Annotated in this window: 43 protein-coding genes (2 of these 43 cut by a window edge); 26 read left to right on the top strand and 17 right to left on the bottom strand. The window is 47.1% G+C overall.

Annotated features, from left to right (window positions below; all coding sequences use genetic code 11):
• Positions 1-541: the start of a tetratricopeptide repeat protein gene (locus tag IC230_RS07695; RefSeq protein WP_191038388.1), read on the bottom strand. The gene continues 884 nt to the left of window position 1, outside the view; the window shows 541 of its 1,425 coding nt (coding positions 1-541); the start codon lies at positions 539-541; its stop codon lies off the left edge, out of view.
• A 540-nt stretch (positions 542-1,081) separates the two neighbouring features.
• On the opposite strand from IC230_RS07695, the gene IC230_RS07690 reads away from it, so the two are divergent.
• From IC230_RS07690 to IC230_RS07680, 3 genes are all read left to right on the top strand, one after another.
• Positions 1,082-1,264, top strand: a complete 183-nt coding sequence (locus IC230_RS07690; RefSeq protein WP_191038387.1) for a hypothetical protein — start codon at positions 1,082-1,084, stop codon at positions 1,262-1,264.
• 289 nt (positions 1,265-1,553) lie between these two features.
• Positions 1,554-4,508 carry a TonB-dependent receptor gene (locus tag IC230_RS07685; RefSeq protein WP_191038386.1) on the top strand — a complete coding sequence of 985 codons (2,955 nt, stop codon included), beginning with the start codon at positions 1,554-1,556 and terminating at the stop codon, positions 4,506-4,508.
• 11 nt (positions 4,509-4,519) lie between these two features.
• The gene (locus tag IC230_RS07680) at positions 4,520-5,026 is read left to right on the top strand and encodes a hypothetical protein (protein WP_191038385.1); all 507 of its coding nucleotides are present in this window, start codon (positions 4,520-4,522) and stop codon (positions 5,024-5,026) included.
• A 39-nt stretch (positions 5,027-5,065) separates the two neighbouring features.
• Here the strand turns inward: IC230_RS07680 and ribD are convergent, their stop codons facing one another.
• On the bottom strand, positions 5,066-6,169 hold the full coding sequence (gene ribD, locus IC230_RS07675) for a bifunctional diaminohydroxyphosphoribosylaminopyrimidine deaminase/5-amino-6-(5-phosphoribosylamino)uracil reductase RibD (RefSeq protein ID WP_191038384.1): 1,104 nt from the start codon (positions 6,167-6,169) through the stop codon (positions 5,066-5,068).
• Between the two features lie 127 nt (positions 6,170-6,296).
• Here ribD and prmC point away from each other — a divergent pair, with 127 nt between their 5' ends.
• From prmC to msrB, 3 genes are all read left to right on the top strand, one after another.
• On the top strand, positions 6,297-7,145 hold the full coding sequence (gene prmC / locus IC230_RS07670) for a peptide chain release factor N(5)-glutamine methyltransferase (RefSeq protein ID WP_191038383.1): 849 nt from the start codon (positions 6,297-6,299) through the stop codon (positions 7,143-7,145).
• A 62-nt stretch (positions 7,146-7,207) separates the two neighbouring features.
• Positions 7,208-8,185, top strand: coding sequence for an AAA family ATPase (locus IC230_RS07665; RefSeq protein WP_191038382.1), 978 nt, complete (start codon positions 7,208-7,210; stop codon positions 8,183-8,185).
• A 60-nt stretch (positions 8,186-8,245) separates the two neighbouring features.
• On the top strand, positions 8,246-8,755 hold the full coding sequence (gene msrB, locus IC230_RS07660) for a peptide-methionine (R)-S-oxide reductase MsrB (RefSeq protein ID WP_191038381.1): 510 nt from the start codon (positions 8,246-8,248) through the stop codon (positions 8,753-8,755).
• 71 nt (positions 8,756-8,826) lie between these two features.
• Here msrB and IC230_RS07655 read toward each other — a convergent pair whose 3' ends face one another.
• The 7 genes from IC230_RS07655 to IC230_RS07625 form a co-directional block, all read right to left on the bottom strand.
• Positions 8,827-10,362 carry an MBOAT family O-acyltransferase gene (locus IC230_RS07655; RefSeq protein ID WP_191038380.1) on the bottom strand — a complete coding sequence of 512 codons (1,536 nt, stop codon included), beginning with the start codon at positions 10,360-10,362 and terminating at the stop codon, positions 8,827-8,829.
• Positions 10,363-10,492: 130 nt separating this feature from the next.
• The gene (locus IC230_RS07650; RefSeq protein WP_191038379.1) at positions 10,493-11,476 is read right to left on the bottom strand and encodes a glycosyltransferase family 2 protein; all 984 of its coding nucleotides are present in this window, start codon (positions 11,474-11,476) and stop codon (positions 10,493-10,495) included.
• 72 nt (positions 11,477-11,548) lie between these two features.
• A complete protein-coding gene (locus IC230_RS07645; RefSeq protein WP_191038378.1) occupies positions 11,549-13,300 on the bottom strand; it encodes a hypothetical protein in 1,752 nt (583 codons plus the stop codon).
• A gap of 78 nt (positions 13,301-13,378) precedes the next feature.
• Positions 13,379-14,818 (bottom strand): DUF6056 family protein, encoded by a 1,440-nt coding sequence (locus IC230_RS07640; protein ID WP_223860413.1) that lies wholly within the window; start codon positions 14,816-14,818, stop codon positions 13,379-13,381.
• A gap of 13 nt (positions 14,819-14,831) precedes the next feature.
• The gene (locus tag IC230_RS07635; RefSeq protein ID WP_191038377.1) at positions 14,832-15,764 is read right to left on the bottom strand and encodes a DMT family transporter; all 933 of its coding nucleotides are present in this window, start codon (positions 15,762-15,764) and stop codon (positions 14,832-14,834) included.
• 90 nt (positions 15,765-15,854) lie between these two features.
• A complete protein-coding gene (locus tag IC230_RS07630) occupies positions 15,855-16,931 on the bottom strand; it encodes an LptF/LptG family permease (RefSeq protein WP_191038376.1) in 1,077 nt (358 codons plus the stop codon).
• A 73-nt stretch (positions 16,932-17,004) separates the two neighbouring features.
• Positions 17,005-17,658 carry a metal-dependent transcriptional regulator gene (locus tag IC230_RS07625; protein WP_191038375.1) on the bottom strand — a complete coding sequence of 218 codons (654 nt, stop codon included), beginning with the start codon at positions 17,656-17,658 and terminating at the stop codon, positions 17,005-17,007.
• 278 nt (positions 17,659-17,936) lie between these two features.
• Here IC230_RS07625 and IC230_RS07620 point away from each other — a divergent pair, with 278 nt between their 5' ends.
• Positions 17,937-19,271, top strand: coding sequence for an Nramp family divalent metal transporter (locus IC230_RS07620; RefSeq protein ID WP_191038374.1), 1,335 nt, complete (start codon positions 17,937-17,939; stop codon positions 19,269-19,271).
• 409 nt (positions 19,272-19,680) lie between these two features.
• Here IC230_RS07620 and IC230_RS07615 read toward each other — a convergent pair whose 3' ends face one another.
• Positions 19,681-20,712 carry a helix-turn-helix transcriptional regulator gene (locus IC230_RS07615; protein ID WP_191038373.1) on the bottom strand — a complete coding sequence of 344 codons (1,032 nt, stop codon included), beginning with the start codon at positions 20,710-20,712 and terminating at the stop codon, positions 19,681-19,683.
• A 114-nt stretch (positions 20,713-20,826) separates the two neighbouring features.
• On the opposite strand from IC230_RS07615, the gene IC230_RS07610 reads away from it, so the two are divergent.
• Positions 20,827-22,383: a TROVE domain-containing protein gene (locus tag IC230_RS07610; RefSeq protein WP_191038372.1), complete on the top strand. Its 1,557-nt coding sequence runs from the start codon at positions 20,827-20,829 to the stop codon at positions 22,381-22,383.
• A 311-nt stretch (positions 22,384-22,694) separates the two neighbouring features.
• Here the strand turns inward: IC230_RS07610 and IC230_RS07605 are convergent, their stop codons facing one another.
• Entirely contained in the window at positions 22,695-22,853 is a 159-nt protein-coding gene (locus IC230_RS07605) for a hypothetical protein (protein ID WP_191038371.1), read from the bottom strand.
• Between the two features lie 337 nt (positions 22,854-23,190).
• Between IC230_RS07605 and IC230_RS07600 the strand changes: the two genes are divergently transcribed.
• From IC230_RS07600 to IC230_RS07525, 16 genes are all read left to right on the top strand, one after another.
• The gene (locus IC230_RS07600; protein ID WP_191038370.1) at positions 23,191-24,651 is read left to right on the top strand and encodes a M20 family peptidase; all 1,461 of its coding nucleotides are present in this window, start codon (positions 23,191-23,193) and stop codon (positions 24,649-24,651) included.
• Between the two features lie 315 nt (positions 24,652-24,966).
• Complete coding sequence (locus IC230_RS07595) at positions 24,967-26,919, top strand: KUP/HAK/KT family potassium transporter (RefSeq protein ID WP_191038369.1); 1,953 nt, start codon at positions 24,967-24,969, stop codon at positions 26,917-26,919.
• Between the two features lie 89 nt (positions 26,920-27,008).
• The gene (locus tag IC230_RS07590; RefSeq protein ID WP_191038368.1) at positions 27,009-28,070 is read left to right on the top strand and encodes an NAD-dependent epimerase/dehydratase family protein; all 1,062 of its coding nucleotides are present in this window, start codon (positions 27,009-27,011) and stop codon (positions 28,068-28,070) included.
• A 378-nt stretch (positions 28,071-28,448) separates the two neighbouring features.
• Positions 28,449-30,206, top strand: coding sequence for a phospho-sugar mutase (locus tag IC230_RS07585; protein ID WP_191038367.1), 1,758 nt, complete (start codon positions 28,449-28,451; stop codon positions 30,204-30,206).
• A 343-nt stretch (positions 30,207-30,549) separates the two neighbouring features.
• A complete protein-coding gene (locus IC230_RS07580; protein WP_191038624.1) occupies positions 30,550-33,816 on the top strand; it encodes a SusC/RagA family TonB-linked outer membrane protein in 3,267 nt (1,088 codons plus the stop codon).
• Between the two features lie 63 nt (positions 33,817-33,879).
• A complete protein-coding gene (locus IC230_RS07575; RefSeq protein WP_191038366.1) occupies positions 33,880-35,616 on the top strand; it encodes a RagB/SusD family nutrient uptake outer membrane protein in 1,737 nt (578 codons plus the stop codon).
• A 130-nt stretch (positions 35,617-35,746) separates the two neighbouring features.
• Complete coding sequence (locus IC230_RS07570) at positions 35,747-37,051, top strand: Gfo/Idh/MocA family protein (RefSeq protein WP_191038365.1); 1,305 nt, start codon at positions 35,747-35,749, stop codon at positions 37,049-37,051.
• A gap of 38 nt (positions 37,052-37,089) precedes the next feature.
• On the top strand, positions 37,090-37,512 hold the full coding sequence (gene tsaE, locus IC230_RS07565) for a tRNA (adenosine(37)-N6)-threonylcarbamoyltransferase complex ATPase subunit type 1 TsaE (protein WP_191038364.1): 423 nt from the start codon (positions 37,090-37,092) through the stop codon (positions 37,510-37,512).
• A 67-nt stretch (positions 37,513-37,579) separates the two neighbouring features.
• On the top strand, positions 37,580-38,791 hold the full coding sequence (locus IC230_RS07560) for an alanine dehydrogenase (RefSeq protein ID WP_191038363.1): 1,212 nt from the start codon (positions 37,580-37,582) through the stop codon (positions 38,789-38,791).
• 89 nt (positions 38,792-38,880) lie between these two features.
• Positions 38,881-39,285 carry a hypothetical protein gene (locus tag IC230_RS07555; protein ID WP_191038362.1) on the top strand — a complete coding sequence of 135 codons (405 nt, stop codon included), beginning with the start codon at positions 38,881-38,883 and terminating at the stop codon, positions 39,283-39,285.
• A gap of 372 nt (positions 39,286-39,657) precedes the next feature.
• A complete protein-coding gene (gyrB, locus tag IC230_RS07550; RefSeq protein ID WP_191038361.1) occupies positions 39,658-41,658 on the top strand; it encodes a DNA topoisomerase (ATP-hydrolyzing) subunit B in 2,001 nt (666 codons plus the stop codon).
• A 68-nt stretch (positions 41,659-41,726) separates the two neighbouring features.
• The gene (gene ppk1, locus IC230_RS07545) at positions 41,727-44,063 is read left to right on the top strand and encodes a polyphosphate kinase 1 (RefSeq protein WP_191038360.1); all 2,337 of its coding nucleotides are present in this window, start codon (positions 41,727-41,729) and stop codon (positions 44,061-44,063) included.
• Between the two features lie 39 nt (positions 44,064-44,102).
• Positions 44,103-44,681, top strand: a complete 579-nt coding sequence (locus IC230_RS07540) for a Uma2 family endonuclease (RefSeq protein ID WP_191038359.1) — start codon at positions 44,103-44,105, stop codon at positions 44,679-44,681.
• A 118-nt stretch (positions 44,682-44,799) separates the two neighbouring features.
• Complete coding sequence (locus tag IC230_RS07535) at positions 44,800-46,041, top strand: NupC/NupG family nucleoside CNT transporter (protein ID WP_191038358.1); 1,242 nt, start codon at positions 44,800-44,802, stop codon at positions 46,039-46,041.
• Positions 46,042-46,180: 139 nt separating this feature from the next.
• Complete coding sequence (locus IC230_RS07530; protein ID WP_191038357.1) at positions 46,181-47,857, top strand: fatty acid--CoA ligase; 1,677 nt, start codon at positions 46,181-46,183, stop codon at positions 47,855-47,857.
• A gap of 27 nt (positions 47,858-47,884) precedes the next feature.
• Complete coding sequence (locus tag IC230_RS07525) at positions 47,885-48,376, top strand: metallophosphoesterase family protein (protein WP_191038356.1); 492 nt, start codon at positions 47,885-47,887, stop codon at positions 48,374-48,376.
• Between the two features lie 56 nt (positions 48,377-48,432).
• Here the strand turns inward: IC230_RS07525 and ftsH are convergent, their stop codons facing one another.
• Both ftsH and rsfS read right to left on the bottom strand, forming a co-directional pair.
• A complete protein-coding gene (gene ftsH / locus IC230_RS07520; protein WP_191038355.1) occupies positions 48,433-50,463 on the bottom strand; it encodes an ATP-dependent zinc metalloprotease FtsH in 2,031 nt (676 codons plus the stop codon).
• Positions 50,464-50,622: 159 nt separating this feature from the next.
• Positions 50,623-51,018 (bottom strand): ribosome silencing factor, encoded by a 396-nt coding sequence (rsfS, locus tag IC230_RS07515; protein WP_191038354.1) that lies wholly within the window; start codon positions 51,016-51,018, stop codon positions 50,623-50,625.
• A 118-nt stretch (positions 51,019-51,136) separates the two neighbouring features.
• Here rsfS and IC230_RS07510 point away from each other — a divergent pair, with 118 nt between their 5' ends.
• Positions 51,137-51,898 (top strand): biotin--[acetyl-CoA-carboxylase] ligase, encoded by a 762-nt coding sequence (locus IC230_RS07510; RefSeq protein WP_191038353.1) that lies wholly within the window; start codon positions 51,137-51,139, stop codon positions 51,896-51,898.
• 17 nt (positions 51,899-51,915) lie between these two features.
• Here IC230_RS07510 and pafA read toward each other — a convergent pair whose 3' ends face one another.
• Together pafA and IC230_RS07500 are read right to left on the bottom strand one after the other, a co-directional pair.
• Entirely contained in the window at positions 51,916-53,589 is a 1,674-nt protein-coding gene (gene pafA, locus IC230_RS07505) for an alkaline phosphatase PafA (protein ID WP_191038352.1), read from the bottom strand.
• Positions 53,590-53,694: 105 nt separating this feature from the next.
• Positions 53,695-54,669 (bottom strand): polyprenyl synthetase family protein, encoded by a 975-nt coding sequence (locus tag IC230_RS07500; protein WP_191038351.1) that lies wholly within the window; start codon positions 54,667-54,669, stop codon positions 53,695-53,697.
• 282 nt (positions 54,670-54,951) lie between these two features.
• Here IC230_RS07500 and IC230_RS07495 point away from each other — a divergent pair, with 282 nt between their 5' ends.
• The gene (locus tag IC230_RS07495; protein ID WP_191038350.1) at positions 54,952-55,947 is read left to right on the top strand and encodes a patatin-like phospholipase family protein; all 996 of its coding nucleotides are present in this window, start codon (positions 54,952-54,954) and stop codon (positions 55,945-55,947) included.
• A gap of 11 nt (positions 55,948-55,958) precedes the next feature.
• Here the strand turns inward: IC230_RS07495 and IC230_RS07490 are convergent, their stop codons facing one another.
• Both IC230_RS07490 and IC230_RS07485 read right to left on the bottom strand, forming a co-directional pair.
• Complete coding sequence (locus IC230_RS07490) at positions 55,959-57,215, bottom strand: ComEC/Rec2 family competence protein (protein WP_191038349.1); 1,257 nt, start codon at positions 57,213-57,215, stop codon at positions 55,959-55,961.
• A gap of 17 nt (positions 57,216-57,232) precedes the next feature.
• Positions 57,233-57,671: the 3' portion of a glycerophosphodiester phosphodiesterase family protein gene (locus IC230_RS07485; protein WP_191038348.1), read on the bottom strand. Its footprint extends 431 nt past the window's final position; only the last 439 of its 870 coding nucleotides appear in the window; its start codon lies beyond the right edge, outside the window; its stop codon occupies positions 57,233-57,235.

Raw genomic sequence — 57,671 nt, 5'->3', positions numbered from 1 at the left:
AGTCAAGATACGCTTTCAGAACCTCCTGCCCGAGCTGAAATGACTGAGCGGTACCCGATACCAACGTAACGTTAGGGGCAAGGGGTTTCACTTTGATATCTTTATTGAAAAATCCGTTTTCGTAGGTCGTTCGAAAAATAGCTAGCTTAACCCCCGACGCCCCTACATCGATACCAGCATACAGATTTTTACCAGCCGTTTCACCAATCAGCTGGCGCATAGCGGCTTCGCTGGCCCCATAGTTTAATTTTTGGTACAGGAAAAGCGCTTTCTGAAAATAGCTCAACGCTGTCTGGCTGTTATCCAGATCGCTGTAGGCAAAGCCTAAGTTTTCATAGGAAACAGCTTCCAGATAGAAATCCTTTAATTGTATAGCAGGTAAAGCCCGCAACAGCAAATCAACAGCCTCTTGCGGCCTGTCAACCATTCGTAACGTATTGCCTAATTTAATGAAGTGGAGGGCTTCGGTAGCATTACGTGCATTTTGTGCCTGAGACGTAATAGACCAACTGAGCAACAAAGTCAGGAAAAGGTATTTCATAAAGCTATATGTAGGGAGTATTTATTACTAGTCGAACGATAACGAATCGGTCAACAAACGATAACTTATAAATGAGACCTGTGGCCTAAACACCCGACAAATTGTAAGGGAAAGGCCTTTCCTACTAAAAATACTAAGCAATTGTACTTATTAAAGTATACCCAGTAATAGACAAACCAAGTCCTTATATGCTGTCTCAACTAAGTCATATTAGCAGAAAACATTCATTATATAATTTTATCTTGTATTTTTTACATAAAACAATATTAAATTCTATTTAACTATTTTTTTTCATTATTATAATTGGCATATTTGACAAAGTACAACGAAATATCACTCTCAAACCCCGTGCGCACGATTCATTCGAAGGGTTTGGTTTTTCAGGAAGTAGGCAGTCAGTGAAACGTACTAAATAGCGCTGACTCCTGCACGATTTCGGTATTCATTTTGGCAATCCTACCAGGTCGTAAAATCGACTGTCAGTTATTCTATTGGCCAGATTTTCGGGATGAATACCTTAACATTCAACTGACTAACAACATGAAACGTCATCAAACCACAAGCTCATACGCCATGCGCAGGCGCTACTCGCCAGGTATTTTGCTGTACACATCTCCCGCTTTTCCCACATTGAAGACGGCCGACACTCATAAGGCTACCGGGCCACAATCCGCTTATGCCAGGAGCCAACGCCGTACCAATCGGAATCAGGCTGATGATTAATCCATATCAAACTAATTCGCACCCGTTTTTCCTACCATAACGAGTATTAATACTAACCTTTTTGTTCAGCGGATTTGCCACCTACGCACTTTTCTCTTGCCAAAAAAGGACCGCCAGACGTAACGCGAATGCATACGTTACGTGTTTTCCCGTCCACTCCAAAAACGGTTGTCTCATTTGATTTTTCCAGAACGACTCGACAGGCAAAATAGCCTGACACTGCTTCTGTTTAGCTGCCATTATAGCCGTAAACAAGTCTTTCCAACTTACTTAAACATCCCTACTACTTATGAAACAAAGATTACTTAAACATGATGCTATCCCGTTGCTGATCATCGTGTTTGTCATGGTTACGTTATTTCCGCTGGCGGCTTTAGCCCAAACCAGGAGAATTACAGGTAAAGTCACGTCCAGCGTTAACGCAGAAACGCTGCAGGGCGTCAATATTTTAGTAAAAGGGAATACGAGAAAGGGAGCCGTTACAGATAACCAGGGCATGTTTACCCTCGAAGCATCACCAAACGACATTCTGGTCGTCAGCTTCATCGGCTTTAAATCAAAGGAAATAAAAGTTGGTAACGAGAGCACGATCAACGTATCGATCGATGAAGATGCTACGCAACTGACGGAGCTAGTCGTTACCGGAACACGCAATACCGGGCGTACCGTTCTGGAAACGCCGGTTCCGGTAGACGTGATTTCGATTAAGGAAATCATGGGGAACCTTCCCCAGATTGATCTGGCACAAATGCTGGCGTTCGTTGCCCCTAGCTTCAACGCTGTTCGCAACCAGGGCGGTGACCTTGATTCACACGTTGATCCGATTCAGTTGCGCAACATGGCTCCTAATCAGATTCTGGTACTGGTAAATGGCAAACGGCGTCACACGTCTTCCTTATTGATTGGTACAACAGCCGTTGGTAGTCCTTCTACGTCGGTCGATATGATGACGATACCAGCCGCTTCGATTGATCGGGTCGAAATTTTGCGTGATGGTGCTGCCGCTCAGTACGGTTCCGATGCTGTAGCGGGGGTAGTCAACATCATACTGAAAAAGGGGACGAATCAACTAACGGGTAGCCTCACCGGTGGCGGTTATTCCAACTCCGGCGGGCAGGCTGGTGAGCTCACCAAAGCGGGGCAGCCTGATGGCTTCAATTATCAGTTTGATGCCAACTATGGGTTCAAAATTGGCGATAAAGGATTTCTTAATTTAACGGGTCAGATTACCCAGCGTCGCCCGACAGTCCGCCGGTTCGTCAATGACTGGGAAATCTATGACAATACGTATCTAACCAATTTACGTACCGATAAAAATGGCCGTCCCATCATCACGAACCCCGAATTAATCAACGCGCAGGCTACCGGCAATACGGCATTGGCTTCTACGTTAAAAACCGAAGCCGGTCTATTGAGTGCCCGGGGCTACGACCGCTCCGATTTCGCGGTGTTTGCCGGATTACCCGGTATTACCATGGGCTCGGTTTTTTATAATGCGGGCTACGAAATCAATCCGAATACGACCCTCTACAGTTTCGGGGGCATGTCGTACAAATACCTGAAAGGTTTCTCGTGCTACTATCGGCGACCTGCTCAGACCGACCGGTTCAACTACCTGCTGTATCCAAATGGATTCCGTCCGCAATTGATTACAAACACGGCTGATATTTCCAACACAGTCGGTATTCGCAGTAAAATCGGTGAGTTCAGCGTTGATTTCAGCAATACGTTCGGTCAAAACACATCGCTGATCAGCATGACCAACACGTTTAATGCTTCGATTGGCGCGAATTCACCCGTCGATATGAACATCGGCACGAACCAGTTCAGCCAGAATTCGACCAACCTTGATTTCTCGCGCTATTTCAAAGGAATCATGAATGGCCTGAACGTGGCTTTTGGTGCAGAGATGCGGATTGAGAACTATAAAATCATCCCAGGGCAGGAAGAAAGCTATACCTATGGTGATGCCGGGATTCTGACCGCTACGCAGGCAGGGCTGCTGATCGGTCCTAATGGTTTACCCTTGCAGAATGAAGCCAGTCAGCCCATTGTCGGGGCAAACGGCCAGCCCCTTTCCGTATATACAGGCCAGCAGGTAACTGTTAAAAACTTTGCAGCTAACTGCCAGTGTTTCTCTGGATTTGGTCCGAAAGACCAGCGCAATGCGTTCCGGACCACCATGGCCGCTTATCTGGACACGGAGCTTGAACTAACCCGGAAATTTTTAGTGACGGCCGCCGTACGGATTGAAAACTACTCTGATTTTGGCGGGGTAGCGATTGGAAAAGTGGCCGCCCGGTATAACCTGGCTAGCAACCTGACGATCCGGGGTTCAATTGCTTCGGGTTTCCGGGCGCCTTCGTTACAGGAGTTGAATTTCACCCACACGACTACAGCGTTTATCCCCGATGCGAATGGCGTTCCACAACCGCTGGATGTAACGACCTATGCGACCAATAGCACAGCTGCCCGTGTATTGGGAATCAAAGGGCTGAAACAGGAAAACTCCCGGACATATGGTCTGGGTATGACCTACCAACCTGCCCGTGGCTTTGAGGTAAGCGTCGATGCCTATCAAATTGATGTAGACAACCGTATTTTCCAAACGAGCTTCTTCAGCGCTGAAGAAGTAGGTAACCACTACGACGAAGTGATTGGCGGTGGACAGGCTCAGTTTTTTGTCAATGGGGCCAACGTGCGCTCCAAAGGCATCGAACTGGTTGGCAACTACGTTCAGAACCTGGCACGAAACAGAAGCTTCACGTATAGCCTGGCCGCTATTTTCAGTAAGAACAGCATCCTGAGCCGGAATCCGCCCACCCTGAACGTAGCGAACCTGACCACGGATCAGGTTGTCGAAAAATACCTCAGCCGGGACATTATTGGTCAGTTTGAGACCGGAACGCCCCGTACAAAGCTGATTGGCTCGATTAGTTATCGTCAAAACAAGTGGGATGTGATGCTGCGGGGAACGTATTACGGTAAGATTACGGCTCTTTCGGTATCCGCTGACGATAAGGGGAATTATTACGATCAGACCTTCACGCCCCAAGCCATTCTTGACTTAAGCTTAGGCTACACCCTGAATCGCCATCTGAAATTCTCACTCGGTGGCAGCAACATCCTGGACAAATATCCTGAGATTCTTCGTCCTGAAAACCGTGGTTTCTATCTGTATTCCAACTATCAGCAAGGGTCCAGTGGTGCGTATTACTATGGCCGTGTGATGTTCAACTTTTAATTTCTCCAGCAATGAAATCTATCGTTTATACTCTGCGCTCTCTTTCTGTGCTAAGCCTCCTGCTGTCACTGCTCGTTTTGTCGACTTCCTGTGAGCAACAAAATTATGAGCCGAATTATAACGCGGCACCGGGTGGTGGTACTGTATCGACGTACAAAGCGTATACCCTGTCATCGGCAACCGGAACGACCATTTATGGCCGGGTGGTTTTTTACAAATACAGTGCTACGGTTACGCTGGTTGAGATCGGACTTTACAACACAGCCAACAGTGCTACGTATTCGTCTTCGATCTATCAGGGAAAAGCAGCTACTGGATCAGCTACTGCGCTCAAACCGCTTGATACGATCAGTGGCACTACGGGTGAGTTTGCCACCAATAAATACTTCACCATCAGCGATGCAAGTTTTTATGCAAACCTTGACAAATACGACGCCAATGTGAAAGTGATGTCGGGCGCAACCCTGATTGCCAGTGGTAACATCGGCGCGAATGCTACGCCCGTTGCACAACAATAAGTGGTTACGTCGATTACGAAGGCATATAACAGCTCCGGATTAATTTCCGGAGCTGTTTTTATAGATCGTTAACTCATCCTCTCCCACCCTTTCGCGACTTACCAGTTTACCCTGCACAACCGGGGCCTTTGTGCCCTTGTCCAGCATTGTTTGACTACGGAATACCCGCATTTCATCCCAGAGATCTTCAGCCAGAAACGATTGAAACAACGTAGTACCACCTTCAACAAGAGCCGATTGAATGTTGCGTTGATGGAGATCGGTTAATAAGTCCACAAGCGAACGTGCGAACGCGTAAACAAGCGTAGGTGCTGCCTCTTCATTCGCTTCACGTTCGTGTTCTCGTTGATGATATACAATTGTTGGCTGCGTTCTGTCGAAAAGATGCAGATCGGCGGGTAAGGACAGATTTCTATCGATAACAATACGTATCGGATTTTTACCGGGTCCAGCCTGGATAGGTCCGGCCTGGATGGGTCCGGGCCATAGGCGCGTGTTCAGGCGAGGGTTGTCAAGGCGAGCGGTGTTGGTTCCGACCATAATGGCATCTTCTTCACCCCGCCACCGATGAACGAGCCGGTGGGCTAAATCTCCGCTAATTTTGATGGGCTTACCTCCCTCGCCACTGATAAAACCATCGGTTGTTTCTGCCCACTTCAGAATGATATAGGGTCGTTTCCTCTCGAAGAACGTGAAGAATCGTGCATTCAACTCCTGCCCAAGTTCGGCTAAAATCCCTGTTTCGACATCAATGCCAGCCGCCCGAAGTTTGGCAAACCCCTGCCCTCCGACCAATGGATTGGGATCGTCGTTGCAGCAAATAACGCGTCCAATCCGTTTCTCAATCAGCAAATCCGCGCAGGGGGGCTGCTTGCCATAATGTGAACAGGGTTCCAGCGTTACGTAGGCTGTGCTTTCGGGCAATAGAGCCAGGTCTTCGGGAGGAATCGACAGAATAGCGTTCCGTTCAGCGTGAGCTTGCCCATAGCGTTGGTGCCAGCCTTCGCCAATGATTCGCCCATTCTGGATTCCGTCCTGCTTTCCACCATCATGAACGATTACGCATCCCACCATCGGGTTCGGACTTACGTGTCCCCGACCAAGAGTCGCTAATTCGAGCGCGCGAAGCATGAATATATCCATAGTTAGTTACCAGGCTTTTAGGGATCGACGTTTATCGTTTGCGGTTATTATCCATTCGTCGAACATCAAACGAAGGCGATAAACCGTAAACTTCCCTATTTTTGGCAAAATTACTCGACTAAACCACATGGCCACCGCCAAACCCCTCTACGAACGATTAAGCAAGAACATTACAGCCTATCCGTCTGAAGAAGCGCGGGAAATGGCTTTCATGCTGCTTGATCATTATTTCGGCTTACGGAAGACGGACGTACTGACGGATAAACCACTCCCCCCGAATCGTACGGAACCTGACTGGTTTAAAATTCTGGAACGACTGAACCGGCAGGAACCGATTCAGCATGTTATTGGCACAACGATTTTCTGTGGATTGGAATTCGAGGTTTCGCCCGATGTGCTGATTCCGCGACCTGAAACTGAAGATTTAGTGCGGCTGATCATGCATGATTTTTCTGACCGGACCGACGACGTACCGATCGTTGACATTGGTACCGGCAGCGGTTGCATTGCCATTACGCTGGCTCGGTTTCTGCCCCAATCGGTTGTAACGGGCTGGGACGTATCGGACAAAGCCCTCACCCTGGCTCGACACAATGCGCAGAACCTGAATGCCGACGTAACGTTTTCTATTCAGGATATTCTGAACGTACCGCCAGATTTTAGCCGCCGATTCGACTGTGTAGTCAGTAACCCGCCCTACGTAACGCGTTCGGAAGCGGCCGATATGGACCGTAACGTGTTGGACTATGAACCGGGGTTAGCTTTATTTGTCGATGACAACGACCCGCTCGTTTTTTACAAGGCTGTAGCCGACTTCTGCACCCGACATCTGACGAAAGACGGCGCTTGTTACGTTGAGATTAACGAACGCTTTGGCGAAGCCACTCAACAGGTTTTTGCCGAACGGGGTTTTACCAAAATTCAGGTCTACAAAGACATTCACGGCAAGGATCGCAGCATCCGGGCTACGTTTTGATGTATCACGGACTTCAGTCCGTACATTAATTACAGATACGGACTGAAGTCCGTGATACGTTTATGCAATCAGCCACTACATTCGCTTACCACACTAAAATTCGCGAGGTCTTCAACGAGATGAGCCAGGTAGTGGTTGGGCAGGATCGGCTGCTTAACCGATTGCTGATCGGCCTGTTTACGGGCGGCCATATTTTGCTCGAAGGTGTACCCGGATTGGCCAAAACCCTCACGATTAATACGTTGGCCAAAGTGCTGGAGCTTGATTTTCAGCGCATTCAATTTACCCCGGATCTGCTCCCGGCCGACCTGATCGGAACGATGATCTTTAACCAGAAAACCGCCGAGTTCGAGGTGAAGCAGGGGCCGATTTTTGCTAACCTGATTCTGGCCGATGAAGTCAACCGGTCGCCCGCCAAGGTGCAGTCGGCCCTGCTCGAAGCGATGCAGGAAAAGCAGGTAACTATTGGTGAAGAAACGTTTATACTGGATCGACCGTTTTTAGTATTGGCTACACAAAACCCTGTAGAACAGGAAGGTACGTACCCCTTACCCGAAGCACAGGTTGACCGCTTTATGATGAAAGTCTTCGTCGACTACCTTACCAAAGACGACGAACTGGAAGTTATGCGCCGAATGTCGAACATGAATTTCGATTATGAGGTACGTCCTGTTTTGGGGAAAGACGATTTAGTGGCTATTCGGGATGAGATCAACGGAATTACCATTTCGGAAACGCTTGAGCGCTACATCATCGAACTGGTTTTTGCGACCCGTCGCCCAATGGAATATAATCTTCGCGACGAAGCTCGCTATATTCAATTTGGCGTATCGCCAAGAGCTAGTATCAACCTGAATTTAGCCGCCAAAGCCTTCGCCTACTTCGACCGACGCGATTACGTACTGCCCGAAGACATCAAGGAAGTAGCTCCGGACGTCTTCAATCATCGGATCATGCTTAATTACGAAGCCGAAGCCGATGGCGTAACAACCTTGCAGGTCATCGATTCTATTTTACGGAAAGTGGCTATTGGCCGATGATTGTTAGGGAATAGAATTCAGCCCGTTTGTGTTTTACAGAAAAGTCTCCGACAAATACTGATGAAACAAAACTGGCTCTTCCTGGTGATTGCCCTGTTACTGGTTGGTGGTTTATGGGCGTATGGTACATATATAGCCGCTCCTCGTCCTCCGCATCAGCGCCCACCCGGAACTACCTCACCCAATAACCGACGCGTTGAAAGGACGGACGCTGAATGGCGTGACATCCTGACACGGTCACAGTACAACATCACCCGTGAGCGGGGTACCGAGTGGGCGAATAGCAGTGAAGTAACGCATGAACATCGCCGGGGTACGTATGCCTGTGTTTGTTGCCATAATCCGCTTTTTACATCCGGTACCAAGTTTGATTCACACACCGGCTGGCCGAGTTTCTATGCTCCTGTCGTATCGAACGCAATTTATACAGAGCCCGACGGTAACCGCACTGAAGTACGCTGCTCCGTTTGCGACGCGCATTTAGGACACGTATTCAACGATGGGCCCGAGCCAACCGGGTTACGTTACTGTATGAACGGGGTAGCGCTAGTGTTTGCTCAAATCAAGTGATCCTTCTTTTCGCTAATGATTTGCAATTCGCGAATTGCAAATCATTGACGTTTTTATCATTCTATGTTTACTCAGAATTGAAAATAGATGAACTGATTCGATGAGAAGACACCAAATAGATAAGTCGCGAACGTAATGAGCACGAATAGTACAGCAAAGCGAATCGTACTACGTGTTGGAATCGTCAGATAAAAATACTCCTTCGTTAATAGAAAAAGAATCAAAAGAACGCTGAACCCCATTTCCACCGAATTCATTGGGCTGTCGATGTGATTATCGAATGATAAAGTACCAATACGTTTCAGGATCAGGAAAGCATCACTCAGACTTCTAGCCCGGAAGAACACCCACGTCAGCATGATCAGTATGAACGTAATGAGCGTGTTGATCACTGCGCGCACGGGTGACTTACGGCTTTCTTTGTCATTAACGGGCGAGGTCACGGAACTGGGTGGAGTTCTGGAGAAACCTAGCTTAGACAACAGTTTGTCACGCAGAACGGCCAGAACCTGATAGAGTCCGTTCAGTCCTCCCCAGATCACATACGTCCAGTTGGGACCGTGCCAGAGGCCACTAGCCAGAAATACGATCAGCATATTCAGATACTGCCGGACTTCGCCCTTTCGATTACCACCAAGCGGAATGTAGAGATAATCTCGAAACCAGGTTGACAGTGAAATATGCCAGCGTCGCCAGAATTCCGAAACTGACTGAGCAATATAGGGCGTTCGGAAATTTTCCATAAGCGTGAAGCCCATTACGCGAGCGGCTCCGATGGCCACGTCAGAATAACCCGAAAAATCGCAATAAATCTGGAAAGTATAGAAGAACGTAGCCACCAGCAACGTCAGGCCGTTGTGAGCCGAAGGATTGCCGTATGTGTGATCAACAAGCATGGCCAGACGATCGGCAATGACCAGTTTCTTGAAGAGTCCGAACGCCATCTGCATCAGCCCGGCCTTAACGTTCTCTTTGTCGTACTTAAAGTAATCATGAAACTGCCATAGTACGTTCTGAGGCCGCTCAATGGGACCAGCCACTAATTGCGGATAGAACATAACGTAGAGCGAGTATATTCCGAAATGACGTTCGGCCTTCTGATTTCCCCGATACACTTCAATCGTATAACTCATTGCCTGAAACGTATGGAACGACAGACCAACGGGCAAAATACTGATGACGTTTTCTTTAAAAGACTGTATACCTGTCTGACCGAAAAAGCGTAGTACCCTAATAAATAACCGATTACCTTGGTACATAATCTCACTGGCAACGCCAGGCATGTGCAATTTCTCAAACAGCAACGATAGGTTTTCAGTAAAAAACCCGAGGTATTTGAAAAAGGCCAAGATACCTATATTGGAGATTAGAGAGATGATCAACAGCCATTTTCGGGCTGGGCCAGTTGTCTTTTCAATCCAGATACCAGCGATATAGTCGATAACGATGGTCAGCAGTAAAATCAGGAAGTACGCGGGCTTGAAGACCATGTAGAAGTAGCAACTGGCTACCAACAATAAGATCCAGCGTCCCTGCCACTTCAGACTGAAGTAGCTAAGCGTAACGACAATGAAAAATAATAAAAACTGTAGTGAATTAAATAGCATCCGTTTGTCGTAAGTCGATGGTGATCAGCGATTGATGCAAACGAAAAAAATGTGCGCCAGCTACTACTGATTGACAACTCACGATTAAAAGTTTGGTGTGTGAACGAACGACAGACTGGTTAAAAGCTGTCTACAACGATTTTACCTCTTCCACAGGAGTTAACGGTTGCCGCTGCTGTTGCCTGATAATCTCCCGAACAACGTAGAGCGGACGGCCTTTAGCCTGAAAAAAGATCCGCAATACGTATTCGCCAATGAGTCCCAGCGCAATTAATTGAATACCGCTAAACAGGACGATAAAAAACAAGAGCGCTGTAAAGCCCTGCGGTACATCGTGGTAAATAAATCGTTTGATCAGGGTCTGAATTAAATAGAGTAAAGCAGCGCCTATAGTAAAAATTCCAATTCGGGTAATGATTTTGATCGGATATTCACTGAAGTTAAAAATACCGTTGTAGGCCAGACGTTGCAACATACTGAACGAATACTTTGACTCACCGGCCTGACGGGCGTCTCGTTCGTATTCCACACCAATCTGCTTAAAACCAATCCAGCTGCGCATACCCCGAATGAACCGACTTTCTTCAGGCATTTGATTCAGTACGTCGGCTACCCGGCGGCTAATGAGCGAAAAATCACCACTATCCAGGGGCATATCGACGTAAGAGATCGATTTCATGATGCGATAGAACGTAGCATAGGCGGTTCGTTTAAACCAGTTCTCCTTCCGTTTCTTGCGAACAGCATAGACAACGTCGTATCCTTCCTCATATTTCTGATAAAATTCAGTCAGCAGTTCGGGGGGGTCTTGTAAATCACCGTCGATAATAAACAGTGCTTCGGTACCATAAGCCGCTGCAATACCCGCCGACAGCGCAATCTGATGGCCGTAGTTTCGTGATAGAAAAACGCATTGGTATCGGCTGTCTGTTAAGGCCAGTTGCTGCATCAGCATAGCCGTAGTGTCGCGGCTGCCGTCGTCGATCAGAACAACTTCAATGGTAAGGGGCGAGGTTTCCATCACCGCATTCAGACGGGCGATTAAACGCGGAAACGACTCTGTTTCATTATATAAAGGGGCAATTATAGAAATCTGAGGCTTTGACAAGATCATAAAGATTGACCGGTGGCAGAATTGGCAAAAGTAATCTTTTTTGACATCAGGGCCATTTTCAACCCCTATTTGTTAAGGAACGGTAATTGTTTGCTGACTGAAGTGTATATCGTTTTCTCGATTATCAGTCGGTGTCAGAATGCCCACCCGATACTGTCCGGGCGCGATCATCGGAATAATAATTTCGGCCTGGATTGTCTTGACAGGTCGATTTAAATAAAAACTGGCCGTAGAAAAGGGGAGCGACGACGGAAATAAATACGTCCGTTGAGCCGACTGAACCACGACGGCCGATTGATGCATCAGTGGCGGAAGCGCGTTGAAACCCGTTTCAGCCTGATAACTGTAGCCCCCCCCTGAAATACGTAGCGTAAGACTTGAATCGGGCAGTTGCCTGTGTGCTTCTCCATTTAATACCGGTTCGTATGGGGTATAATAGGCCTCGGGATACTGATAAATTCCTCGCCTGACTGATTCGTCCATACTTCGTTTGGCGAGAGCTACGAACGGTGATCCCCAACTGGGGCCTAAACCCGTTTCGTTATACTTCTGATTAAAGGCCTGCGTGAGTATCTGTTGTTTTCGAAAAGCGATTTTGGGCAGCCTCAGAACGTACCACATTCCCCAAACGACCAAACCGACCACGACTCCAAATCGAACCCATCGGTCAATAGTCCTTAGATTCCTGTATTGCTCACTTAAAACATTCAGGTACAGAAGCGTTACCAGGAGAGCCGCGTAAATCATGTAATTACTGATCAGCATTACAGCATAACCAAAGCGAGGTCGCAGGAAAGCCACAATGACAGCATTGACCATCAGAAACGTATAACAGCCGGTAAAGAAATAACGCCGTTTCTGGAGAAGACTCGTTTCCCGATCAAAAAGAGAACTGGCCTTCGCGCGGCCGCGAAGGATATCCTCGTTCATACGCCACAAGAGCCAGAGCATGGCTGGAATCAGCATCAGTCCCGCCAGCGTTGGTAGGATACTACGCCAGACAATGGTCGCATCCGGGAAAAAATCAAAAAGGCCGCCCGTGAACGTAAAGAAACCCAGGAATATGAGGTAGGGATACTTCAGAAAGAACGTAATGCTGCTGTCGTTTCCCTGCGCATTCTGAAAATCATAAAAATAGAGCAGGATCGTAATTACGCCGACGACAAGCCAGATAGCCAACCGAAGCCAGTTTCGTTGCATAGCCAGTACCACAGCCCCCGCCACCCAGCCGAACAAACCATTACTCATTGAGAACGACGTCAGTATCTGTAGACCAAGCCCGCCCGCAAAGCGACTTCGGCCACCATCTGCCAGCAAATAGATCGTAGCGATAACCATAGCGACAACGACCTGGTGTTGCAAGCTGGTGATGGCCCAGGTTGTCGTGAGGTAATACTGTGGCTGGAGCAGAAGGAACGGTACGGGAACGAACGCCAGTAATGGAAGCTGCGTCGACCGGAAAACTCTATAAAAAACACCCAGAAGACCCAGTAGGAAAGCAAATGCCGCAAAAATGAGCCAGCGAAAATTGACCGTTCCCGTTAGTTTGTACATCGCCAGCGTAATTAATTTGCCGATCAGAATTCTGTGTTCATTATTGGGAACGAGTAGCCAGTGAAATTTTTCCGCAACGGTCTGCGAATCGAGGTAACCAATGATAAAACCCAGAAAGGCGTCAATATCATCCATCCAAGGAACATCGACAATGTAGACAAACAGCAGCAGACTAAAGCAGAGCACAGGTGTGGCAATCAATACGAGAGCCAACGTCTTTAACCGGCCTGAGGCTACCGACTGATTACCCGATAGATAAGCTAAATTCATGTCTAGTTTATAGGTTCATACTTATAGCTAACCAGCCAACAGAGTTTATTCATACATCCGTTGGCATACGTAGCGAAATTACGGCGTTGGCAGATTGGGTTTACCGGTCAGCGTAACGGTTTTTTTATGAAAATATTCAGCCCAGCAACGATTCCACAGGTGTTTCGGATCGGTATGAATGTCATCCATGAATAACGAAACCGGATAAGTAGCCAGCGGAGTCATCAGCATGTTGGGATTAGTTGATTTCGCTAACTCCTCATATCGGGCCTTCATCTCCCGATCGTACTGAGCCGCCCGGCCACTAAGCCAATCCCCATACACAGTACGTACTACCTTACCCGTCGAAGCAGTAATGATAGCCCAGACAGTCAGGGCCATCATTAACGAACGGAAATAAGGCTGTAATGAATCAGGCTGAAACCGATGCCGGAACGCCACGACCAACAAGGTTAGATTATAAAGCAAACTGAGCCAGAAAGCTAGATTGACGAGGTTGATCAAGCGGGGAATGGGTGGAATACCGACGCCATAAAAATGCAGTGATATCAACGCCAGTACCGTAAGCGCCCCATGCGCAATCCCGAGTAAAGGGTGCAACCGCAGATAAGGAGGTAAATCGCTAAGTCGCTGACGTGATCCGACAAGCTGCCAGGCAACTGGCAGGTACAACAGAGCCAGCGGTAGCCAGGGAGTCAGCAGTAGTTGACGGGGCACGTACGTAGCGGCATACCATAGCGAGGCAATCAGGGTAAAAGGAACGTTTCTACCCTCCGGATTTCCACCCAGTCGAACGGAATTCCCTGGTGCTTTCATCAAAAAATAGCAAGAAACGGCCCCGACAGCCAGCAGAATCAGGATCGTAGCCGACAATCGCCGACGCTGAATCAGATCACCCAGCGTAATCAGTCCCAGTACTGACAAGACCAAAACCATGGTCATTTCACTTGACCCGATAATGGCTGTAATAAGCAGACTTTCAGCCAGAAGGAAACCCGGCTGCAAACCAAAACCCTTTCGTTGATGCGCCAGAAAAACAGCCAGCAGAAATAAAAATAACGTACTCGACAGTCCATAGCTGGCCAGACCAGTATACCAATACATATACTCCGGAATGCTATTCAACGTAGTAATAAACCCGACAAAGATCCCTAACCCAACTGCTAGTTTGACAGTTGTGTCAAAAAAACGGGAAAGCCACTGGCTGGCCAATGCATAACAGCCTCCCACCAGCAACGCCAGCAGAATAACCGGGTAAACCTTATATCCTCCGAACCAGCCAATGACAATCGGATTCGTGTGGACAATAAAATTGTGAAAATACCGCCCGGTCCAGCCATCGTAGTAAAGCTGTTGAGCTTCCCAGAATCCGAAGTGAAGAGCCGTATTAGCGAAACAGTAATCGTCCGTAGGAGATGGGTGATTATACGTGGCTAGTGCAATCAGCGGTACAATAATTACTATGGCAAAAAGGGCCAGCAGCACCGTAATGACACGAGATAAAGAAGTAGACATCATTCATTTAATACAATTAAGTCGAGGCTGGCAACCGATCTTCGGCTTTGGCGAACCGGTTATTTAGGAATGGATAGGCCAGCACAGCAATCAGAATAATGAGTGTACCGATGTAAAACCCCGACGTCATGTGCTCATCGTTGCCAAAAATCAGTACAGCTAATAGAATACCATAGACCGGCTCCAGATTAACGGTCAAAACAGCCATGTACGGTGAGAACTTACGTAGCAGCCGCACGCCCACCGAATAGGCATAAACAGTACAGACGAGCGCCAGCACCAGTAACCATAGCCACTGGATAGGGGATTCCGGTACGTATTGAATGGGCGAATTGGCCAACTGTGGATCAGTAGCACGAACGATCAGCCACAAAATCAGAGCGCCAAAAACAGCACCGGCCATTTCGTAAAATGAAATCACCAGGGCATCGTACCGGTGCGTAAATCGGCTGTTAATGATCGTAAATAAGGAGGAGAGCATAGCCGAAAAGACAGCTACGGCCAGCCCGGCAATTTTGTCGAATTCAAACCGAAAAATGACGTAAAGCCCAGCCATTACCACCGCACCCAATACAACTTCAATGAGTTTTACCCGCCGACGTAGCACCAGAGGTTCCAGCACACTAGCCCACAGCGAACTGGTAGCCATACCGGCCAGACAGACAGATACGTTCGCGATTCGGGCGGCCAGAAAGAACAATACCCAGTGCAGAGCGATAATGGCTCCTGTTCCGAGTAAGCGCAATCGGTCAGTTGGGTCAACCTGAATGGTTTGTTTACGAAACCAAAGTACCGCACCCATCCCCAAAACCGCCAGTAACGTACGGAATAACACCACTGCCGACGAATCGAGGGGTTGCAGTAACTTACCCAGAATAGCCGTGAAACCCCAGATCAAGACAATGAAATGGAGTTGTAGGTAATCGGTAAGCGAAGGCTTTTGTGACATAGTAAGAGTGAAGAGTGAAGAATGAAACGTGAAGAATAGTTTACATCAGCTATTTATTTTTCACGTTTCATTCTTCACTCTTCATTTAATCTACCTCGGGATTGTATTGTACAACAATACGCCGATGGCTGCAAAAATAGCGTTTGGCAGCCAGACCGCCACAATCGGGTTTAAGTTACCGCCTTCGGCAATACCTTTGGCCAGCATGAAAAACAGGAGATACGTAAAGGCCAGAAAGAAACCCAGTGCTACCTGCCAGCCGACTCCCCGCCGACTTTTACGAGCCGACATAATCACGCCAATGACGGTTAGAATAATGATCGCAAACGGTCGAGTATCTCGGCTGTATTTTTCGAGCATATACGTCTCAACCCCGTCAGAACCACGACTTTGTAGCATCTCAATCCGTTGATTCAATTCAGGGCGCGTCAGCGTTTCGTAAAGGTTAAATTCGGAATCAAAATCACTGGGTTTCAGATTCAGGGTGGTGTCAACCCGAACACCCGACGTGAGTGTCTCGCGCAGATTGTCAATGGTACGAATTTTGTAGTCGTAGACCGCCCATTTCTTTTTCTTGGCATCCCATTCAATCCGATCAGCAGAGAGTTTTTCTTTGAGCTGATTACCTTCTACGCGCTCCAGCGTGAATTTATAACCGGTATTACTCGCATTTACGTAGCTTTCTAAGTAAGCGTAGGTTTTAGGCGCAATCTTCAAATGCACGTTACGTCCAGAGTAGGTAAAAGCATCGTTGATGTACTTTATTTCGAACGCAATCCGGGTTTTATTCGCCTTCGGAATGATGTAGTTGACCATGAAATATGTCGCCACGGCCAGCACGGTTGCGCCCAATACGTACGGAAACAACAACCGGATGAAGCTCACGCCACTGCTCAGAATCGCAATAATTTCGGTGCGAGCCGCCAGGCGTGACGTCAGGAATACCGTAGCAATAAACACCATTAGTGGACTGATGTAATTGGCCCAATAAGGAACGAAGTTGAGGTAATAGCTCCAGAGAATTTCGCTGCCGGGTGCGTGAGTCTTATGAAAATTATCCACTTTTTCGGTGTAGTCGATCATGACCACCACCAGCACGATCACCAGCACCACAAAAACGTAAGTCTGAAGAAATCGTTTAAGAATATACCAATCTAGTAGTTTCATTTTGTGGTGTCGGTTACTCAAACCCGACACGTTGTTTGGTCTGTCGGTTCTTGAGTAACCGACTCCGCGTTAGTTAGTTGACTAATAAATTTTTGGCGACCTCATAGCTGACAAACACTGTTCGTCCGCTTGCGATCTGTACCAGCACTGATTTATCAAAGGCATTGATCTCGCGTACGGTTACAGTACAGCCGAGGGTTAAATTGGAATGATCGAGGTGTTGCAGAAATTCCGTCGAGTGCTCCAGTACGCCCATCAGACAAACACCCTCTCCTATCGATACGTCGGACAGTTTCTGATAACCCGTCTCGGGCATTTGCCCCGTTGGCGTTGGAATTGGATCACCGTGTGGATCAAACTGCGGATTACCTAAGTACGTATCCAACCGTGTTACCAACTCTTCGGACCGAATATGCTCTAACTCTTCGGCGATCTCATGGACAGCCTCCCAGCCGAACCCTAACTTTTCAACCAGAAAAACCTCCCAGAGCCGGTGGCGACGAATGACTTGTAACGCCAGTCGTTCCCCTTCATCCGTCAAGCGAACACCCTGGTATTTTTTGTAATGAATTAACTGTTTATCAGCTAGCTTTCGTAACATATCGGTTACCGAAGCTGCCTTTGTCGACGTCATCTCTGCCAGCGCATTCGTACTCACCTCGCTCTGTTGCCGATTAGCCAGATAATAAATCGTCTTCAAATAATTTTCTTCTGTAAACGAATGCATACACGACAACTCTTCAGTAGGAACGGGAAAAGACGCAGAAACAGTTTATGCACAAAGTTAGTTTTTATGTTAAACTTTCTAAAAATTTAGACTAGTCTAAATTTTTATTTCAACAATCCTTATATTTGTTACGTTATAGATGACAGAGCGTAACGGCAAGCCTCGTGCTAAAAGAGTAATAAGTGATACAACCCAAGTTTGTTCAGTCTTGTAGTTACTGCGTGAAGGCAGTTCATTAAAAACAGGAATCTGAGCTCTCTGAACGATACTGGAACTAGATGGAAGCAACGAATACACCATTAAAAGGCTGGCGGCAGGAAAACGACGTAAAATCATTGGCTGAAGTGCATAGTTCTGTCCATGTACCGGCCGATAGCGGTTTTTTCAAGACATTACGTGCCTATATGGGTCCGGGGATGATGGTGGCGGTAGGCTACATGGACCCTGGGAACTGGGCTACCGATATTGCTGGTGGAGCCCGCTTCGGGTATCGGCTCTTATCCGTTATCCTGATTTCCAATTTGTTTGCCATGCTGCTACAGCATCTGGCGTTAAAACTTGGTATTGCCACCGGGCGGGATTTGGCTCAGGCATGCCGTGATCATTTTAGCCGCCCCGTAGCGGTTGGCTTGTGGCTACTGGCCGAAATCGCTATTGCCGCTACTGATTTAGCCGAAGTAATTGGATCAGCCATTGCCCTGAATCTGCTCTTTGGCCTTCCGCTTACGGTTGGTATTCTCATTACGGCTCTGGACGTATTGCTGCTGCTGTATCTACAGAACAAGGGGTTTCAGACCATTGAGCGTATTGTAGCCAGTTTGATTTTCCTGATCATCGGCTGCTTTGGGTATGAACTTTTAGTATCTCGACCAGCCATTGCGGACGTAGCAGCGGGCCTGATTCCCAGCGCGGAAATCATTACAAATCCAGGCATGCTGTACATCGCTATCGGTATTCTGGGCGCTACGGTCATGCCTCACAATTTGTACCTGCATTCGAGTATTGTACAAACCCGCGATTTTAAACGTGACAACGACGGTCGTAAAATAGCGATCAAATTCGCCACAATTGACTCGACAGTTTCGTTGTTCCTGGCTTTCTTCATCAATGCGGCCATTTTAATTCTATCGGCAGCGGCCTTTCATTTTTCCGGCAATCAGCAAGTAGCCGACATCACCGATGCTCACCGTCTGCTCGATCCAATTCTGGGCGTTAAACTGGCGGGAATCCTATTTGCCGTGGCGCTACTAGCCTCCGGTCAGAATTCTACATTAACCGGTACGTTGGCAGGCCAGATCGTAATGGAAGGATTTCTGAATCTGCGTATCCAACCCTGGTTACGTCGGCTTATTACGCGCTTACTAGCCATTGTGCCTGCCCTGATTGTGGCTATTTTATACGGCGAACAGGGTGCCAGCGAATTGCTCGTGCTCAGTCAGGTGATTCTATCTCTGCAACTTAGCTTCGCGGTTGTGCCTCTTGTTCAGTTTACGAGCGACAAAATCAAAATGGGCCGTTTTGTCAATCCTGCCTGGATGAAAGCGCTATCATGGGTGGTGGCCGTGGTCATTATTGGCCTGAACGGGTATCTGTTGTGGGATACAGTAATGTAAGGGTATCCCTAAAGATGTTGAATTTAGCAATGTTGAAATCAAGAAAACCAAATCGAATTCGACCACAGTACGGATCAACGTTACGTAGATAGCCTTCTACAGGCTGCTCGTGCCTGTCTATGCAGTCTCAACGCGCTGGCTCCAATGCCTATGATTGACACTGTCTGAATGGAGTACCTGCATTTTACATTACAGCGGTGTGGCACATCGCAAAAGTACTTCCTCATTTGCCCGTACACTTATTCGATTAGCTGAACGTAAAAAAATAACGTCAAGTCTCAGATTAAAGGAGTATCAATACGGGGTCATTGACGCCGGACAATACTAAACTTACTACGTTTGGATATCGCGCTAGTATCACCGGAATCAAACCCGTTCCTTTTACGGTTGGCATCGTTAACAAAGAACCTTATAAGTCGATCTTTTCATCTTCTTCATACTGCGCCAGTCCGTTTTTGAGTTTCTGACGAATTCGTTCACGAAGTCGGGCGGGAGCCAGAACGGTCATGCCATCACCGAAGCTTAGGATTTCGCGCTCCAGTTCAAAATTTAGCTGCACCTCCAATCGGATAACAATTCCGTCGTCGCGCCGTTCGACAAGTTGCTGTGAATGATGAAGTGGTTTGGTTTCTACATACGGCGCATGTTCCGTCGCAACGCATATCAGCACGTTACAGGGACGTAACGTTTGGCTGACCGTTACACCAATTACGTCCTGATAATACGTAGAAGCAGTAATGCCGGGATTATCTCGATAAGCAGTCTCCTCAGCAGATTCAATGCTGATAATGCGATCCAGGGCCAGATGCTGCACTTCTTTTTGATTACCCCGAACCCCTACCGCAAACCAACGGTTTTTAAACTCTTTCAGCCACCAGACATGGAAACGAAACTGGGCAGGCAAATGAGCTTTGAACGATTGATACGTAACAGAGATAGCCTGCCGCTGAACAATGGTTCGATAAAGTACGTCCAGGTGCGTAAGTCCTTTTAAGTTGTCATTCTTCTCAAAGTCGATGATCGTCCGCTGATTCGTTGAAGCGGAATAGATATGCGCTTCGAGTTTCTGAACGACGCCACTCAGTTGCTCGAAATGCGAAAAGCCTTTGAACTGTTTGAGTACCTCAACTGCTTCGCTGATACGTCCTAAATCCTGCCCGGTCAGTGGAATCTGCGTAATGCTGTAAGCTGGATCAGCGTAGGCATAATACTTTTTGTCGATCACGATAATGGGCGCATTGTAGCCAAGCTTATCGCTTCGCATCATTTGCAGATCAGCCTGAATTGTCCGGCGACTGATGCCTTTATCCATCCCCTCGTACTCATACAAAGCCTCTGAAACAGCATCGATCAATGCCTCTAATGTCCATTGCCGATACTTATTGGCCAGACAAGTATCAATAGCTCGGTATCGAATAAGGGCGTTGCGGTTGGCAGGCATACGGGACGACGACAAAATTTTTTCAAAAAAACCAAAAATTTTTACAACTACGCAAAAAGACTGCGCAGATGCCCAAAACCTTTGTATCGTCAAGTTTATAAAACACCGACGATCATGAAATTCAATCAACTTATCGCGCCACTAGTTAAGGGTAACGCCGAAACCGTCAATTACGAGGGTGCCAAAGCGTACACGCTAACACCGGAGATGGCGTTGTATTCGGCCGTAGTTACGACCATGCTAAACGATTCGTACAATGAAAAAGCAGATCAACGGTTGGCGCGAATTCAGGCATTAGTCGGTAAAGTTGATCCAGTATTCGTGGCCAAGCTGGCGGTGTATGTTCGGGAGCAGATGTATCTGCGTTCAGCGCCGATTGTGTTACTGGGCGAACTGGCGAAAGTGCATAACGGCGATGGATTGGTCGGGAAAGCCGTTGGTCGGGCTGTACAACGTCCTGACGAGATTACGGAGTTACTGGCTTACTACCAGTTGGCAAACCAACGTACCGGCGCCAAAAAACTCAACCGGATTTCGAAACAGATGCAAAAAGGACTAGCAACTGCCTTCAATAAATTTGACGAATACCAGTTTGCCAAGTATAACCGGGATACAGCCGTCAAGCTGCGGGATGCGTTGTTTCTCGTGCACCCAAAGGCGAAAGACGAAACACAGCAGGCCCTTTTCGACAAGATCGTGAACTATACGTTAAATACACCTTATACTTGGGAAACCGAATTGAGTGCGTTAGGACGACTTTCGTTTGCAAACGAAGCCGAAAAGCAGGTGGCTGTACGGGCAAAGTGGGAAGAACTGATCAACAGCGGACGGTTAGGCTACATGGCCACGCTACGTAACCTGCGCAACATACTCGAAGCGGGCGTCAGTGGCGCACACGTTGAAAAAGTCTGTACGCTGCTGGCTGACGAAAAAGCCGTTCGGAATGCAAAACAATTGCCGTTCCGGTTTTTGTCGGCTTATCGGGAGTTGAAAGGGTTATCGTTCGGACACGTACCGATGCTGCTCGAAGCGCTCGAAGATGCGGTTTATGCCAGTGTAGCCAACCTGCGTGGTTTCGACTACTTCACAAGCGTAGTGGTTGCCTGCGACGTATCAGGGTCAATGCATCAACCAGTTTCAGCCGGACGCGGCACGGCCAGGAGTAAAGTGCAGTTGTACGATATCGGCTTGTTGTTAGGGATGCTGTTGCAGGCAAAGTGCCGGAACGTATTGAGTGGTATGTTTGGTGATCGCTGGAAAACCGTTACGTTGCCCGCCCGACAAATTCTGGCGAACGTCGATGAATTTTATCGACGCGAAGGCGAAGTCGGCTATTCGACCAACGGCTATCTGGTGATTGACGACCTGATCAAACGACGTCATAAAGCCAGTAAGGTAATGATCTTTACAGATACGCAGTTATGGGATAGCCATACGGCAAACCAAAGCCATACCAATACATTATCGGCGAAATGGATGCGATATAAAACATTGTTTCCAGACGCACGATTGTATTTGTTCGACTTAGCCGGTTACGGAAATGCGCCATTACGTATTGAGCCGAACGACGTTTATCTGATTGCTGGCTGGTCCGATAAAGTATTTGATGTATTGCAAGCGTTCGAAGAAGGGCAAACGACGCTGAGTGCGATTGAACAGATTATACTCTGAAATAAACAAACCTATAAGGTCTTTAGGACCTTGTAGGTTTACTAAAACAGGATGTCGTAGGCGTGAGTTACTTCGCTCCACGAGGGGAGGAATGACGTAGTGTACAGGTAACACAAGGTCATCCGGTTCGACTCCGGCAAGCACAGCCCCGTTTCTCATTCCGATTGTTACTCCTGTTTTGATTTTGTGCAGGTGCCGTATGACAGAGATACTTCGCTGGTGGAAACGCTGAAAAGCGTTGGGTTCGACTCCCATCCTCTGACAGCCTGTTGCCCTGTATTTTTTCTAGGTAAGTGCTTCGTTTTAGAACATTATTTATTTCTGCGGGTGCCGTAGACTAGCGTTACCGCTCCGGCGGCCCGGTTCGCTTCTAACGAGGTCGTCGCCGGTTCGAATCCGGTCGCTGGGGCAAAACCCCGGTGTAGCTCAGTGGGTAGAGCATCACACGCTTTTCGCTTATTGCCCTGCATGTTTATTTGATAATGCCAAAACCGGTGTCGTAGAACAGAATTTCTTCGTCCTGATCTAGGGGTTGGTGGTGAAAATCCACCTCACTGAGTCATCAGTGGTAGATCCATGTAGAGCATCCGATAGACGTCTGTTCGACCGCCACCTGGTTTTGGTGTTTTTATTATGTCAACTAAGAAGAATGCTGATTTACCGGTCTCCTGCAGTTATTTTTAATCACCTGGTATTTCTTTTGTACTAAATATTGGCGTTTTTGGGCCAGGATACACGTAGCAGTGAGGGTAACACAGCGGTTGCCTTTTCGATACATTCACTTCATCGTTCATTCCGACCCACTCTATGCGATCAATTTTACGACTCATTGGCGCTTTACTGATTTTACTGCTTGTTGCGCTTCTCATCAATACGTTCCGATTAACGTCGCATCAGTTAACCAACGTACCGCCAGCCACCCCAATCGAAGTTCCCGATTCAGCGATTCAACATTTGGCTGGTGCCATCCGAATTCCTACCGTTTCTTTCACGGATTACGCCCTGACGGACACAACCCAGTTCGACAAGTTTCTAACTTACGTTCGTGCTACGTTTCCCCTTGTTCATCGGCGGCTTAAACACGAGACTTTCAATCAATATGGCCTACTCTATGAGTGGCAGGGTAAAAATCCAGCTCTGAAACCCATTTTGCTAATGGGCCATTACGATGTTGTGCCGGTGATTCAGGGAACGCAACGCATGTGGAAACGCCCACCTTTTGATGGTCTGATTGAAGGCGGTTATCTGTATGGCCGTGGTACGCTCGATGATAAAATGAGCGTAATGGGTCTTCTCGAATCAGTCGAGTATTTGTTACATACTAACTTTCAACCTGAGCGAACCATATTATTGGCTTTCGGTCAGGATGAAGAAACATTAGGAAAACGAGGTGCTCAAACGATTGCTGCTGCGCTGAAGCAACGAGGAGTGTCCGTAGAATATGTACTGGACGAAGGCGGTATCATTAAAACCGATGGCGTTTCAGGCCTGAATAAACGAGTTGCGTTGATCGGCATTACGGAAAAAGGCTACCTGAGTCTTGAAGTGACAGCGATTGGGAAAGGCGGTCATTCGTCGATGCCGCCAGTACAAACCAGCATTGGCATGGTGGCTGAGGCCGTCAGTAAGTTAGAACACAATCCTTTTCCAGCCCGTCTGGACGGAGGGGTCGATCGTTTACTGGATTATGTAGCCTCAGAGGTTTCGTTTGGGCAACGCGTAGCCCTGGCGAACCGATGGCTATTTGGTCCGCTTATTGAGCACCAAATGTCGCAGACAAAGTCGGCCAATGCATCGATACGTACTACAACAGCACCTACGATTTTCCGAGCTGGTGCCAAAGACAACGTATTACCGATTGATGCCACTGCTACCATTAATTTTCGCTTATTACCGGGCGATACGGTTGAAGGTGTTATCGAACGCGTTAAGCAGGTAATTGACAACGACAGTATTCAAGTAAATATCCTGGGAAAGGGAAACGATCCGTCGATCGTATCAGACCCGGGAAGTCCATCATTTTTAAAAATACATCAAACAATCAAAAGCGTTTTTCCCGACGTAGTGGTAGCGCCTTATGTTATGCTCGGCGCCACGGATTCTAAATACTATTCAGCGCTTACGTCATCCATCTATCGTTTTTCGCCCATACCGCTCAACGATGCCGAAACACAGGGCATTCATGGTACTAACGAGCGCATCGGTGTCAACGATTACCAGAACATGATTCGGTTTTACGTAGCACTGATCAAGAATAGCCAACAATAATCTGTTAACCAGCGCATTAAGTCAGTATTCGAAGCTCTTAAAAAAAAGAGATGGCCTGTTCACTAAACGGGCCATCTACACAACACACCTAATTAAACAAAACGTCAGCCGGTATGAATAACGGCAACCATATGTACGATATAAAGACGCATCTGGTTTTCTTCTGTGAATCCCTGCTTGCCTAACTTTCGGCCAAATTTTTATGTAGTCGGCCAGGTATCAACTTTCGACTAAACCAGCGTCAATGAATCTAAACATAGGTTATCTTTGCCCCGTTTTGACCCCGTTTGGAACGACAAGGCGCAAGCCTACTGTATGGAAGATAAGAAACATTTAGATACCGTTACAGCCGCTGGGCTACTGGTAGCAATGGGTATCATCTATGGCGATATTGGTACGTCGCCCCTGTATACACTCCGGGCCATTATTGGTCCAAATAACATTATCCGTGCCGATGTCGTTCGGGGAGCCTTGTCCTGCGTATTCTGGACGCTCACCCTGCAAACAACGGTCAAGTATGTTATCCTGATTCTACGGGCGGATAACCGGGGTGAGGGCGGCATTTTTGCCCTTTATGCCCTGGTTCGGCGACACGCCCGCTGGCTGACTTTACCGGCCATTATTGGCGGATCGGCCCTGCTAGCTGATGGTATCATTACCCCGCCCATTTCGGTTTCATCGGCAGTGGAAGGATTACGTCTGCTCTACCCAAGCATTACACATATACAGATCATTGAGATCGTTATTGCGATCTTAACTATTCTCTTTCTTATTCAGGCATTCGGGACAAACGTAGTCGGTACAGCTTTTGGACCTATTATGCTGATCTGGTTTGTGATGCTGGGTGTACTGGGGATTATTCAGATTGCCCAGGCTCCCGGGATCCTGGCGGCCTTTAATCCGTACTATGCCTGGTGGCTCCTAGGAGAATATCCGGGTGGCTTCTGGCTATTGGGCTCAGTATTTTTATGCACAACCGGTGCCGAAGCCCTCTATTCTGACATGGGTCACTGTGGCCGAGCCAATATCCGGGTAAGTTGGGTATTCGTCAAATCATGCCTGATACTCAATTACTTTGGGCAGGGTGCCTGGTTGTTAGGCATTCAGGGACAAGTCTTAAAGGATCGCATTCCCTTCTATGAAGTAATGCCCCCCTGGTTCCTAACCATTGGTATCAGCATTGCTACGGTCGCTACAGTCATTGCCAGCCAGGCCCTTATCAGCGGCTCCTTTACGCTTATCAGCGAAGCCATTCGACTTAATTTCTGGCCCAAAGTTCGTTTGCGGTATCCAAGTGTTCAGAAAGGGCAGTTGTATGTACCGAGTGTTAATTTTCTGCTCTGGGCGGGCTGTGTAGGGGTCGTATTGTACTTCCGTGAGTCATCTAATATGGAAGCGGCTTATGGTCTGGCCATTACCTTAACGATGCTCATGACCACGTTGCTGATGTCGTATTACTTATATACGCACAAGTATCAAGCCTGGTGGGTTGTGTTATTTCTAACAGTTTATCTGGGCATCGAAGGCTCATTCCTGGTCGCTAACCTAATCAAGTTTCCACATGGTGGCTGGGTCTCGGTGCTGATTGGTTCGGCCATAGCCAGTGTCATGTACATCTGGTTGCAGGCTTTCCAGATCAAACTGCGCCTGACCGAATACGTTCGCATCGATCAATATACGCAGGCGATTAAGGAACTCAGCCGGGACATTAGCATTCCGAAATATGCCACGCATATCGTGTTTATGAGCAATGCGGCCAGGCAGTCGGAGATTGAGTCGAAAATCATCTATTCGATCTTCCAGAAACGTCCTAAGCGAGCAGACATCTACTGGTTTGTTCACGTTGATACAACCGACGACCCCTACACAATGGAGTATAAAGTGAACACCATTGCCCCCGATGATGCCTACAAAGTAACCTTCAAGCTGGGCTTTCGGGTTGAGCAACGCATTAACCTGTTCTTCCGAAAAGTGATCGAAGACATGGTGAAGAATAAAGAGGTGGACATTACCAGTCGTTATGAATCACTTAGCCGTCAAAACGTCATTGGAGACTTCCGCTTTGTTGTATTGGAAAAATTTCTGTCGTTCGAGAATGAGTTACCCGCCCGGGAACGGTTAATTATGAATATCTACTTCAGCATTAAAAGCTTCACTACGCCCGAAGACCGCTGGTTTGGTCTGGATAGTAGTTCAGTTAAAGTCGAAAAAGTACCTCTGGTCATTCGGCCAGTCGAAAATGTCAAATTGAAACGTATCACCACTTAATATTGACTGATAGAGTGATAGAATGGTTGAATAGGATGTGTGTCAGCTATTTAATCATCTTATCACTCTACCAGTCAATCATTACCCATATGAAATTACTCATCACCGGCGGGGCCGGATTTGTTGGCTCATCGCTGGCTATTTCGCTGAAACAAAACTATCCGAACTATCAGATTTTCGCGCTTGATAACCTTAAACGCCGAGGTTCTGAACTGAGCCTGGCGCGGCTCAAAGCAGCCGGGATTGAGTTCTTACACGGCGACATACGTAGTAAAGAAGATTTTGATGCACTGCCCGCCGTTGATACGGTTATCGAAGCTTCTGCCGAACCATCGGTATTGGCAGGCCTGGATGGTACGCCCGACTATCTGATCAACACGAACCTGTTCGGAACCGTTAATTGCCTCAATTACGCGTTAAAGCACAAGGCTAATTTTATTTTCCTGTCGACAAGCCGTGTGTATCCCATCAAAACCATCGAAACGCTCAACTTCGAGGAAGCGGATACGCGTTTTGTGCTGACCGACAATCAGCCCGTTTCCGGCGTATCGTCGCAAGGTATTGCCGAGAATTTCCCACTTGATGGAGCACGATCGCTTTATGGGACCACAAAGCTGGCATCTGAGTTGTTGATTCAGGAGTATAATGAGTTTTACGGCCTGAAAACCGTTATTAATCGCTGTGGTGTTATTACGGGACCATGGCAAATGGGTAAAGTCGATCAGGGAGTTATGGTGCTCTGGATCGCCAAGCATTACTTCGAACAGCAACTAGCTTACATCGGCTACGGCGGCACAGGCAAGCAAACCCGCGATATGCTCCACATCGCCGATCTATACCGACTGATCGACTGGGAGTTGCACAATCTGGATAACGTAAACGGCGAAATTCTGAACGCAGGCGGTGGTATGCAAAGTAGTGCATCGCTGCAGGAATTAACCAAAATCTGTCAGGAGATAACGGGCAAAACCATTCCAATCAAGCAAGTAGCCGAGAACCGGGCCGCCGATATCCGGCTTTATATTACCGACAACACGAACGTAACGAAATTGACGGGTTGGAAACCCGAACTCGGCATCCGCGAAATTGTGACCGACATTCACGATTGGCTTAACGAAAACCGAGCTGCGCTGGAGCCTATTCTGAAATAACTCCGAAATCAGTTACTATTGGTACGTACGTATTGATACCGCTAAAAACCCTGACGACAGCAGTCAGGGTTTTTTTATGGCTCACGTAATAATGTACCTTCCTTTTTTAACGTGACGAATGGCGATTAGCTTGTTAATCCGTTTTACGAGTATTTAGGTTTCGTTTTTTGTTTTATAGTAATGACCGTTTCGAAACAGTGATAGCAAAGAGCGGGTTTCTATAAAGTCCTTTCGGAGATTAGACAAGTAGGGTACGTAGCCAGATAGGTTAAACAATCGAAATCGTGAAAGACCTTTTGACATATTCATACTAATAATGTTCTTTGTCGCTTATAAACAATACGTTCACATAACTAACCACAGTTCAGTAAAACTAATATGACAACTGCCCTTGATTCCTCTACCCAGCAGCGGGTTGACAAATGGCTCGGCGGGAATTACGATGCCGCTACCAAAGAATCCATTCAACACCTGATCGACTCGGGCAACGTTACCGAACTAACCGATTCTTTCTACCGCGATCTTGAATTTGGTACCGGTGGCCTGCGTGGTATTCTGGGCGTTGGTTCGAACCGGATGAACCGCTATACAGTCGGAGCGGCTACGCAAGGTCTGTCGAATTACATCAATGCAGCCTTTCCAGGTGAAGACATTAGCGTAGCGATTGCACACGATAGCCGTCGGATGAGTCCGGAATTTGCTCGTCTGGTAGCGGATATTTTTTCGGCCAACGGCATAAAAGTCTATCTGTTCAGCAGCCTGCGCCCAACCCCCGAGCTTTCGTTTGCCATTCGGCAACTGGGTTGCCAGAGTGGTATCGTAGTGACAGCTTCGCACAACCCGCCTGAGTATAACGGCTATAAAGTATACTGGAATGATGGTGGTCAGGTGGTAGCCCCACACGATAAAGCCATTATCGCCGAGGTGAGCAAAATCACGTCCGTTGACGACATCAAATTTGAGGGTGTTCCCGAAAAAATTCATCTGATCGACGAAGAAATTGATGCGCCTTATGTGGAACGGCTCAAATCGAACGCGGTCAACCCAGACGTTATAAAACGTCAGGCCGATCTGAACATCGTATACACGCCCATTCACGGAACAGGCATTACGTTAGTGCCTCGCGTACTCGACGCGCTGGGTTTTACGAATGTGCACATCGTAGAGCAGCAAGCCACACCCGACGGTAATTTCCCAACGGTAAAATCGCCGAATCCCGAAGAACGGGCAGCTATGCAACTGGCTCTTGATCTGGCCAATGAGTTAAACGCTGACCTGATCATGGCCACAGATCCCGATGCTGACCGCGTGGGCGCGGGTGCCCGCAATCACCACGGTGAGTTTGAGTTGCTGAATGGTAACCAGATGGCCAGCCTGATTATTTATTACCTGCTCAACGCCTGGAAAGACGCCGGAAAACTGACAGGCAAAGAGTTCGTAGCGAAAACCATCGTAACGACGGACCTGATCGACCAGATGTGCAAAAATTACGGCGTAACTTGCTACAATACCCTGACTGGTTTCAAATACATCGCCGAAGTTATTCGCGAACTCGAAGGCAAAGAGAAATTTATTGGTGGTGGTGAAGAAAGTTATGGCTACCTCATCGGCGATTTCGTCCGCGACAAAGACGCTATTGCTTCCTGCGCCATCATTGCCGAGCTAACGGCCTACGCCAAAGATCAGGGCAAGAGCCTGTTCGATATGCTGATGGCTATGTATCAGGAGAACGGGTTCTATTACGAATCGCTGGTATCGCTAACCAAAAAAGGAAAATCGGGGGCCGAAGAAATTCAGCAGATGATGGCCGACTTCCGGGCCAACCCGCCCAAATCAATTGCCGGATCGCCCGTCGTTCGGGTAGACGACTATAAAGCGCTCACCCGATTAGATGCCCAATCTGGAAAATCGTCTGCGATTGAAGCGGGTAAAATGGGAATTGAATCGTCGAACGTATTGCAGTTCTTTACAGAAGATGGGACAAAAGTATCAGCCCGCCCTTCAGGTACGGAACCAAAAATCAAATTCTACGTCAGCGTACGCGAACCGCTCGAGAGTAAAGAAGCCTTTGATGATACGTATGCGCAACTGAAAGCGAAGGTGCAGCGTGTGATTGATGAGCTACAGTTAACGTAGTGTAAGAAACTTTTTTTCAATGTTTTCAAATCCTGGCTCGTTTAAGCCAGGATTTTTGCATTAATACCTACTACAACGTTTGAAAAAATCGATTACTCGTTGAATAGTACAAACTCAATCGATTTAAGCACAATTATCAAACTGGATACGTCTATAACTACATAAGATAATATATATTCTAAACTATTGATTATCAATTTATTATTTGTCAAACAAGGAATTATACTCAGTTAATTTATTGTCATTTTGAGTAAAAATATAGTTAGATTTTTTTTGTGTTATGCTTTAGGCATTAATACCTATCTATTTTCCTATAAGTTCTACTTAATTTTATAATCAAATGATGAAACACGCTTTACAGCAAGCGTACCGTACAGTGCCATTTTTTCTCCTAAGTTGGCTATTGTGCGTAGGGGCATTTGCCCAGGATCGTAAAGTAACCGGCCGCATTACAGACGGTAAAGACAACAGCGCATTACCTGGCGCTAACGTTGTTGTGAAGGGTACGCAAACCGGTATGGTTACGGATGCCAATGGACAATTTTCGCTGAACGTTGCATCAGGACGTAACGTATTGACCATTTCAGCTATTGGCTACATGTCGCAGGACGTTACTATCGGCAATCGTTCTACTATCGACGTAGCGCTGGATCCAGATGTGAAAACGCTGAGCGAAGTAATTGTGACGGGTTATGGCTCTCAGGCCAAACGAGACATCACGGGAGCAGTGGCAACTGTGGATGCCAAACAATTGCTATCGGTTCCGGCTACAAACGTCGGTCAGGCCTTACAGGGTCGGGTAGCAGGTGTAACGGTTGGTAATGAAAACGCACCAGGCGGTGGCGTCATGGTACGTATACGGGGGTTCGGTACCATCAATGATAACTCGCCCCTTTACGTTATCGACGGCGTACCAACGAAAGGGAATTTGAACACGTTGAATCTGGGCGATATTGAGAACCTGCAAGTGCTGAAAGATGCATCCGCTGCATCGATTTATGGATCTCGCGCAGGTAATGGTGTTGTCATTATCACCACGAAAAAGGGGAAAGCGGGTAAACCTAAATTTACGTACGATACGTATTACGGTTCCCAGCGGCACGGCAAGTTGCTGGATATGCTCAACACCCAGGAATACGCCGATCTCATCTGGGAATCCCGCAAGAACTCGGGCGTTGTTGGGACCAACGGAAACCCGGTACACTCGCAGTTTGGCAATGGTCCAACGCCCGTAATTCCCGATTACATTCTGCCCAGTGGTGCATCAGCCAGTGATCCGCGCGTTGCACAAAACCCTGACGGTACGTATGTTAGATACAACAGTGATATCAATTCACCGAACTTTCTGCTCATCACGAAAGCCAATAAAACAGGCACCGACTGGATGGAAGAAATTTTCCAGGCTGCTCCCATTCAAAACCACCAGCTAGGGGTTTCGGGCGGTAGTGAAAACGGACGCTATGCCATGTCGCTCAACTACTTCAACCAGGATGGTATCATGAAGTATACGGGCTACAAACGGTATTCGCTACGTGCTAATACAGAATTCAACGTCAATAAGCGCATTCGCGTTGGCCAGAATTTCCAGGTAGCCTACGGCGAACGTATCGGTCAGCCCAATGGTAATAACGCCGAGAGCAACCCGATTTCCTTCGCTTACCGGATTCAGCCGATTATTCCGGTATATGATGTAGCCGGAAACTTTGCCGGTACACGCGGGGGCGATCTCGACAATGCCTTCAATCCCATGGCTGACCTCTACCGAAACAAGGATAATAAAGAGATCGAGGTTCGTCTGTTTGGTAACGCGTTTGCCGAAGTCGACATTCTGCCCAACCTGACGGCCCGCACCAGCTTTGGGATTGACTACAACATCTATAACTACCGGAACTACTCGATTCGTAACATCGAAGCGTCGGAAGCGCGTGGGTCCAATAGCCTGGCAACCAACAACAACTATGGCTGGACATGGACCTGGTATAACACGCTGACGTATAATATGTCGCTCGGAGATCGGCACCGCTTCAACGTAATTGCCGGTACAGAGTCTATTAAAAACTACTTCGAGACATTTGATGCTACTCGTACGAATTTCTTTGTGGATGACCTGGATAATCGCTATCTCAGTTCGGGTACAGGTGTTCAAACCAATAATGGTAGCGCGTCGAACTGGCGGCTGGCCTCTGAGTTTGCAAAAATCAACTATGCTCTGGACGACAAATATTTGCTTGACCTGACCGTCCGTCGGGACCGTTCATCGCGTTTTGCTCCAGAGTTCCGGTCAGCGGTATTCCCGGCAGCGAGTGCGGGCTGGCGTATTTCGAAAGAAAACTTCTTCAAGTCGCTGACCGTTGTTGACGACCTTAAATTTCGGATAGGCTATGGACAAACCGGTAACCAGGAAATCGGGAACTACAACTCCTTTACACAATACAGTACCAACCCCATTACGTCGTTCTACGACATCAATGGCACGCGCACGTCGGCAGTATCGGGTTATGAATTGACTCAATTTGGTAACGTAAGAGCCAAATGGGAAACAACTACCAGCCTAAACATTGGTCTGGACGCCAGCCTGCTCAAAAATCGACTGACCGTTGGGTTCGACTGGTACACCCGTACTACGTCCGACATGCTGTTCCCCGTACAGGCTCCGCTCACGCAGGGTGTAGCTACAGTCCCTTTCCAGAATATCGGTTCGATGCGCAACCGGGGTGTTGATCTGATGATTAATTACGGCGACAAAATCGGTAGTAGCGGCTTGACCTATAACCTTGGTGTCAATTTCGGTACGTATCGCAACGTAGTGACCAAAACGAACGGCGACCCCAACACGCAGTACTTTGGCATCAACGATGAGCGGATTCAGAACTTCGTTGTTACCCAACAGAACTATCCGCTGGCTTCGTTCTTCGGTTATACCATCGACGGGATTTTCCAGTCTAACGAAGAAGCAAAAGCCTACGTACCACAGTTTGGCGATAAAGCCGCCGGTACAGCGAATAACCCGGAGAACGTAGCGGGTCGGTTCAAATTCCGTGATATAAATGGCGACGGAGTTATTAACTCGCAGGACCTGAGTATCATTGGCAGTCCGCACCCAAAGTTTAACTACGGGATAAACCTGAGTCTGAATTATAAAAACTTCGGGTTAACGATATTCGGCCAGGGCGTTCAGGGTAACCAGATTTTCAATTACACCAAATACTGGACCGACTTCCCAACATTCGGCGGCAACCGCAGTACACGCATGTTGTATCAGTCGTGGCGTCCGGGTGCAACCGATGCCATTCTGCCCCAGCTCAAATCAGCTGATCAGGTTAGCATTCAGCCCTCAACCTATTACCTCGAAAGTGGCTCATACTTCCGCATGAAGAACATTCAGCTAACGTATCAACTGCCACAAGCACTACTATCAAAATTGAAGATGGGCGCTACATCGATTTACGTTCAAACCCAGAATCTGTTTACAATCACAAAATACTCAGGCATGGACCCCGAAGTAAACCTGCGGGCATACACGGCGGGTAACGACCGTCAGATTGGCGTAGACGGCGGTTCGTATCCAGTAGCTAAAACGATATTAGTAGGTCTGAATCTGTCATTTTAACTTAAACCTATAAGGTTTTTTGAAACCGCTTCGGCGGTCCGGCTTATAGGTTTTATCTGATCCATGAAAAAAACAACCATTTTTATAACAACTGTTTGTCTGGCAGTGGCGACGTCCTGTTCTGACAAATTTCTGGATGTGCAGCCGAAAGCCGCGCTGCTCATCGCCCCCCTGCAAAATAAAGCCGGTGTCAATGCACTCCTCATCGGCGCTTATTCGCTCCTGGATGGCTGGGCAACACCCGAAGGCGCTTACCGCTCCTACAATGTTGGTGCCGATAACTGGGTATATGGCAGCGTAGCGTCCGATGATGCCTACAAAGGCACCATTGCCGGTGACCAGCCAAATATTTCGCTGATTGAGCAGGGGAATATTCAGTCCGACAATATCTATTTCCGGGGCAAATGGCGGGGTATGTATGACGGTATCGCTCGGTCTAACGACGTATTACAGACTATGGCTTTAGCCAAAGACATGAGCGATGCGGAGAAGGCACAGGTCACGGCTGAAGTACGTTTTCTGCGCGGTCATTACCATTTTGAACTCAAGAAAATGTTCAACATGGTTCCCTACATTGATGAGAAAACCTATAATCCGGTCGATTTCGAAAGCACGAAGATCCCCAACACGACAGACATCTGGCCGAACATTGTTGCCGATCTAAAAGCGGCTTACGACGTACTTCCGGCCAAACAATCGCAGGTTGGTCGCCCTACTAAATGGGCAGCCGCGGCCGAGTTAGCTAAAGCCTATTTATTTCAGAAGAATCACGCTGCTGCCAAACCCCTGCTCGAAGCTATTGTAGCCAGTGGTCAGTACAGACTGGTGGATAGGTACAACGATAACTTCAGGGCCGTAACCAACAACAATGCCGAGTCTATTTTTGAAGTCCAGTACTCAGTCAACGACGGGGCATCCGGTGGTGAAAATGGCAACATCGGCTCAACGCTGAACTATCCATACGGTGGCGGTGGCGTAACGACTTGCTGCGGATTCTTCCAGCCCTCGCAGAACCTGGTCAATGCATTCAAAACAGATGCGAATGGTCTGCCCCTCATCGATACGTTCAACGCAACGGACGTAACCAGCGATCAGGGACTTGAAGCAACGGCGGCATTTACGCCCTACGGTGGAACACTTGACCCCCGTTTAGACTGGACAGTTGGCCGCCGGGGCATTCCCTTCCTGGATTGGGGGGTTCATACGGGCAAGCCTTATGTGCGTGATCAGGCATATGGCGGACCCTATTCACCCAAAAAGCACGTCATGTATAAATCGGACGTAGGTACGAATACCTTTGCAGGTAACAATCGGCTGAATGCTAACAATTACCGCATGATTCGCTACGATCACGTATTACTTTGGCTGGCAGAAATTGAGGTTGAAATTGGTGATCTGAACAAAGCCCGCGGGTATGTCAATCAGATTCGCAAACGGGCAGCGAATCCCGATGGGTTTGTTAAAAATTCCGACGGAACCAATGCAGCCAACTACGTAATTAAAGAATACACCGCTTCTTGGACTGATAAAGACATGGCACGCAAGGCCGTACAGTTTGAGGAACGTCTGGAATTGGGTATGGAAGGACATCGCCGGTTCGATCTTGTTCGCTGGGGTATTGCTGATCAGGTTCTCAACACCTATTACGCAGGCGAATCGGTCTCCTTAAAACGGACGTATCTGAAAGGCGTTACGTTCGTAAAAGGCAAACACGAATACTTCCCGATTCCGATTCAGGAAATCTTTAATACCAAAAAAGATGGGGTTGCAACGCTAACGCAGAATCCGGGCTATAACTAAAACGGGTTTGTTGCAATTGCTCGAAAAGTTAAACACGATCGGGCTGCGATAATCACGTTGTGCAGAGAGGGTAATGAGTAAGTAAAGCTTGCTCGTTACCCTCTTTTGTTTTTATCAACTGCTTACACACATGGAAGACTCTTTTATGTCAACGAATCGCCGGACATTCCTGAAACAAGCCGCTACGTTGTCGGCTTTCTATATCGTTCCCCGTCATGTATTGGGTCGCGGCTTCCTCCCTCCCAGTGACCAGATTGCAGTGGGATTCATTGGCCTGGGTAAACAGGCAGGTGGGCTGCGGAATCAGTTTCTGAAAAACGAGGCCCGAGTTATGGCGATCTGTGATGTTGATCAACCTAAAATGCCTGTTTTTGCCGAAGCAGTCAATAAATTTTACGCCGACAAAGCGGATAAGGGCTCTTATAACGGCTGTCAGCAGTATGACGATTATAGAACGCTGCTCAACAACAAAGACGTTGATGCGGTAGTGATTGCTACGCCCGATCACTGGCACAGTCCGATTGCTATAGCCGCTGCCAAAGCCGGAAAAGATATTTATTGTGAAAAGCCGCTATCACTCACGATCCAAGAAGGGCGAGATATGGTGAATGCTACCCGAAAATATAAGCGGGTCTTTCAAACGGGTAACATGCAGCGCTCCTGGAAAGAATTTCGTCAGGCTGTCGAACTGGTACGTAACGGATACATCGGACAAGTAAAAACGATTAACGTTAACGTTGGCGGCCCCCCACGCGATTTCGATCTAACGGCTGAACCCATTCCTGCCGGTCTGAACTGGGATGCCTGGCTTGGTCCCAATACCATTGAACGTCCATACAATAATGTGCTAGACCCGGCCTTAGGCGCTACGTTCTGGGGCAAATGGCGCGACATCCGCGATTTCGGCGGAGGTGGTATGACCGATTGGGGTGCCCACATGTTCGACATTGCTCAGTGGGGCCTGGATATGGACAATTCCGGTCCCACGGAATTAGTACCAGGTAAGGATGGTAAAGGTTTGGTTTATCGCTACGCCAATGGTGTTGAAATGCATCATACGCCCGTTGATGGACCACAATTCTGCCAGTTTATTGGCACCGAAGGCGAAGTCAAAGTGGGTCGGGGTAACTTGACAACGACGCCCGTTACGTTAAAAGACAAGGTCATTGGCGAGTCCGAGAAACGCGGCAACGGCCGGCCGGTTTACTTCAGTGATAATCATTACAAAGACTTTCTGGACGCCATCCGAAGCCGCAAGAATCCCATCTGCGATGTCGAAGTCGGACATCGTACCGCTTCTGTCTGCACCTTGGGCAATATTGCCTATCAACTCGGCCGCCCGCTCCACTGGAATCCCAAAAAAGAAAAATTCGAAAACGATGCCGATGCCAACCGACTGCTAAGTCGTCCAATGCGCACGAAGTGGACGGCGTAAAATTATGTATCTTTGCGGGCTATTAACGTAACAGCCCCATGATATTGCCCATTCGCCATCTCGATGAACTTGATACTGTAGCGCATCGATTATTGGCAGAAGGCCGGAGTGAGTCGGTATGGCTATTTGAAGGCGAGATGGGCGCGGGAAAAACAACGTTCATCAAATCTCTTTGTCGTGCGCTGGGTGTTATTAGCACAGTCCAAAGCCCAACTTTTTCAATTGTGAATGAATACACGACCCATGAAGGGCATTCGGTGTATCATTTCGACTGTTATCGACTTCGTAATGAAGCTGAAGCGTTGGATATTGGTATCGAAGAGTATTTCGATTCGGGTGATTACTGTTTTGTCGAATGGCCCGAACGTATCGCATCACTGTGGCCTGTTACGTATTATCGGGTTCATATATCGGCTGAACCAAATGGACATAGAACGGTTGAAACTAAGTTAGTTTCATAGTTTACAGTTGGTTAATGCAAGCAATAGCTGGGACGTTAACCGACAGTAAATCGTAAACTTTTTACATGTGACTGGATTCGAACAATTGGCCAAACAAACGGCCCTATATCCGAAAGAAGCCCCATTGGCGCTAAAAAGCGCCCAAAATAGCTTACTTATCGGTTTACCAAAAGAAGTATCGCTTCAGGAAAATCGCATTGCGCTTACTCCCGAAGCGGTGTCTATTTTAGTACGTAACGGGCATAACGTAATCGTTGAAAAGGGGGCTGGCGAAAAAGCCAAGTTTACCGATACAGAGTACAGTGAGGCTGGCGCACAGATTGCTCAATCCCCAAAAGAGGTTTATGAGGCCAATTTAATCCTGAAAGTTGAACCACTGGTCGAGGCTGAATTTGAGCATGTAAAATCGGGCAGTACAGTTATATCAGCCCTCAATCTACCTGCTCATGACCGGGCGTATTTTGAAAAAATCAATAGCAAGAATCTGACGGCGTTTGCCTACGAATACATTGAGGATCAGAGCGAAGGCTTACCCATTATTCGGTCAATGAGTGAGATCGCGGGTAGTACGGTGATGCTCATTGCTGCTGAATATTTGAGCAATGCTGATAATGGTCGAGGCATTATTCTGGGTGGCATTACGGGCGTTCCGCCAACAAAAATCGTTATGCTTGGTGCTGGTACAGTAAACGAATATGCCATTCGTACGGCGCTGGGTATGGGAGCTGACGTAAAAGTGTTCGACAAGCATCTGTATAAGCTCCAGCGACTAAAATACGCGATTGGTCAGCACATTTACACCTCCATTATCGACTCCGACACCATGGCTGAAGCTATTCAGCGGGCCGATCTTGTTATTGGCGCCCTGCGCGCCGACGATGGACCCAGCCCGGTTGTTGTCACGGAAGAAATGGTTGGCCGCATGAAGCCTGATTCCGTAATCATCGACGTGGCGATTGATCAGGGGGGTAATTTTGAGACCTCGCGTATGACGACTCACAAGCATCCCACGTACAAGCACATGGGCGTTATTCACTATTGTGTTCCGAACATTGCCGCTCGTGTGGCCTACACAGCGAGTATGGCGCTGAGCAATATCTTTCTGCCGTTTTTACTTGAAACAGGTACGAACGGTGGTATCGAACAGATGATGTATGCGAACCGTTGGTTTATGAAAGGTGTTTATACGCATAAGGGGACGCTCACCAACGCCTATATAGCCCGTAAGTTCAACTTGCGTTTTAAAGATTTAGACCTCTTGCTGGCCGCCCGGTTTTAAAACAAGTTGTCAGGCAGTAGTCATCCATCCGGTACCAGCGGCAAAACGACTTCTGACTAGCGACTGATCACTAGCGATTTATTATTTTTATGATCAATCATAGCAACGAAAATACTCTTCTCGACGACGCAAACTCCTACGATGTCAACAAGGAATTGATGGGCACCATTTCGTCGGATTTTGTCAAGGTTGCCGACCAGATCAAAGAGGCTTCGTATCAGATCCGAAAACGCGGCTTCTCCGACTATCCGGTTTTTGTGGCCTCGCGTCGGGACGTACCGGTTGGTCAACTGCTAATCGGCGTCAACGAATTAGACAACCAGTGGAATTATAAAGCGTCTTTTCTGGATGAGTTTGTGCAACGCGAACTGATTGGACCCGAGTCGGTGGATTTGTGGAAAGAAAATTACAAGGCAGCCGACGAATACTGCTGTCTGTTCGTGGTTCATGGTGATTTTGCAGGATTTGTGTACATCCCCTATCCAGAAGATTAATTGCGCTTATGAATACGTTTTTTGCAAAGCCGAATCTTCCTGATTCGGCTTTTATTTTTTCGCCTTTCCAATAATACTATTTCGTGAAATCATCTCTCTTGAAAAAGGGCGTTTAAAAGCTTATTTTTTCCGTTACTTACCCACTTGGCTGACGTCAGAAAAAAGCGTGTAAATACGTCAGTATGCTCGAAAAAGCCACTAATTAGCAAAGGTGTTGGCTAGTAAAGCATTTTTTTGTATATTAAGCCAATCTTACCAGACATGCTAGGAAAAGACAATTATTTTTTGTATTTTTACAATCTATAAAGTTTACGTAAGTAAGCCTTTTCCTAAGCTCGAAACAACAAATTTCCGACATTTTTCCATTCTGATATGACCAACGAATTAATTGAAGCAGATGCTCCCGTCGAAACTGCGTTAAGCAACTATGGTGCCGATAACATACAGGTGTTAGAAGGTCTGGAAGCCGTTCGCAAACGCCCATCCATGTACATAGGCGATGTGGGTACGCGCGGACTGCACCACCTGATTTGGGAGGTCGTTGATAACTCCATTGACGAAGCCTTAGCTGGCTACTGTGACAAGATTACGGTAACGATTAACCCTGACAATTCCATTACTGTACAGGATAATGGCCGCGGAATTCCAACCGGCATCAACACCAAAATGGGCGTTTCAGCTCTGCAGGTAGTTATGACCGTTCTCCACGCCGGTGGTAAATTCGATAAAGACAACTATAAGGTTTCGGGAGGTCTGCACGGTGTGGGTGTTTCCTGCGTAAATGCACTCTCGACCGATCTGCGCGTGGAAGTACACCGCGATGGTAAAATCTTCGAACAGGAATATAAAACCGGGTTCCCACAATACGATGTGCGGGTTATTGGCGAAGCCGAAGATCATGGCACAACAGTACGTTTCAAACCCGACGCGAGCATCTTTACCGATACCGTTTATAAGTATGATACGGTAGCAGGTCGCCTGCGTGAACTAGCTTATCTGAACAAAGGCATACACGTTTTCCTGAACGACCTGCGCGAACTGGACGAAAATGGCGATCCACTACGTCAGGACGATTTTTTCTCGGAAGGTGGTCTTGTCGAGTTCGTCCAGTATCTGGACGAAACACGCCCGGCGCTCGATGGGATGAAACCTATTTATATGGAGAGCACGAAAGGGTCAACGCCCGTACAGGTAGCTCTGGTTTATAATTACGAAGCTGGCGAAAACGTCCTGTCGTACGTTAACAACATCAATACGCATGAAGGCGGTACGCACGTACAGGGCTTCCGGTCGGCTTTAACACGGGTGCTGAAGAACTACGCTGACAAAAACCCCGGCGTATTGCCAAAGAATTCAGGCAAGGTAGCGTTTAGCGGTGAAGATTTTCGCAAGGGTCTAACGGCCGTTATTTCGGTAAAAGTTCAGGAACCCCAATTTGAAGGGCAGACCAAAACTAAACTGGGCAACCAGGACGTCGTAAGCGCCGTTAGCCAGGCAATGGCCGACATGCTCGAAACGTGGCTGGAAGAGAACCCGAAAACAGCAGCGGGTATTGTCAAGAAAGTGCTTGTGTCCGCTCAGGCACGTATCGCTGCCGATCTGGCCTATAAGCGGATCATGACCGAGCGTAAAGACTTTATGGGTGGTATGGGTCTGCCGGGTAAACTCGCTGACTGCTCCGATACCGATCCAGAAAAATGTGAACTATACCTTGTTGAAGGCGATTCAGCTGGCGGTACCGCCAAGCAGGGCCGTAACCGGGCGTTTCAGGCTATCCTACCACTACGTGGTAAGATTCTGAACGTTGAAAAGGCGATGGAACACAAGATTTACGAAAACGAAGAAATCAAAAATATATGGACGGCACTGGGCATTCGGCTTGAAAAGAAAGATGACGAAACGGTAATGAACTTAGAGAAGCTTCGTTACCACAAAATCATTATTATGACTGATGCTGACGTCGATGGTAGCCACATCCGTACGTTGATTCTGACGCTGTTCTACCGCAATATGAAAGCGTTGATCGACAACGGCTACATTTATATTGCTCAACCGCCCCTATATCTTGTTAAGAAAGGTAAAGAAGAGCGTTATTGCTGGACCGAAGCCCAACGTGAAATGGCGGTGAAAGAGTTAGCAGGTGGCGGTCGTGAGGAAAATGTGGGCGTTCAACGCTACAAAGGTCTGGGTGAGATGAATGCGGAGCAACTCTGGAGCACGACCATGAACCCCGATACACGCAGCCTGAAAATCGTAACGGTTGAGTCGGCCGCCGATGCCGACCACGTCTTTTCGACGTTGATGGGCGATGAGGTCGCCCCCCGACGCGAATTCATCGAACGGAACGCCAAATACGCCCGAGTGGATGTTTAACCGAATGATAACATAAGGCGGGCCGAAAAGCCCGCTTTTTTGTTTTACTTCAAAGCTTTAAATTGAGTATGCGTTATTCCTTGAATCCGAATCTTATGAAATTAGGTAATCTGGTTTCTCGTTTCACCCAACGCCAACCTCACTCACCTACTCCCACAATAGACAAAACGGCCAAGGTCAGTGAAAAAGTTAGCAGTGTCATTGATCAGAGCGACTACCTAAGCCGCGACTTAAGCTGGCTCAAATTTAACGAACGTGTTCTTGATCAAGCCCGTAACATTGACCGCCCACTGATGGAGCGGTTGAAATTTCTGGCGATCTCAGCCTCAAACCTCGACGAGTTTTTCATGATTCGCGTTGGGAGTTTGTACAACTATCTGGACTATCATAAGCAACGTATCGACTATTCAGGTCTGCGTGAAGTACCCTTTCGGAAAGCGCTATATACGACGGCTCATCAATTTTTTCAGGAACAGCAAGTCGTTTTTTCTGAACAACTATTGCCTTTATTTCCCGATAATGGCCTTCAATTAATTACTTACGACCAACTAACCGACGACGAACAGGCTGAAGCAACAAACTATTTCGATCGGGCTATTTATCCGACGTTAACGCCTATGCTTTATGATTATACGCATACGTTCCCAGTTTTGCTGGCGAAGGTGCTTATATTCGGCGTCATTACGCAAAGTCCTGAAGGCACTACGTTACAGAATCAGTCGACAGAAGAGGAAGAGGATCGGCAACGGCTATCATTCGTACAGATTCCAGCTAACTTACCCCGCTTTTTATCGTTCGAACGGGAAGATAATGTTGTGTTTTTGCCCATAGAGGAAATCGTTCGATGGAACATTAAAAAACTCTACCGTAACGTCGAAATATTATCGTTGAATTTATTTCGAATCACGCGTAACGGTGATTTTACGCTTGACGAGAACGATGATGACGAAGTCGATTTTATTGACGAGGTTCGGCAGAAAATCAAAAATCGACGACTTGGACGTGTTACGCGGGTCGATATAGAAACGAATGGCAGTGGAGAAATTGCTTCTCCCTGGTTGCTGAATCTGCTCAAAAAACGCTGGGAGATTGATGATTTAAATATCTTCGAGTCGAACACGCTCCTCGATTTTTCGGCTTTCTGGCAAATCATAGGCAATCCTGAGTTTAAAGACGATATGCCTCTTCCCCACGTGCCAGTTCCTCCACTGGGCATTAGCCGTGATAAAACCGACGACATTTTCGAGATTATTAAACAACGCGACTTACTGCTACACCATCCGTATAACAACTTTGAACCGGTATTGCAGTTACTCGAACAAGCTGCCGAAGATCCAAACGTTTTAGCAATCAAAATTACTGTCTACCGGCTAGCCAAACGGTCACGTATTACGGAAGCGCTCTTGAAAGCCGCCGAAAATGGGAAACACGTATCGGTACTATTCGAAGTAAAAGCGCGTTTTGACGAAGAAAATAACATTCGTGAAGCCCAAAAGCTGCAGAAAGCGGGCTGCTTCGTAATTTATGGGATCAGTAAGTTTAAGACGCATACGAAACTGTTGCTGGTAGTACGTAACGAAGGAAGTCGTGTAGTCCGTTATGCCCATATGGCAACTGGTAATTACAATGAAGACACGTCGAAACTCTATACCGATATTGGTCTGCTAACGACGAATGAAACGTATACACACGATATTTCAGAATTCTTCAATGTCATCACGGGTCATTCATTACCGAATGAATATCAATACTTAATCACAGCTCCGCGCGACATGCGTGAGCAACTGCTCAAGCTAATCAGAATCGAAGCGGATAATGCGCAGCGTGGCTTACCCAGTGGAATTTGTATAAAAGTTAACTCGCTGGAAGATAAGCAGGTGATCGATGAGCTATACAAAGCATCGCAGGCAGGTGTACCCGTTCGATTGGTTGTTCGAGGAATCTGCTGCTTACGACCCCATCGGGCCGGATTGAGCGATCACATTACCGTGCGATCGATTGTTGGTGATTTCCTGGAACATACCCGAATTTTTTACTTTCATAACAATGGCGATCCGAAAGTGTATGGCGGTAGCGCGGACGTAATGGTACGCAGCTTCGACCGACGTATCGAATCGTTATTTTATCTGGCCGACACTCGTGTAAAGCAACTAGCCATTCTGATTCTGAGCTATAATCTGCATGATAATGTAAATGCTTATGAGCTGGAAGAAGATGGTAATTTCAAAAAATGTGATGTGTCAGAAGGTAGTGAACCATTCAACATGCATCAGCGCTTTTTTGATGTGACGGAAAAAGAAGTGACGGAAGCTCGCCTGTTCGAAGTAGATGTTAAGCCAACTGAAATAGCCAAGATTGAGGAAGAGTACCAGGAAGGGGCTGAACGAGCTATTGCGAATATTTAGTAAACAACTTCCTATTTTTGATTGCTTCATTATAAAGGTATGGAATCCATACGGGTGCGTTTGCCGGAAGATTTACGAATGAACGATGATGAGTTCATTCGCTTTTGCCAGGACAATTCCGACCTGAAGTTTGAGCGTCGAAAGAATGGGGATATTGTTTTTATAGCAAACACAGGCGGAGAAACGGGTAATAACAACGTTGAAATTAGTGCTGACTTCGCCATTTGGAATTGGCAGGCCCGATTTGGTAAATTTTTCGATTCGTCAACCGCCTTCCGGCTTCCCGACACATCAATTATGTCGCCGGACGTTGCTGCCATTACCCAAAGTCGTTGGGACGCTCTAACTCCGGAGCAACGACGAAAAATTTTACCCTTGTGTCCGGATTTCGTGCTTGAATTACGTTCGCAGTCTGACCGCCTGAAAGATTGCTTCGAGAAGATGGATGATTGGATGGCCAATGGTTGCCGTCTAGGCTGGTTGATTGATCTGAGCAATCAAACAACTTATGTTTATCGTCCTAATCAGGCTAAGCAGGAAATAACTGGCTTCAGCCAACTATCTGGTGACGATGTATTACCTGGTTTTTCTTTGAACTTATCGACGTTAATTGCCTGATATAGTTTTATTAAAACAGGACAAAAGGGCGAATATTATTTGCCATTTTGTCCTGTTCGCGTTTACTAAGTACTCTTTTTGTATCTTAGCCCACCTAACTGTACTTCGTCTTTATTGAATGGATCGTTTTACCGGGCTGATCGGCATTGTTTTAATTTTGGGCATTGCTTATGCCCTCTCTGATAATCGTAAATCAATTAATTACCGCACCGTTGGGGTTGGGTTAGCTCTTCAATTCGGATTAGCCGTTTTCGTGCTTAAAACCGACGTTGGTCAAAACCTTTTTCAGGGCCTTGGCTATTACGTCGACCGGCTCCTGCAGAAGGCTAACATCGGCGCTGAATTCGTTTTCTCTTCGCTCGTTAGAACGGACGTATTACAAAAAGCATTTGGTCCAGGGAATGATTTCATCTTCTTTTTCAAAGTTATTCCAACCATCATTTTCGTAGCCGTACTCGTCAATATTTTCTACCACCTGGGCATCATGCAACGTATCGTAGCGGTGATGGCCCGCGCGATGAAATGGCTAATGGGGGTTAGTGGTGCTGAGGCCCTCTCCAACGTAGCAAGTACGTTTGTAGGCCAGGTTGAAGCACAGATTATGATTAAGCCTTACCTGAACGGCATGACCAATTCCGAACTATTGGCTAGTATGACGGGATCATTTGCCTGCATTGCGGGGGGGGTATTAGCTGTTTACATTTCGCTCGGTGTACCCGCTCCTTATTTGCTTGCTGCCAGCATTATGGCTGCACCAGGAGCATTGGTAATCAGTAAGATCGTCATGCCAGAGACACAAGCTTCAGAAACACAGGGCGTTATAAAAGTTGAGATCAAGAAAGTGTACGCTAACCTTCTTGATGCGATTGCTGCCGGTGCGAGCGAAGGCTTAAAAGTAGGTCTTAACGTAGTGGCCATGCTGATTGGGTTCATTGCCCTGATCGCTCTGATTGATAGTCTGTTGTTCCGGCTCGGTTTCTACGTACTTGGGATGAGCAATTTAAGCCTCAATTTTCTGCTGGGTAAAGTATTTTCCATTTTTGCCTGGGCGATGGGTGTTCCAACCAAAGACATTCTGGCGGCTGGATCGCTGATGGGGACGAAAATGGTTGTGAACGAATTTGTTGCTTATCTGGAGCTGGTCAAGATCAAACCTACCCTCGATCCGAAAACAATTGCTATTGTCAGCTTTGCACTCTGTGGTTTCGCCAACTTCAGTTCAATTGCGATTCAGGTGGGTGGCATTGGTGAGTTAGCCCCAAAACGACGTAGTGACTTGGCAAAACTAGGTTTTAAAGCCCTTATCTGTGGTACACTAGCCAGTTACATGTCGGCAACGTTAGCTGGATTACTTCTGTAACACTGATATATCAGTGGGTAGTAGCCCATTACCTGAGCGCTCAGGTAATGGGCTATTTTTATTGGTTTCTATTTTTTCTTTAGATCGTTCAATCCTATCTTCGATTCCTACGTTTTGTATCTAAACCCAACTGGTAATCATGATTCAGACAAAACTTATTCCACGCACCGACGAGGCCCATGAGCCACCAATGCTTATAAAGAGCTTGTTAGCCCAATCGCTCCGATACGAGCCTCAACGTGAAATTGTTTATCGTGACTTGTTTCGGATGAATTACGTTACGTTTAATCAGCGTGTGCGCCAACTGGCTAACGTACTGACCGAGGCAGGCGTCAAACCAGGCGATACTATAGCTGTTCTAGACTGGGATAGCCATCGCTACCTTGAATGCTTTTTTGGCATCACGAGCATGGGAGCCATTTTACACACCGTCAACGTACGGTTATCGCCTGCTCAAATCCTGTTTACCATGAACCATGCAGAAGATAAAGTGGTGCTTATCCACGAAGATTTCCTGCCTATTGTAAACGCGATAAAGGATCAGCTTACGACAGTACAGACGTATATCGTCCTGAGTGATAAAGTTTATTCGGGAACGCCACTTGCCGAAATACCGGCTGGTTTTTCGGGCGAATATGAGGCCTTACTACAAAAAGCATTATCAGAATTTGATTTCCCTGATTTTGACGAAAATACGTGGGCTACCACGTTTTATACGACAGGAACAACGGGTAATCCAAAAGGCGTTTATTTTTCCCATCGACAGTTGTTTATGCACACGATGGGCTTGCTGACCTATATCATCGGCTACGAAGCGATGCCATTCAAAGGCTCATCGGATGTGTATATGCCCATTACGCCCCTCTTTCACGTACATGCGTGGGGGTTTCCTTTTCTCGCAACCATGATGTCGGCCAAACAGGTTTATCCAGGTCGCTACGAGCCGGAAGTGCTGCTTCGGTTACTGATTACAGAAGGCGTTACGTTGTCACACTGCGTTCCGACTATTCTGAACATGCTCGTCAGCAGCCCGGCAGCTCAGAAATACCGCGAAAATCTCAGCCGCTGGAAAGTTTTGATCGGTGGTTCAGCGCTAACAAAGGGGCTGGCCAAAGCAGCTATTGACTTGGGAATTACGGTGATGTCAGGTTACGGCATGTCCGAGACAGCGCCCGTTATGGCTGTCGGCTATTTGAATGAACAGGAAAAGCAGTTATCCGCCAGCGAGCAGCTTGACTTACGCACGCGCGCGGGTCGGATTTCGCCGTTTGTTGAGATGCGGCTGATGGACGATACCGGTAATTTCGTTCAGCACGATGGTCATTCGCTCGGCGAAATTGTTGCGCGAGGCCCATGGCTTACACAGGGTTATTTCAATGATCCAGAACGAGGTGCTACGCTCTGGCAAGGCGGCTGGCTACATACAGGCGACGTAGCGAGTATCACGCCGGACAACTGGGTTATTATCGCTGACCGGACAAAAGACGTTATTAAAACCGGGGGTGAATGGGTTTCATCACTGGATATGGAAGATGTTTTGTCGCAGGTAGAAGGCGTTGCTGAATCCGCTGTAATTGGTTTACCCGACGACCGTTGGGGCGAACGACCTCATGCGCTTATCGTACAAAAACCAGGGTATACTTTAAGTGCAGAGGGAATCAAAGCTGTTTTGCAGGCAAAAGTAAATCGTGGTGAGTTACATAAATGGTACGTACCCGATCGGATTGTATTTGTTCCGGAAATTCCGAAAACCAGCGTTGGTAAAATTGACAAGAAACGGATTCGGAGCGAAATGAAAGATTTGATTCTTTCTTGATTCTACCTTTTGTATTAGCCTGACTATATGACACGTATCGGCCTTTTATCAGATACGCATAGCTATCTCGACCCTCAGATTTTTACCCATTTTGCGGAATGTGACGAAATCTGGCATGCAGGCGATGTGGGTGCGCTGACTGTTGCTGAACAGTTAAAAAATTTTCGTCCGTTACGTATCGTGTGCGGAAACATCGACCGCGAAGCCAGTGATTTACCCTCTCATCAACGCTTTACCCTTGAAGGTCTGGACATATGGATAACACATATTGGAGGTTCACCACCCAAATACAATCCAAATGTTCGCCCGAAATTAATCGAGAGTTCGCCAGATATTTTCGTTTGTGGCCATTCGCATATTCTCAAAGTTATGCGCGACTCAACGATGAATAATCTGTTATTTATTAATCCTGGTGCAGCCGGTAAAACAGGATTTCATACCATGCGAACTATACTCCGTTTCTCACTCGACGTAGGTCAGATTAAGGATATGCAGGTAATTGAGCTTGGCAAAAAGTAATCAAACAAAAAGGGATTCCTATATAGGAATCCCTTTTTGTTTAACTGAATATGAACTTACAGAGGCAGTGATTCAGGTTCGGTTTCAGCTGGTTTAGCTTCCTTACCGATTTCTTCTTTGATCTCTTCTGCTACGCCTTTGTTCTTATAGGCCTGATAAACGGTTTCACGTTCAAATGGGCGCTTGCCGATTAAACGCACTAAGTCGTTCTGATACAGAATTTCCTTTTCAAGCAGTTCTTTAGCGATGATTTCCAGAGCTTCGCGGTGTTCGGTTAGCAATCCCTTCGTCCGCGTATAGGCAATGTCAACGATCTTACGAACCTCTTCGTCAATATGCTTAGCCGTTTCTTCCGAGTAAGGCTTATTAAATGCATAGTCCGATTGTTTGGAATCGTAGAACGATACGTTTCCAATTTTATCGTTCATACCGTACATAGTCACCATGCTATAAGCTAGTTTGGTGATACGTTCCAGATCGCTTAGAGCACCTGTCGATACCTTACCAAAGATCAAATCTTCAGCTGCCCGGCCACCTAATGCCATACACATTTCGTCCATGAGCTGTTCTGTACGGTACAGATACTGCTCACGAGGTAAATACTGCGCATAGCCCAAAGCTGCAACGCCACGCGGTACAATCGTCACTTTTACGAGCGGATCAGCATGCTCAAGGAACCAGCCTGCTACAGCGTGACCAGCTTCATGATAAGCGACAATCTCTTTCTCTTCTGGAGAAATAATCTTGTTTTTCTTTTCCAGACCACCAATTACACGATCCATCGCGTCCTGGAAGTCCTTCATATCGACGGCTTCTTTGTCGCTACGTGCCGCAATCAGGGCAGCTTCATTACAAACGTTTGCAATTTCTGCTCCCGCAAAACCCGGCGTCTGCGCAGCTAATTCTTTTGGATCAACATCAGCCGCTAACTTAATAGGCTTCAAGTGCACCCGGAAGATAGCTTCACGACCAATAATGTCGGGTTTATCAATGCTGATCTGACGATCGAAACGACCCGGACGGGATAAAGCCGGATCTAGTACGTCAGGGCGGTTGGTAGCGGCCAGGATGATAATTCCTGAGTCTGTAGCAAATCCGTCCATTTCAACCAGTAGCGAGTTCAACGTGTTCTCACGCTCATCGTTGGCACCAGGCATTGAGCCACGACCACGGGAACGACCTACTGCGTCGATCTCATCAATGAAAATGATACAGGGCGCTTTTTCCTTCGCTTGCTTAAAGAGATCACGCACCCGAGCGGCACCAACTCCAACAAACATTTCAACGAAGTCAGAACCGGAAAGCGAAAAGAACGGCACCCCCGCTTCACCCGCAACGGCTTTCGCCAGCAAGGTTTTACCTGTACCAGGAGGGCCAATCAGCAAAGCACCTTTCGGAATTTTTGCACCCAGTTTGGTAAACTTGGTTGGATTCTTCAGGTAATCAACGATTTCTTTTATCTCTTCTTTCGCTTCATCAAGGCCCGCTACGTCGTTAAACGTAATTTTAACCTTATTATCCGCATCGAACAGAGCAGCTTTCGATTTCCCAATGTTGAAAATCTGTCCACCGGGTCCGCCAGCGCCTGACATTCGGCCCAGCAAAAAGTACATCGACAGGATCAACACAATCAAAAATCCCCACGTACTGATAATGCTACCAAAATCACTACGTTGTTCGAATCGGTATTCAACTTTCTCATTCGCCGGGACGTCTTTTTCCATTGCGTCTAAGTCCTTCTTAAAGGTTTCACCAGAAGCAATCTGGATTTGGAAGTGCGGTCCATGATTGTTACTTCCAAAATAGGGTTTATCAGCAAACAGACTACGGTATTTAGGGCTCTGCGCAGCCTGCTGGGTAAGGGTCACCTCGGCAACTTTGTCGTTCACAATTACGACTTCCGCCACTTCATGATCTTTCACCATTTGCTCAAACCGCTTTTGCGGAATATCACGAGTAGCTGTGCTTCGGTTAAAGAACGTAATGCCAAGAATGGCGGCAATCAGCAACGCAACAATCCAGCCCTGAAAGTTGGGCTTACGTGGCCCGCCACGGGGTACTAATGGATTTTTATTATTTTCTGCCATTTCCTCAGGTTGTACAAACGGATTTCTAAAAAAGTAACACCGTTTCGCGAGTGAATGTTTCTCCCGCGAAACGGTTAGGACAAACGGTTCGTCAGTCCCATAAGCGGCTCCCTATCAGGACCAGTTTACCCAGGTTGAAAAAAGGTAAGCTGTTCTCGTTCAGGATACTGCTGTTAGGGCGCTCTCTTCGATCATATGGATCTCGGCATCACCCCACAATTGCTCAAGATCGTAAAAGGCGCGACGGTCTTTTTTAAAGACGTGAGCCACCACATCAACGTAATCCAGCAAGATCCACTCCCGGTTTAGTTTTCCTTCCTTGTGCCAGGGGTCTTGCTTACTTGCTTTGTAAACTTCTTCTTCTATCGACGTTGAGATGGCGTCAATTTGCGTGTCGGAGTTACCCGAACAAAGAACGAAATAATCGCAGATAGCATTTTTGACTTTGCGCAAATCCATTACTACGATGTCCTGCGCTTTTTTTTCCTGCATACCCCGGACAACGAAGTCACGGATCTGCTCGGCGGTAAATTCACTGTTTTTGTTAATTCTCATGCTTTCGGTTTAACATTGCACGGTAAGCTGATCAGCGGGTACTTTGCCTAATGAACGTAAAACGCCCACAGCACCATTTATTAGCTTTTACTTATACTCTACTAAACTATACAATCTTTTGTACAAAATCTATCCCAAAACACTTTTTCTTGGGCAAAAAATCCAATACCTGCCAACCTGTCAGTCTACTAACGACGAAGCGGCTGCTTTGATTGCCCAAACCGACCCGCCTGAAGGCACGGTCATTATTACCGATTACCAAACGGCAGGTCGTGGACAGCGTGGCAATCAGTGGGAAGCGAAACCTGGGCAGAATCTAACCATTTCGCTTATTCTGAAACCAACGTTTTTATCGGCAAGTGAGCAGTTCTGGTTGAATATTGCCATTTCGCTGGGAATTTATGATCTTCTTCAACCTCTCGCAGGAGATGCGCTACGTATCAAATGGCCCAATGATATTTACGTCGGCAGCCAAAAATTGGGTGGAATTTTAATCGAGAATACGTTGCATGGTTATAATATCGAGTGGTCGGTAGTTGGTATTGGACTAAACATTAATCAAACGGAATTTAGTTATCCAACCGCTACGTCGTTACAAAAACAAGCTCCTTTACCCAATAGCTATGACATCGCAGGGTTGCTCAGTCGTCTCTGCGAAACCTTGGAGCAGCGCTATTTACAATTACGCTCCGGTCAACGTGACGCATTAAAAATCAGTTATTTGCAGATACTTTATCGGTATCAGGAAGAACACGTATTTGAGCGAGAAGGGACGTATTTTCGCGGTATTATTATCGGTGTCGATGAGACAGGGCGTTTAGCCATTGCCGAAGGCAATAAGGTTCGCTATTTCGGATTTAAAGAAGTGATATTTTTATAATCTCCTCCCAGTCAATACTATTTAATCGCTTCTACAACTGGATTACCAATGCAGCCACTGGGTTCGAGCAGGTGGAGCAGGGCTGTAATGGTTGGCGCAATATCATGTATGTGTGTCCGACGTAACGTCTCGCCTGGTTTAACGCCCCAACCATATACTAAAAATGGTACGTGGGTATCGTAGGCATAGATAGTGCCATGGGTTGTGCCCCGCTCACGGCCTTCAAGCCAACCGGGTGGCTGCAATACGTAGAAATCACCGCTTCGATTCGGATGATAGACATTCCGAAACAGATTCAATTGCAATTCAGGTATGGCCTCAGCACCGAGATTGTGCAAATTTATTACGTTAACGACTGCTTTTTGCTTCAGCAATGCATTTTGCAATAACTCATATACCTGTTGGATGGCAATTTTCTTTTCGGTTAATAACGTATGATTCAAGTAAATCTGCTGATTGAAATATGACAACATCCACTGGCCTGGTCCGTAAGCTTGCTCAAGGGCCTTTTTCACCGTTTCACCGATTTCACCATACCCTCGCACGCCCGCCGGAATCCGGTACTGCTTTAGAAAACCAGGGGCGTCAACCACACCATGATCGGCCGACAGAAACGCCAGCCATTGGCCTTTACCGACTGTAGCATCTAATTGGTTAAAAATATCCGTCAGCTGACGGTCAAGCCGAATGTAGTTATCCTCGGTTTCGACCGCATGCGTACCAAAGGCGTGACCAATGTAATCAGGCGATGAAAAACTCACGCAAAGCATGTCCGTTACGTCATGCTGGCCTAGTTGTTCACCCTTAAGAGCCGCCAATGCGAACTCTTTTGTAATTTGATCACCGTAAGGACTGGTACGTAAGGGTTCATATTTAAGTCCGCCCGCCTGAATAGTAAACGTGTGCGGAAAAATTGGTTTCGTTTCGCCAGTCAGCACCGATTCATAGGGTTCATCATCAATGGTGCTTTCGGTGTATTGATTCATTGCCAGCGTGGGCTCCCATTTCTGACTGATGAATTGCTCAGGTAGTTTACGGGCATTAAAATCCTGTACCCATTTAGGTAATTCTTTCTGGTAGAACGTGCTGGTAATAAAATTACCGTCTTTCGAATCAAACCAATAGGCGCCATCAGCCGCGTGGCCAGCTGGCATGATAGCTCCCCGATCTTTCAGGGCTATACCAATCACTTTTGCCCGACCGTCCGTACCGAGTTTAAGTTGATCGCCAATGGTTGTTACGAGTAAGTTTCGGGGCGACATCTTACCGGCAGTACCGGTATTCCCTACCGTACTGACCGTGGTATCTTCGGCACAGTACATTAACCGGCCAATGTTCCGTTCATAAAAGTCATTGCCGACAATTCCATTTAGCGCAGGAGCCGAGCCGGTATAGATAGCTGCGTGACCTGGGCCTGTATACGTAGCAGCGTAATGATAATGGTTATTACGAGCGTTAAAACCGCCATCCATCATACGCCGAAAGCCCCCCGTACCGAATTTATCGTAGTATCGATACAAGTAGTCGTACCGCATCTGGTCAACAACGATACCAACAACAAGTTTTGGCCGGGCTAAGGCCGCACGATTGGCAGTAGAAATTGTTTGGGAAATACCCGTTGATTTTGTGGGTTGAGCAAAGGCTGTAGCAGCCAGCAAGGACAGAAGCAGGCAAGTAGACTGTAGACGCATGAAACTGCTTAAATAAATGTTGGTCTTTGCAAATGTACAAACAAATTGCAGGGAGCAATCGTCGATAAAGTAAGGCTTTGTATAAATCAGAAAAGCTACTCTCGACTACTTACTCCGTTCAATCGTATATTGTACCAACTGGTGCAGCGATTTCCGATAGGGCGAATCAGGAAACGAATTCAAGAGCGTCTGGGCTTCAGCAACGTAATGATTCATCGCTTCTGTGGCATATTCAATACCACCTGAACTTTTAACGAAACGGATAACCTCGTCAACTTTTTTCGGGTTTTCACTTTCGTTTTTAATAATGTTAATAATTCGACGTTTTTCCAGGAAACCCGCTTTATTGAGCGCGAAAATAAGCGGCAAAGTCATTTTTTTCTCTTTAATGTCGATCCCCAGTGGTTTACCGACCTCTGCCGTTCCGTAATCAAACAGATCGTCTTTTATCTGGAACGCAATCCCAACTTTCTCACCAAATATGCGCGCCTGCTCAACGATTTCCTGCGCTACACCTACTGAACGCGCGCCTACCGCACAACAAGCGGCAATGAGCGAAGCCGTTTTTTGACGAATAATCTCGTAATAAACATCCTCTGTAATATCCAGCCGACGCGCTTTTTCAATCTGGAGCAGTTCTCCTTCACTCAATTCGCGCACGGCCCGCGAAACAAGCTGAAGTAACTCGAAATCACCATTGTCTATCGACAGCAATAGCCCACGTGATAACAGGTAATCACCTACGAGCACGGCTATTTTATTTTTCCACAGCGCATTAATCGAAAAGAAGCCGCGCCGATAATTCGAATCATCAACTACATCGTCATGGACAAGCGTAGCGGTGTGCAGCAATTCAATCAGAGAGGCCCCCCGGTACGTTGCTTCCGTAATTTTACCAAAAACGCCTGCTGTCAGAAATACAAACATCGGCCGGAGCTGCTTGCCCTTCCGTTTCACGATGTATTTCATGATTTGATCAAGCAGCATAACCTCGCTTTTCATCTGCCCCCGGAATTTCTGCTCGAACAACTCCATTTCGGCAGCAATTGGGGCTTGTATATCAGCGACGGTGAGAGGCATTTTGGCGTTATAAATCGATGGTCACGGTCCGTCGTTGCGGTCAGTTGACTGTCGAAAGTGATAAGAACTAAGGATCGATAGTGATAGACCACTATGGCAGACCGTGCCTATCGACTAAATTTCTGGCAAGTATAGTAAGGAAAGTGCAGAAGCCGAAAAGCCATTTCCAAATCCAGAAGCCTTTCTAAAAACTATCCGTGCGAGGTTTCGTTTTGTTTATTGGTCGAAAAAAGACAATTTTCCGTCGAGGTGTGCCGTTTGTGCCACATATGCCATTCATATATGATCGATAATCCGATACCGCCCGTTCCGCAAGTCGACGCCATTACCCCTCAAACACAATCGCCAACAAAAGCCCTGGTATTAGGAGGTGGTTCACTTAAAGGTGCCTTTCAGGTTGGTGCCGTGATGGCGCTGTTCGAATCAGGCTTCGTTCCTGACAAACTTTACGGAATCTCGGTCGGTAGTCTTAATGCTACGTTTATTGCCAATGAAGCAGCTCGTCAACACGGCGAAAATGGCCAGGTTGACTGGGTGAAAGTTGGAAAATATTTAATTGAATTCTGGATTCGAAATATTACAAAACCCGACGACGTAGCGGTTATCCGATCTAGATTTCGCATGGGTTATAATACGGTTATGAGTCGTTTTGAGGGTTTGCTGGATAACTCACCTATCAAAAATCTGATTCGTAGTCACGTTGATGTGGAAGCCATTAAAAATGGACCTGTAACGCTTAAAGTCGGCGCCGTTGATATTATTGAGGGTGATATGTGCTACGCAGATGCGCACGATCCGGATTTCCTGGATTACGTTTATGCCAGTAGCTCGCTACCCTTTCTAATGCCGGCTGTCCAAATCGGGGGTGACCATCGCCGGGCTTTTTTAGATGGTGGACTCCGCGAAGTAGCTCCGTTACGTGTAGCCATTGAAGATGGTGCTACTGACATTACCTGTGTGGCCTGTCACGCTAAAAAAATATATAACGAAAAATTCAACTATCGAAACCTGCTGAATCTAGCCGATCGGGTAAAGGATATTACGGTGAATCAACTGGTTAACAACGACATTGCCTGGGCCGAACGCTTTGCCGAACGCGAAAAACTTCACGGTAGAAATCTCCAGCTAACTATCGTTCGCCCGACGGAACCGCTCTTTTTAAACCTAATGAAATTTACTTCGGATGATATCAGTCGTATGATCGTGCAGGGTTATCAGGCGGGAACCGATATGCTGAAAACAAAACGTACAGATGGCAAATCAGCGATTTTGCCCTGAAAGTCTGGTATTTACTCAGACTGATATGGACCGTAAATCGCCTTTACAGTGAACGATTCATCGCTATCACTCAAAATCAGAACACGATACGTAGCGCCACCAGGAGCAACCCGAATTACCACATGGCCTGACTGACTTTTTAGCCCAGGCAAAAAACTAGATATGGCTTTTTTAGCGTCCTCAAGTAAATTTATCGCGAATACGTCCCGCTCGCCCTTGTATAACTGCTCAGAATAGATGCGCTCAAGAACATCAGGAGCGGGGTGTGAAGAAGCCCAGGCTGGTACTACCAAAACGCGTGGACGCAAGCTTTTTAACAAAGCTCCATTTTGTGAATCAGCATAACCATGATGGTCAACTAGTTGCACGTCAACTGGACCTACTACGTTAGCAATTGGCGTTTCAACGTCGTGCCAGGCGGGTGCCCCAAACTGAAGCACTCCCTGAATATCTCCTCCCGAAAAATAATCAAATTGACCGTAGCGAATCTGAAAGGCAATACTACACATGTTTTCGTTGGGATAGTCCGCTGGCTTCAGTGATGTCAAATCCGGAAAAAGGGACTGTGTCTGCCTTCCATTTCCCGTACGTATTTGCCCATTTACAGCCAGGTTAATGATTTGAAATGAATATTTTTGTCGAAGAGCAGTCTGATTAATCGAGATAATCTGATCTGTTCGACCTGCTTGAAACCGCTCTACATTTACCCTTTTCTGTTTGATCTGCCAATTCAAAAACTGACGATAATTAGCTACCATCGAATCATTCGCAAACGAGCGTGGGTAGGCATAATCTGGCCATCCCCGATCCAGGATTTTACGAATAGGAATATACTCTCCGACTTCAGTGATTCCCGTTAACACATACCCACTAGCTGACCGCTTTGTTACGTTCAGGGGTGTTCCCATATGGTCGTCATGGAAATGTGTTATGAGTGCATAATCTATAGCTGGGGTGCGTTGGAAACGTAATGCATTCTGTATATAACGGGCAATCCACTCGCCCGCCTGCCGACTGTTATTCGGTTTAGTGGGAATATTCCGGGGTTTGTTCGTTCGCCAGTCATTAGAATTAATTGCCCCAGCATCCACCAATAATGTCGTTCCTTCCGGCAGAATGATAAACGTAGCATTTCCCTGACCTGTATTGATATGATGGATATCAAGCCCACCGGGTTGCCAATCCGATAGGGGTTTTCCCAGCTCCTGCGCCAGGGCTTTAGTACCTATCCATAAAGCCAAGCATAGAAATAACAAGCAAGTTCGCATTGGACAAACTAACTGGATTAGAATAATTTTGAGACTTCAACCGGGCGATCTGTGGTAATGATATCTCCTCCTTGCCTAAATAAAGCCCGATATTCTTGAGTTGCCTCTGTTACTGGTTTCTCATCCAGCTGACCAGCACCATACGTACCGACTGAACAGGGAATTCCAAGTTTGTGTAGACGTTCGTAAAAAGAGGCAGGCTGCACTTTCTGGGGTGTTAACGCAATTAATCTACGCCCAATAAGCAGCGAATCTTTCTCTAATCGCGCTATATCTTCTATTCCATTTATGCCAACGGCCAACCAGAGCGTCGGATAGCGATTCCGTACCCGTTGAGCCTCGAGAAATGAGTAGCAAATGACAAAAACTGAATACTCAGCCTGCTGTTTTTGAACTTCTTTCATTACGGACAATGGATCGGTTCCTGGCTTTATATCCAGAGCTAGCATAAAACGG

Source organism: Spirosoma validum (assembly GCF_014699035.1).
In the GTDB taxonomy this organism is placed as follows: Bacteria; Bacteroidota; Bacteroidia; order Cytophagales; family Spirosomataceae; genus Spirosoma; species Spirosoma validum.
This window is presented reverse-complemented; position numbering and strand designations above follow the sequence as displayed.

What these genes read in the sequence shown, in the direction of transcription:
- IC230_RS07650 (WP_191038379.1), bottom strand. Translation starts at nt 11,476, where the DNA reads ATGATCTTGTCAAAGCCTCAGATTTCTATAATTGCCCCTTTATATAAT.
- IC230_RS07495 (WP_191038350.1), top strand. Translation starts at nt 54,952, where the DNA reads ATGATCGATAATCCGATACCGCCCGTTCCGCAAGTCGACGCCATTACC.
- tsaE (WP_191038364.1), top strand. Translation starts at nt 37,090, where the DNA reads ATGATATTGCCCATTCGCCATCTCGATGAACTTGATACTGTAGCGCAT.
- IC230_RS07540 (WP_191038359.1), top strand. Translation starts at nt 44,103, where the DNA reads ATGGAATCCATACGGGTGCGTTTGCCGGAAGATTTACGAATGAACGAT.
- msrB (WP_191038381.1), top strand. Translation starts at nt 8,246, where the DNA reads ATGAAACAAAACTGGCTCTTCCTGGTGATTGCCCTGTTACTGGTTGGT.
- IC230_RS07690 (WP_191038387.1), top strand. Translation starts at nt 1,082, where the DNA reads ATGAAACGTCATCAAACCACAAGCTCATACGCCATGCGCAGGCGCTAC.
- IC230_RS07635 (WP_191038377.1), bottom strand. Translation starts at nt 15,764, where the DNA reads ATGTCACAAAAGCCTTCGCTTACCGATTACCTACAACTCCATTTCATT.
- ftsH (WP_191038355.1), bottom strand. Translation starts at nt 50,463, where the DNA reads ATGGCAGAAAATAATAAAAATCCATTAGTACCCCGTGGCGGGCCACGT.
- IC230_RS07640 (WP_223860413.1), bottom strand. Translation starts at nt 14,818, where the DNA reads ATGATGTCTACTTCTTTATCTCGTGTCATTACGGTGCTGCTGGCCCTT.
- IC230_RS07490 (WP_191038349.1), bottom strand. Translation starts at nt 57,215, where the DNA reads ATGCGAACTTGCTTGTTATTTCTATGCTTGGCTTTATGGATAGGTACT.
- pafA (WP_191038352.1), bottom strand. Translation starts at nt 53,589, where the DNA reads ATGCGTCTACAGTCTACTTGCCTGCTTCTGTCCTTGCTGGCTGCTACA.
- IC230_RS07665 (WP_191038382.1), top strand. Translation starts at nt 7,208, where the DNA reads ATGCAATCAGCCACTACATTCGCTTACCACACTAAAATTCGCGAGGTC.
- ribD (WP_191038384.1), bottom strand. Translation starts at nt 6,169, where the DNA reads ATGGATATATTCATGCTTCGCGCGCTCGAATTAGCGACTCTTGGTCGG.
- IC230_RS07525 (WP_191038356.1), top strand. Translation starts at nt 47,885, where the DNA reads ATGACACGTATCGGCCTTTTATCAGATACGCATAGCTATCTCGACCCT.
- IC230_RS07600 (WP_191038370.1), top strand. Translation starts at nt 23,191, where the DNA reads ATGCGATCAATTTTACGACTCATTGGCGCTTTACTGATTTTACTGCTT.
- rsfS (WP_191038354.1), bottom strand. Translation starts at nt 51,018, where the DNA reads ATGAGAATTAACAAAAACAGTGAATTTACCGCCGAGCAGATCCGTGAC.
- IC230_RS07655 (WP_191038380.1), bottom strand. Translation starts at nt 10,362, where the DNA reads ATGCTATTTAATTCACTACAGTTTTTATTATTTTTCATTGTCGTTACG.
- IC230_RS07580 (WP_191038624.1), top strand. Translation starts at nt 30,550, where the DNA reads ATGAAACACGCTTTACAGCAAGCGTACCGTACAGTGCCATTTTTTCTC.
- IC230_RS07570 (WP_191038365.1), top strand. Translation starts at nt 35,747, where the DNA reads ATGGAAGACTCTTTTATGTCAACGAATCGCCGGACATTCCTGAAACAA.
- gyrB (WP_191038361.1), top strand. Translation starts at nt 39,658, where the DNA reads ATGACCAACGAATTAATTGAAGCAGATGCTCCCGTCGAAACTGCGTTA.
- IC230_RS07575 (WP_191038366.1), top strand. Translation starts at nt 33,880, where the DNA reads ATGAAAAAAACAACCATTTTTATAACAACTGTTTGTCTGGCAGTGGCG.
- IC230_RS07685 (WP_191038386.1), top strand. Translation starts at nt 1,554, where the DNA reads ATGAAACAAAGATTACTTAAACATGATGCTATCCCGTTGCTGATCATC.
- IC230_RS07605 (WP_191038371.1), bottom strand. Translation starts at nt 22,853, where the DNA reads ATGCAGGGCAATAAGCGAAAAGCGTGTGATGCTCTACCCACTGAGCTA.
- IC230_RS07610 (WP_191038372.1), top strand. Translation starts at nt 20,827, where the DNA reads ATGAAATTCAATCAACTTATCGCGCCACTAGTTAAGGGTAACGCCGAA.
- IC230_RS07680 (WP_191038385.1), top strand. Translation starts at nt 4,520, where the DNA reads ATGAAATCTATCGTTTATACTCTGCGCTCTCTTTCTGTGCTAAGCCTC.
- IC230_RS07620 (WP_191038374.1), top strand. Translation starts at nt 17,937, where the DNA reads ATGGAAGCAACGAATACACCATTAAAAGGCTGGCGGCAGGAAAACGAC.
- IC230_RS07645 (WP_191038378.1), bottom strand. Translation starts at nt 13,300, where the DNA reads ATGAATTTAGCTTATCTATCGGGTAATCAGTCGGTAGCCTCAGGCCGG.
- IC230_RS07625 (WP_191038375.1), bottom strand. Translation starts at nt 17,658, where the DNA reads ATGCATTCGTTTACAGAAGAAAATTATTTGAAGACGATTTATTATCTG.
- IC230_RS07585 (WP_191038367.1), top strand. Translation starts at nt 28,449, where the DNA reads ATGACAACTGCCCTTGATTCCTCTACCCAGCAGCGGGTTGACAAATGG.
- IC230_RS07590 (WP_191038368.1), top strand. Translation starts at nt 27,009, where the DNA reads ATGAAATTACTCATCACCGGCGGGGCCGGATTTGTTGGCTCATCGCTG.
- prmC (WP_191038383.1), top strand. Translation starts at nt 6,297, where the DNA reads ATGGCCACCGCCAAACCCCTCTACGAACGATTAAGCAAGAACATTACA.
- IC230_RS07555 (WP_191038362.1), top strand. Translation starts at nt 38,881, where the DNA reads ATGATCAATCATAGCAACGAAAATACTCTTCTCGACGACGCAAACTCC.
- IC230_RS07500 (WP_191038351.1), bottom strand. Translation starts at nt 54,669, where the DNA reads ATGCCTCTCACCGTCGCTGATATACAAGCCCCAATTGCTGCCGAAATG.
- IC230_RS07595 (WP_191038369.1), top strand. Translation starts at nt 24,967, where the DNA reads ATGGAAGATAAGAAACATTTAGATACCGTTACAGCCGCTGGGCTACTG.
- IC230_RS07530 (WP_191038357.1), top strand. Translation starts at nt 46,181, where the DNA reads ATGATTCAGACAAAACTTATTCCACGCACCGACGAGGCCCATGAGCCA.
- IC230_RS07630 (WP_191038376.1), bottom strand. Translation starts at nt 16,931, where the DNA reads ATGAAACTACTAGATTGGTATATTCTTAAACGATTTCTTCAGACTTAC.
- IC230_RS07535 (WP_191038358.1), top strand. Translation starts at nt 44,800, where the DNA reads ATGGATCGTTTTACCGGGCTGATCGGCATTGTTTTAATTTTGGGCATT.
- ppk1 (WP_191038360.1), top strand. Translation starts at nt 41,727, where the DNA reads ATGCGTTATTCCTTGAATCCGAATCTTATGAAATTAGGTAATCTGGTT.
- IC230_RS07615 (WP_191038373.1), bottom strand. Translation starts at nt 20,712, where the DNA reads ATGCCTGCCAACCGCAACGCCCTTATTCGATACCGAGCTATTGATACT.